Origin of the sequence: Lentzea albidocapillata, assembly GCF_000719115.1 — a bacterium.
In the GTDB taxonomy this organism is placed as follows: Bacteria; Actinomycetota; Actinomycetes; order Mycobacteriales; family Pseudonocardiaceae; genus Lentzea; species Lentzea albidocapillata.
The window spans coordinates 510770-565307 of sequence record NZ_JOEA01000005.1 but is presented as its reverse complement, the minus strand read 5'-3'; the positions used below and the strand labels follow the sequence as shown (position 1 = coordinate 565307).

The 54538-nt window shown below is 66.6% G+C and carries 67 protein-coding genes and 1 pseudogene (2 of these 68 cut by a window edge); 41 read left to right on the top strand and 27 right to left on the bottom strand.

Annotation, left to right across the window (positions count from 1 at the left end):
* Together IG04_RS0109500 and IG04_RS0109495 are read left to right on the top strand one after the other, a co-directional pair.
* Window positions 1–1191 carry the 3' portion of an MFS transporter gene (locus tag IG04_RS0109500; protein ID WP_319973692.1) on the top strand. The gene continues 87 nt to the left of window position 1, outside the view, so only the last 1191 of its 1278 coding nucleotides appear in the window; its start codon lies beyond the left edge, outside the window; its stop codon occupies window positions 1189–1191.
* Window positions 1192–1250: 59 nt separating this feature from the next.
* A complete protein-coding gene (locus tag IG04_RS0109495) occupies window positions 1251–2315 on the top strand; it encodes an acyltransferase family protein (RefSeq protein ID WP_276326660.1) in 1065 nt (354 codons plus the stop codon).
* 112 nt (window positions 2316–2427) lie between these two features.
* On the opposite strand, the gene IG04_RS0109490 is transcribed toward IG04_RS0109495, so the two are convergent.
* The 3 genes from IG04_RS0109490 to IG04_RS0109480 form a co-directional block, all read right to left on the bottom strand.
* A complete protein-coding gene (locus IG04_RS0109490) occupies window positions 2428–2712 on the bottom strand; it encodes a hypothetical protein (protein ID WP_030476190.1) in 285 nt (94 codons plus the stop codon).
* Between the two features lie 37 nt (window positions 2713–2749).
* Window positions 2750–3577: an ADP-ribosylglycohydrolase family protein gene (locus IG04_RS42415; protein WP_245815873.1), complete on the bottom strand. Its 828-nt coding sequence runs from the start codon at window positions 3575–3577 to the stop codon at window positions 2750–2752.
* Between the two features lie 126 nt (window positions 3578–3703).
* Complete coding sequence (locus tag IG04_RS0109480) at window positions 3704–5710, bottom strand: HelD family protein (protein ID WP_245815872.1); 2007 nt, start codon at window positions 5708–5710, stop codon at window positions 3704–3706.
* A 213-nt stretch (window positions 5711–5923) separates the two neighbouring features.
* Here IG04_RS0109480 and IG04_RS0109475 point away from each other — a divergent pair, with 213 nt between their 5' ends.
* Window positions 5924–6427, top strand: a complete 504-nt coding sequence (locus IG04_RS0109475; protein WP_030476188.1) for a hypothetical protein — start codon at window positions 5924–5926, stop codon at window positions 6425–6427.
* Window positions 6428–6703: 276 nt separating this feature from the next.
* Here IG04_RS0109475 and IG04_RS0109470 read toward each other — a convergent pair whose 3' ends face one another.
* From IG04_RS0109470 to IG04_RS0109435, 7 genes are all read right to left on the bottom strand, one after another.
* Window positions 6704–7690, bottom strand: coding sequence for an arsenic resistance protein (locus IG04_RS0109470; protein WP_030476187.1), 987 nt, complete (start codon window positions 7688–7690; stop codon window positions 6704–6706).
* A gap of 86 nt (window positions 7691–7776) precedes the next feature.
* Complete coding sequence (locus IG04_RS0109465; RefSeq protein WP_030476186.1) at window positions 7777–8082, bottom strand: hypothetical protein; 306 nt, start codon at window positions 8080–8082, stop codon at window positions 7777–7779.
* A complete protein-coding gene (locus IG04_RS0109460; RefSeq protein ID WP_030476185.1) occupies window positions 8079–8495 on the bottom strand; it encodes a MerR family transcriptional regulator in 417 nt (138 codons plus the stop codon). Before IG04_RS0109460 ends, IG04_RS0109465 begins: the two co-directional genes overlap by 4 nt.
* Before the next feature lie 13 nt (window positions 8496–8508).
* Window positions 8509–9252: a thioredoxin family protein gene (locus IG04_RS47645; protein WP_211257712.1), complete on the bottom strand. Its 744-nt coding sequence runs from the start codon at window positions 9250–9252 to the stop codon at window positions 8509–8511.
* Window positions 9253–9330: 78 nt separating this feature from the next.
* Window positions 9331–9537 carry a hypothetical protein gene (locus IG04_RS46390; RefSeq protein WP_157512891.1) on the bottom strand — a complete coding sequence of 69 codons (207 nt, stop codon included), beginning with the start codon at window positions 9535–9537 and terminating at the stop codon, window positions 9331–9333.
* Window positions 9538–9797: 260 nt separating this feature from the next.
* Complete coding sequence (locus IG04_RS0109440; RefSeq protein ID WP_030476184.1) at window positions 9798–10823, bottom strand: flavin-containing monooxygenase; 1026 nt, start codon at window positions 10821–10823, stop codon at window positions 9798–9800.
* Between the two features lie 58 nt (window positions 10824–10881).
* A complete protein-coding gene (locus IG04_RS0109435; RefSeq protein WP_030476183.1) occupies window positions 10882–11718 on the bottom strand; it encodes a helix-turn-helix domain-containing GNAT family N-acetyltransferase in 837 nt (278 codons plus the stop codon).
* A 97-nt stretch (window positions 11719–11815) separates the two neighbouring features.
* Here IG04_RS0109435 and IG04_RS0109430 point away from each other — a divergent pair, with 97 nt between their 5' ends.
* Both IG04_RS0109430 and IG04_RS0109425 read left to right on the top strand, forming a co-directional pair.
* Window positions 11816–13147, top strand: coding sequence for an FAD-dependent oxidoreductase (locus IG04_RS0109430; protein WP_030476182.1), 1332 nt, complete (start codon window positions 11816–11818; stop codon window positions 13145–13147).
* A 40-nt stretch (window positions 13148–13187) separates the two neighbouring features.
* Window positions 13188–14324, top strand: coding sequence for an MFS transporter (locus IG04_RS0109425; protein ID WP_030476181.1), 1137 nt, complete (start codon window positions 13188–13190; stop codon window positions 14322–14324).
* On the opposite strand, the gene IG04_RS0109420 is transcribed toward IG04_RS0109425, so the two are convergent.
* The 3 genes from IG04_RS0109420 to IG04_RS0109410 all read right to left on the bottom strand — a co-directional run bounded on the left by IG04_RS0109420 (window position 14321) and on the right by IG04_RS0109410 (window position 15603).
* Entirely contained in the window at window positions 14321–14722 is a 402-nt protein-coding gene (locus IG04_RS0109420; RefSeq protein ID WP_030476180.1) for an arsenate-mycothiol transferase ArsC, read from the bottom strand. The genes IG04_RS0109425 and IG04_RS0109420 overlap by 4 nt on opposite strands.
* A gap of 75 nt (window positions 14723–14797) precedes the next feature.
* Window positions 14798–14950, bottom strand: coding sequence for a hypothetical protein (locus IG04_RS46385; RefSeq protein ID WP_157512889.1), 153 nt, complete (start codon window positions 14948–14950; stop codon window positions 14798–14800).
* 11 nt (window positions 14951–14961) lie between these two features.
* The gene (locus tag IG04_RS0109410) at window positions 14962–15603 is read right to left on the bottom strand and encodes an arsenate reductase ArsC (protein ID WP_030476179.1); all 642 of its coding nucleotides are present in this window, start codon (window positions 15601–15603) and stop codon (window positions 14962–14964) included.
* 83 nt (window positions 15604–15686) lie between these two features.
* On the opposite strand from IG04_RS0109410, the gene IG04_RS0109405 reads away from it, so the two are divergent.
* The 9 genes from IG04_RS0109405 (at window position 15687) to arsB (ending at window position 22599) form a co-directional block, all read left to right on the top strand.
* Window positions 15687–16052 carry an ArsR/SmtB family transcription factor gene (locus IG04_RS0109405; protein ID WP_090014881.1) on the top strand — a complete coding sequence of 122 codons (366 nt, stop codon included), beginning with the start codon at window positions 15687–15689 and terminating at the stop codon, window positions 16050–16052.
* Between the two features lie 156 nt (window positions 16053–16208).
* Window positions 16209–17186 (top strand): PstS family phosphate ABC transporter substrate-binding protein, encoded by a 978-nt coding sequence (locus IG04_RS0109400; protein ID WP_030476177.1) that lies wholly within the window; start codon window positions 16209–16211, stop codon window positions 17184–17186.
* Window positions 17183–18166 carry a phosphate ABC transporter permease subunit PstC gene (pstC, locus tag IG04_RS0109395; protein WP_030476176.1) on the top strand — a complete coding sequence of 328 codons (984 nt, stop codon included), beginning with the start codon at window positions 17183–17185 and terminating at the stop codon, window positions 18164–18166. Before IG04_RS0109400 ends, pstC begins: the two co-directional genes overlap by 4 nt.
* Window positions 18166–19059 carry a phosphate ABC transporter permease PstA gene (gene pstA, locus IG04_RS0109390; protein WP_030476175.1) on the top strand — a complete coding sequence of 298 codons (894 nt, stop codon included), beginning with the start codon at window positions 18166–18168 and terminating at the stop codon, window positions 19057–19059. The genes pstC and pstA overlap by 1 nt, the downstream gene beginning before the upstream one ends.
* Before the next feature lie 25 nt (window positions 19060–19084).
* Complete coding sequence (pstB, locus tag IG04_RS0109385) at window positions 19085–19984, top strand: phosphate ABC transporter ATP-binding protein PstB (RefSeq protein WP_030476174.1); 900 nt, start codon at window positions 19085–19087, stop codon at window positions 19982–19984.
* A gap of 72 nt (window positions 19985–20056) precedes the next feature.
* Window positions 20057–20803: a response regulator transcription factor gene (locus IG04_RS0109380; protein WP_051769345.1), complete on the top strand. Its 747-nt coding sequence runs from the start codon at window positions 20057–20059 to the stop codon at window positions 20801–20803.
* Between the two features lie 13 nt (window positions 20804–20816).
* Window positions 20817–21176 carry a metalloregulator ArsR/SmtB family transcription factor gene (locus IG04_RS0109375; protein ID WP_030476172.1) on the top strand — a complete coding sequence of 120 codons (360 nt, stop codon included), beginning with the start codon at window positions 20817–20819 and terminating at the stop codon, window positions 21174–21176.
* 56 nt (window positions 21177–21232) lie between these two features.
* Entirely contained in the window at window positions 21233–21526 is a 294-nt protein-coding gene (locus IG04_RS0109370) for an ArsR/SmtB family transcription factor (RefSeq protein WP_030476171.1), read from the top strand.
* The gene (arsB, locus tag IG04_RS0109365; RefSeq protein ID WP_030476170.1) at window positions 21523–22599 is read left to right on the top strand and encodes an ACR3 family arsenite efflux transporter; all 1077 of its coding nucleotides are present in this window, start codon (window positions 21523–21525) and stop codon (window positions 22597–22599) included. Before IG04_RS0109370 ends, arsB begins: the two co-directional genes overlap by 4 nt.
* 56 nt (window positions 22600–22655) lie before the next feature.
* On the opposite strand, the gene IG04_RS48790 is transcribed toward arsB, so the two are convergent.
* Both IG04_RS48790 and IG04_RS42405 read right to left on the bottom strand, forming a co-directional pair.
* On the bottom strand, window positions 22656–22865 hold the full coding sequence (locus IG04_RS48790) for a class I SAM-dependent methyltransferase (RefSeq protein ID WP_319981867.1): 210 nt from the start codon (window positions 22863–22865) through the stop codon (window positions 22656–22658).
* A gap of 36 nt (window positions 22866–22901) precedes the next feature.
* Window positions 22902–23405 (bottom strand): methyltransferase domain-containing protein, encoded by a 504-nt coding sequence (locus IG04_RS42405; RefSeq protein WP_319981866.1) that lies wholly within the window; start codon window positions 23403–23405, stop codon window positions 22902–22904.
* A 93-nt stretch (window positions 23406–23498) separates the two neighbouring features.
* Between IG04_RS42405 and IG04_RS0109355 the strand changes: the two genes are divergently transcribed.
* The gene (locus IG04_RS0109355) at window positions 23499–23858 is read left to right on the top strand and encodes an ArsR/SmtB family transcription factor (RefSeq protein WP_030476169.1); all 360 of its coding nucleotides are present in this window, start codon (window positions 23499–23501) and stop codon (window positions 23856–23858) included.
* A 17-nt stretch (window positions 23859–23875) separates the two neighbouring features.
* Here IG04_RS0109355 and IG04_RS0109350 read toward each other — a convergent pair whose 3' ends face one another.
* From IG04_RS0109350 to IG04_RS0109335, 4 genes are all read right to left on the bottom strand, one after another.
* Complete coding sequence (locus IG04_RS0109350; protein ID WP_030476168.1) at window positions 23876–24223, bottom strand: ArsR/SmtB family transcription factor; 348 nt, start codon at window positions 24221–24223, stop codon at window positions 23876–23878.
* Between the two features lie 41 nt (window positions 24224–24264).
* On the bottom strand, window positions 24265–25119 hold the full coding sequence (locus IG04_RS0109345; protein ID WP_030476167.1) for an ADP-ribosylglycohydrolase family protein: 855 nt from the start codon (window positions 25117–25119) through the stop codon (window positions 24265–24267).
* 272 nt (window positions 25120–25391) lie between these two features.
* Window positions 25392–26144: a class I SAM-dependent methyltransferase gene (locus IG04_RS0109340; protein ID WP_276326659.1), complete on the bottom strand. Its 753-nt coding sequence runs from the start codon at window positions 26142–26144 to the stop codon at window positions 25392–25394.
* The gene (locus IG04_RS0109335; RefSeq protein WP_051769343.1) at window positions 26141–26512 is read right to left on the bottom strand and encodes an ArsR/SmtB family transcription factor; all 372 of its coding nucleotides are present in this window, start codon (window positions 26510–26512) and stop codon (window positions 26141–26143) included. The genes IG04_RS0109340 and IG04_RS0109335 overlap by 4 nt, the downstream gene beginning before the upstream one ends.
* A gap of 130 nt (window positions 26513–26642) precedes the next feature.
* Here IG04_RS0109335 and IG04_RS0109330 point away from each other — a divergent pair, with 130 nt between their 5' ends.
* The 13 genes and pseudogenes from IG04_RS0109330 (at window position 26643) to IG04_RS0109280 (ending at window position 36873) form a co-directional block, all read left to right on the top strand.
* Window positions 26643–27899, top strand: coding sequence for a radical SAM protein (locus IG04_RS0109330; RefSeq protein ID WP_030476164.1), 1257 nt, complete (start codon window positions 26643–26645; stop codon window positions 27897–27899).
* A 58-nt stretch (window positions 27900–27957) separates the two neighbouring features.
* The gene (locus IG04_RS0109325) at window positions 27958–29151 is read left to right on the top strand and encodes a GNAT family N-acetyltransferase (RefSeq protein ID WP_030476163.1); all 1194 of its coding nucleotides are present in this window, start codon (window positions 27958–27960) and stop codon (window positions 29149–29151) included.
* 147 nt (window positions 29152–29298) lie between these two features.
* On the top strand, window positions 29299–29793 hold the full coding sequence (locus IG04_RS0109320; RefSeq protein WP_051769340.1) for an OsmC family protein: 495 nt from the start codon (window positions 29299–29301) through the stop codon (window positions 29791–29793).
* A 32-nt stretch (window positions 29794–29825) separates the two neighbouring features.
* Window positions 29826–30533: an ABC transporter permease subunit gene (locus IG04_RS0109315; protein ID WP_030476161.1), complete on the top strand. Its 708-nt coding sequence runs from the start codon at window positions 29826–29828 to the stop codon at window positions 30531–30533.
* Window positions 30530–31180 (top strand): hypothetical protein, encoded by a 651-nt coding sequence (locus IG04_RS0109310; protein ID WP_030476160.1) that lies wholly within the window; start codon window positions 30530–30532, stop codon window positions 31178–31180. The genes IG04_RS0109315 and IG04_RS0109310 overlap by 4 nt, the downstream gene beginning before the upstream one ends.
* Window positions 31181–31311: 131 nt before the next feature.
* Complete coding sequence (locus IG04_RS0109305; protein WP_159460419.1) at window positions 31312–32037, top strand: transporter substrate-binding domain-containing protein; 726 nt, start codon at window positions 31312–31314, stop codon at window positions 32035–32037.
* Entirely contained in the window at window positions 32030–32725 is a 696-nt protein-coding gene (locus IG04_RS0109300; RefSeq protein WP_051769336.1) for an ATP-binding cassette domain-containing protein, read from the top strand. The genes IG04_RS0109305 and IG04_RS0109300 overlap by 8 nt, the downstream gene beginning before the upstream one ends.
* 49 nt (window positions 32726–32774) lie before the next feature.
* Window positions 32775–33140, top strand: a complete 366-nt coding sequence (locus tag IG04_RS45090; protein ID WP_211257711.1) for a rhodanese-like domain-containing protein — start codon at window positions 32775–32777, stop codon at window positions 33138–33140.
* Between the two features lie 52 nt (window positions 33141–33192).
* Window positions 33193–33516, top strand: coding sequence for an ArsR/SmtB family transcription factor (locus IG04_RS0109295; protein ID WP_051769333.1), 324 nt, complete (start codon window positions 33193–33195; stop codon window positions 33514–33516).
* Window positions 33455–34663: a permease gene (locus tag IG04_RS0109290; RefSeq protein ID WP_338043507.1), complete on the top strand. Its 1209-nt coding sequence runs from the start codon at window positions 33455–33457 to the stop codon at window positions 34661–34663. The genes IG04_RS0109295 and IG04_RS0109290 overlap by 62 nt, the downstream gene beginning before the upstream one ends.
* Before the next feature lie 37 nt (window positions 34664–34700).
* Window positions 34701–35687 (top strand): annotated as a pseudogene (gene mtnA, locus IG04_RS48035) (S-methyl-5-thioribose-1-phosphate isomerase); the annotation flags it as partial.
* The gene (mtnB, locus tag IG04_RS48030) at window positions 35682–36257 is read left to right on the top strand and encodes a methylthioribulose 1-phosphate dehydratase (protein ID WP_276326663.1); all 576 of its coding nucleotides are present in this window, start codon (window positions 35682–35684) and stop codon (window positions 36255–36257) included. The pseudogene mtnA and the gene mtnB, both read left to right, overlap by 6 nt.
* Window positions 36258–36282: 25 nt before the next feature.
* Entirely contained in the window at window positions 36283–36873 is a 591-nt protein-coding gene (locus IG04_RS0109280; protein ID WP_030476154.1) for a 1,2-dihydroxy-3-keto-5-methylthiopentene dioxygenase, read from the top strand.
* Here IG04_RS0109280 and IG04_RS0109275 read toward each other — a convergent pair.
* On the bottom strand, window positions 36858–37313 hold the full coding sequence (locus IG04_RS0109275; protein WP_144065159.1) for a DUF2306 domain-containing protein: 456 nt from the start codon (window positions 37311–37313) through the stop codon (window positions 36858–36860). The genes IG04_RS0109280 and IG04_RS0109275 overlap by 16 nt on opposite strands.
* A 5-nt stretch (window positions 37314–37318) precedes the next feature.
* Window positions 37319–39427 carry a PEP/pyruvate-binding domain-containing protein gene (locus IG04_RS0109270; protein ID WP_159460418.1) on the bottom strand — a complete coding sequence of 703 codons (2109 nt, stop codon included), beginning with the start codon at window positions 39425–39427 and terminating at the stop codon, window positions 37319–37321.
* Between the two features lie 107 nt (window positions 39428–39534).
* Here IG04_RS0109270 and IG04_RS0109265 point away from each other — a divergent pair, with 107 nt between their 5' ends.
* The 4 genes from IG04_RS0109265 (at window position 39535) to IG04_RS0109250 (ending at window position 42162) form a co-directional block, all read left to right on the top strand.
* Complete coding sequence (locus tag IG04_RS0109265) at window positions 39535–39873, top strand: PadR family transcriptional regulator (protein WP_030476151.1); 339 nt, start codon at window positions 39535–39537, stop codon at window positions 39871–39873.
* Window positions 39855–40520, top strand: coding sequence for a permease prefix domain 1-containing protein (locus IG04_RS43830; RefSeq protein ID WP_051769329.1), 666 nt, complete (start codon window positions 39855–39857; stop codon window positions 40518–40520). Before IG04_RS0109265 ends, IG04_RS43830 begins: the two co-directional genes overlap by 19 nt.
* Window positions 40521–40840: 320 nt before the next feature.
* Window positions 40841–41530: an arsenate reductase/protein-tyrosine-phosphatase family protein gene (locus IG04_RS0109255; protein WP_030476149.1), complete on the top strand. Its 690-nt coding sequence runs from the start codon at window positions 40841–40843 to the stop codon at window positions 41528–41530.
* The gene (locus tag IG04_RS0109250; protein ID WP_030476148.1) at window positions 41527–42162 is read left to right on the top strand and encodes an arsenate reductase ArsC; all 636 of its coding nucleotides are present in this window, start codon (window positions 41527–41529) and stop codon (window positions 42160–42162) included. Before IG04_RS0109255 ends, IG04_RS0109250 begins: the two co-directional genes overlap by 4 nt.
* A 15-nt stretch (window positions 42163–42177) precedes the next feature.
* Here the strand turns inward: IG04_RS0109250 and IG04_RS0109245 are convergent, their stop codons facing one another.
* Window positions 42178–43161 carry an alkylmercury lyase family protein gene (locus IG04_RS0109245; RefSeq protein ID WP_030476147.1) on the bottom strand — a complete coding sequence of 328 codons (984 nt, stop codon included), beginning with the start codon at window positions 43159–43161 and terminating at the stop codon, window positions 42178–42180.
* A gap of 82 nt (window positions 43162–43243) precedes the next feature.
* Between IG04_RS0109245 and IG04_RS0109240 the strand changes: the two genes are divergently transcribed.
* Window positions 43244–43672, top strand: a complete 429-nt coding sequence (locus IG04_RS0109240) for a heavy metal-responsive transcriptional regulator (protein ID WP_030476146.1) — start codon at window positions 43244–43246, stop codon at window positions 43670–43672.
* Window positions 43673–43788: 116 nt separating this feature from the next.
* Here the strand turns inward: IG04_RS0109240 and IG04_RS0109235 are convergent, their stop codons facing one another.
* Both IG04_RS0109235 and IG04_RS0109230 read right to left on the bottom strand, forming a co-directional pair.
* A complete protein-coding gene (locus IG04_RS0109235; protein WP_036014098.1) occupies window positions 43789–45867 on the bottom strand; it encodes a PhoX family protein in 2079 nt (692 codons plus the stop codon).
* A gap of 128 nt (window positions 45868–45995) precedes the next feature.
* Complete coding sequence (locus IG04_RS0109230) at window positions 45996–46346, bottom strand: ArsR/SmtB family transcription factor (RefSeq protein ID WP_030476144.1); 351 nt, start codon at window positions 46344–46346, stop codon at window positions 45996–45998.
* Between the two features lie 79 nt (window positions 46347–46425).
* On the opposite strand from IG04_RS0109230, the gene arsM reads away from it, so the two are divergent.
* The 4 genes from arsM (at window position 46426) to IG04_RS46375 (ending at window position 48548) form a co-directional block, all read left to right on the top strand.
* Window positions 46426–47313 carry an arsenite methyltransferase gene (arsM, locus tag IG04_RS0109225; RefSeq protein ID WP_030476143.1) on the top strand — a complete coding sequence of 296 codons (888 nt, stop codon included), beginning with the start codon at window positions 46426–46428 and terminating at the stop codon, window positions 47311–47313.
* A gap of 39 nt (window positions 47314–47352) precedes the next feature.
* Window positions 47353–47475, top strand: a complete 123-nt coding sequence (locus IG04_RS48590; protein WP_276326658.1) for a hypothetical protein — start codon at window positions 47353–47355, stop codon at window positions 47473–47475.
* A gap of 466 nt (window positions 47476–47941) precedes the next feature.
* Window positions 47942–48202, top strand: coding sequence for a hypothetical protein (locus IG04_RS46380; protein WP_144065158.1), 261 nt, complete (start codon window positions 47942–47944; stop codon window positions 48200–48202).
* 190 nt (window positions 48203–48392) lie between these two features.
* On the top strand, window positions 48393–48548 hold the full coding sequence (locus tag IG04_RS46375; protein ID WP_157512887.1) for a hypothetical protein: 156 nt from the start codon (window positions 48393–48395) through the stop codon (window positions 48546–48548).
* A 148-nt stretch (window positions 48549–48696) separates the two neighbouring features.
* Here IG04_RS46375 and IG04_RS0109205 read toward each other — a convergent pair whose 3' ends face one another.
* Entirely contained in the window at window positions 48697–49071 is a 375-nt protein-coding gene (locus IG04_RS0109205) for a MerR family transcriptional regulator (protein ID WP_051769324.1), read from the bottom strand.
* An 84-nt stretch (window positions 49072–49155) separates the two neighbouring features.
* On the opposite strand from IG04_RS0109205, the gene IG04_RS0109200 reads away from it, so the two are divergent.
* Window positions 49156–49611 carry a hypothetical protein gene (locus IG04_RS0109200; protein WP_030476141.1) on the top strand — a complete coding sequence of 152 codons (456 nt, stop codon included), beginning with the start codon at window positions 49156–49158 and terminating at the stop codon, window positions 49609–49611.
* A 79-nt stretch (window positions 49612–49690) separates the two neighbouring features.
* Here the strand turns inward: IG04_RS0109200 and IG04_RS48785 are convergent, their stop codons facing one another.
* Window positions 49691–49831, bottom strand: a complete 141-nt coding sequence (locus tag IG04_RS48785) for a hypothetical protein (protein ID WP_319980037.1) — start codon at window positions 49829–49831, stop codon at window positions 49691–49693.
* Window positions 49832–50645: 814 nt separating this feature from the next.
* Here IG04_RS48785 and IG04_RS0109190 point away from each other — a divergent pair.
* The 3 genes from IG04_RS0109190 to IG04_RS0109180 all read left to right on the top strand — a co-directional run bounded on the left by IG04_RS0109190 (window position 50646) and on the right by IG04_RS0109180 (window position 54127).
* Window positions 50646–51008 (top strand): hypothetical protein, encoded by a 363-nt coding sequence (locus tag IG04_RS0109190; RefSeq protein WP_144065157.1) that lies wholly within the window; start codon window positions 50646–50648, stop codon window positions 51006–51008.
* 579 nt (window positions 51009–51587) lie between these two features.
* Window positions 51588–53669 (top strand): ATP-dependent nuclease, encoded by a 2082-nt coding sequence (locus IG04_RS0109185; protein ID WP_159460417.1) that lies wholly within the window; start codon window positions 51588–51590, stop codon window positions 53667–53669.
* Between the two features lie 158 nt (window positions 53670–53827).
* Complete coding sequence (locus IG04_RS0109180; protein ID WP_030476138.1) at window positions 53828–54127, top strand: hypothetical protein; 300 nt, start codon at window positions 53828–53830, stop codon at window positions 54125–54127.
* Window positions 54128–54259: 132 nt separating this feature from the next.
* Here the strand turns inward: IG04_RS0109180 and IG04_RS0109175 are convergent, their stop codons facing one another.
* Window positions 54260–54538 carry the 3' portion of an ASCH domain-containing protein gene (locus IG04_RS0109175; RefSeq protein ID WP_036014197.1) on the bottom strand. It continues 138 nt past the right edge of the window, so only the last 279 of its 417 coding nucleotides appear in the window; the start codon falls outside the window, past its right edge; it ends in the stop codon at window positions 54260–54262.

Here is a 54538-nt window from a genome sequence, read left to right as displayed (position 1 = left end):
CCTGGGCAGACCGCCGCCGTGTCGATGTTCGTCGACCCGATGATCTCCGATCTCGGCCTGAGCCGGTCCGCAGTGTCCACCGCGTACCTGGTGGGCACTCTCACCGGTGCCGTCGCGATGCCGTGGGCCGGTCGTGCGCTCGACCGCTTCGGTGTCCGCCGCGTCCTGGCGGTGATCGGGCTGGTGTTCGGCGCCGCGTTGTGCGCGATGGCGGCGGTCAGTTCCATCGTCGGTCTGACCATCGGCTTCGTCGCGATCAGGATGGCAGGTCAAGGCGCGCTGGGCCTGGCCGCCACCACTGTCGTGGCGTTGTGGTTCGAACGTCGCCGGGGAACCGCGCTCGGCCTGGTGAGCGCGATCGGCGCGGCGGCCATCTCATCGGCACCGCTCCTGCTGGAAACGCTGATCGCGGATTGGGGCTGGCGTCGCGTCTGGTTCGCCGAAGGCGTGGTGGTGCTGGTCGTCGTGCTGCCGGTGGCGTGGTTCGCGCTGCGCGACCGGCCAGCCGATCTCGGCCAGCGTCCTGACGGGACCGTGCGGGACATCGGCTCGCCGCCACACATCGCCTGGGGAGTGACCCGTGCCGTGGCGCTGCGCACTCCGTTCTTCTGGGTGGTGACCGGTGGCATCTCCGCATGCGGCCTGTTCGGCACAGCGGTCAACTTCCATCAGGTCAGCCTGCTCACCGAACGTGGACTCACCGCGACCGCGGCGGCGGCGAACTTCCTGCCGCAGACCGCGGCGAGTCTCGTCGCCACGCTGGTCATGGGGCTGCTCGTCGACCGAGTCGACAGCCGGGTGCTGATGACGGCGTCCATGGCCGCGCTGCTCGGTGCTCTCCTGCTAGGTACGGCAATTGCGCCAGGTCTTTCCGCGGTGCTGTTCGGCCTGCTGCTGGGAGCCGGCAGCGGTGGCATGCGCACGCTGGAGGCGGCCACGTTCCCCCGCTACTTCGGCACCCTCCACCTTGGCGGCATCCGCGGCACCGTGACCGCGATCAACGTCGGTGCCACCGCTTTCGGGCCGCTGATGTTCGCGCTCCTGCACGACCTCACCGGCAGCTACACCCCGGCTCTCCTGGCCTCGCTGCCGCTGCCGTTGGTCCTCGGAGTGGCCGCGTTGTTCGTACGGCCGCCTGCGGTCCGCCCGATTGAGCCGGCACCCATGGAGGCGGCCGCCAAGCAACTCTAATCTAACGTCAGGGTAGAGTTGCGGTATGTCCGGATTTTCTTATTTTGCGCGGCAGCGTCGTGGTAAGTAGCGCCCGGCCAACAACACCGCGGCGAAGCAGCTGGGATGTTCTGCGGGCAGTGGCGATCCTGCTGGTCGTCCTGCAACATGCGACGTGGGGTGGTCCGCTGCTGATGCCCGAACTGGGTACCCGGCCCTTCGAGATGAGCGTCCAGGTGGGCGCCAGCACGCTGATGGTGATCTCCGCCTACTTCGTCTGCCAGACACTGAGCTCGTCGGGAGCGTGGCTGTTGCTGCGCAACCGTCTCGGTCGCATGTTGCCGCCGTTCGCGGTGGCTTCCGTGATCACCTACGCCGTGACCCGATGGTTCGGGCCTGACGCCCTGGGTCGCGACGGCGACGACCTGGTCGCCACGCTGCTCGTCCTGCCGCCCGGCCTGTCAGCCGAGCTCGACCTGGTCGACCCGAGCTACTGGACGGTGCCGCTGCAGGTGCTGGCGTTCGTCACCGCGGCGGTGCTGTGGCGGACGCGGAGCCGGAACGGATGGCGCCTGCGGATGGTGTTGTGGGCGGCCGTCATCGCTCCGATCGTGATCAGCGCGGTCGTGCTCCCACTGGACGACAGCGGAAGGCTCGCGGCGTTGCACGGCGACCTCGGAGTACATCGCACGCACCTGTTCGCGGCAGGCGCGGCACTGTGGCTGTGGGCCACCGGCCGCGCCGGCCCCACGCTCCTGCTGCTGATCCCCGCCGCCGTGGGCGCACACCACTTCCACACCGAGGACCTGCCCTCATCCCTGGCACTGGGCATGGCATGCGGCCTGATCGCCACTGCCGCGACCGGCCCGGACTGGTCACACCCCACCTTGCGCCCGCTCATCTGGCTGGCCGGAATCTCCTACGGCATCTACCTGGTCAACCACAGCATCGGCTACACCGTGATGTACCAGCTGCAGCAAGCCGGAGCATCACCGACAACCCAATGCGCTGCGATGGTCGCCGCCTCGATCGCTCTCGGCTGGTTGCTCACCCGTGCTGTGGAACGACCGGTGGCGAAGTGGATCACCACCGCTTGGCCGGACGCGATACCGGCACCGAACCCGACCTCGTTCGGTCCACGATGAGGCGCACCGACGTCCATCGGTGCGGCTGCCTCGACCGCAATGCCACCTGCCCGGACTCGCGGCGTCTTCGGTTGTGCGGAACAGGCATCCGGCGTCTGCGCACCGGCCGCTGCTAAGGGACGCGGCCCTGCTCCAACTCGTCCGTCCATGCCTGCGCGCGGCGGCACATCAAGGCAGGTTCGCCCTCATGCCGTTCCAAGACATGTCTGCGCCACCACAACATCAGCTCTGTGCGCCGGCCGTCGCTCGACACGGTGACCACGAAAGCGTCCCTGTTGACTGGCAGCACAGCGCTGGCCGTGATCCGCATCGAGTCGTTCTCCGACAGCAGGAAGCGGCCGTCGGCCGCGGCCAGTGCGCGCACTGCGTCACGTCCTGGCGGCATCTGAACCTGCATGCGCCTCCTCCGGGCGATGGCCGGTGCGGGTTCGCGGTCAAGGCCGGGCCGGGAGTGGTCCGGCCATCTGATCCGTCAGGCGGGAAAGCGGCTCAGCCGCTTCGAGCCGCGTGATCCAGGACTCGGAGAACACCTGTGCACCGTTGCGAGCACCTGCCAGTGCTCCAGCCATGGACGCGATGGTGTCGGCGTCGCCCCCACCGAGCACCGCGAAGCGGATTGCCGCCGCCGCATCGTCAGGTCGTGTCAGGAAGGCCAGCAGCGCCAGGGGAACCGACCCCAACGCGGACACGTCGTTGCCGAGAGCGCGTGCCGCGTGTGCGGGCGAGGCGTCGTGCCGGATCAGTTCGCTGATGCGGTCGAACCGCTCGTGCCACGGCCGGGACCGGATCACCCTGGCAAGATCCTGGAGGAACCGGGTGGCATCGAGCCGGTGCCTCCGATCGCCGTGCAGTGCCAGGTACGCCGCTGCCGCTTGGCACGCAGCACCTAACTGGCCGTGCTCGTGTCCGTGCGTCACCTCGGCGCTCTGTCGTCCCAACTCGGCCGCGTGATGCACGCTGCTTGCCACCAGCGCGACCGGCGCCACGCGCATGGCAGCGCCGTTGCCGTAGGAACCTTGCCCTCCGAATGTCGCGCGGGCCGCGCTGCGCCACGACGCCCCATCGCCGATCAGGCCGAGCACCTGTGCGGCACCCGAGCCATATCCACGCCACGGCTCGGCTCGCCACGCCGCCGCGAACTCGAGGGCCAGCACGTCACGATCAAGCCCACGCTCGACGCGGCGCCTCGCCAGGTGGGCGGCAAGAACCAGCGCCAGTGCTGTGTCATCGGTATGAGTCAGGCGGGTGGCCGCCCCCCTCATGTGCGTCCAAGTCGCTCTGTTCGACCGTCTCCCGGCCCTCGAAAGGGGCCCCCAAAGCGTCGCCCAGTGCGCCGCCGACCAGCAGGCCGAACGCCATGTCGTGGCTGGGGACAACAGGCTCTGATGTCATCTGGTGAACTCCAGGAAACGCGAGGCTGACCCTTCGTGGGTCAGGTGGAGGTGGTGCATGGCCCTGGTGCAGGCGATGTAGAGCATGCACTTGTCCATCTCGGTGGCGTAGTTCGTGTCATCCACGCCCGGGACGATCACCTCGTCGAACTCCAGCCCCTTGGCGATGTGCGCGGACGTGATGATGATGCCGCCGGCGAAGGCCGTGCTGTCGTAGTCGATGAAGGTCAGCTCGACGCCGTCTTCCGACAGTGCGCCGTACAGCTTCTCCGCCTGATCGACCGTCTTGCAGATGATGCCGAGCGAGCGGTGATCGCTGCTCTCGTGCTCGTTGATCAGCTTCAGGATCTGTGCCGCCTGGTCTGCGCAAGCGATGACCTGAGGCGGCGGTCCGTGCCGCTCGATGGGGACGAGCTTGTCGTTGCGGGAGATCTTCTGGGCGAACTCGGTGATCTCGGTGGTGGAACGGTAGCTCTTGCACAGCTCCAGGCAGTCGGCCTCCGGGAACATGCTGCGGATCGTCGGCAGCGACGAGGAGCTGAACGGGTTCACCGACTGGTTGGCGTCACCGAGGATCGTCATCTTGCAGGAGAACAGCTCACGCACCACGGCGTACTGGACGGGCATGTAGTCCTGCATCTCGTCGATCAGCAGATGGCGAATGTGGCCGTAGGTGTCCTGCCTGGCCGTCCTGATCATCGTGTAGATCAACGGGAAGACGTCGGCGTACTCGATCCTCTTGCGCCCCAACGGCTTGAACAGACCCTTGCGGTCCGCATCGTCGTAGAACGCCTTGTACACCGCGTATGCGTCCTTGTACGGGAACATGGAACCGACCTGCTTGCGAATGTTCGCTGTGTCGGCGGCGGCCCACTTCCCGCCCTTGTCCACAACCTTGTGCTTGAGCAGGTGGACAGCGCTGTTCGCCACGCGGTCGAGCCGGGTGAAGACCGGTAGACCCGGTGACTCGTGGAACATGTCCGCGACCCACTCGGCGGTGAGCCGCGTGCCTTTCAGCTCGATGTCCGCGGCCTCGAACTCTTCGTCGGTACGCGAAGTGATCCAGGCGTCGAGGCGGGCGACGAACTCCGGCGTGGCCTTGTAGCGCATCCGTTCGGCGGAAGCCTCGTCAGCATGATCGAGCAGCTTCACCACCTGCTCGCTGAACGTCTCGTATGCGGTGACCTTGGCGAGGAACCTCTCCGCGATCTTGTCAAAGTGGATCTCTTTGACCTGCTCTTCGCCCAGTTCGGGTAGCACGTTGGCGATGTAGTCGCCGAAAACCCTGTTGGGGGACAGGATCATGACGTTGTCCGATGAGAGGGTGTCCTTGAACCGGTAGAGCAGGAACGCCACCCTGTGCAGAGCGATCGACGTCTTACCGGAGCCAGCTACGCCCTGCAGGATCAGCACGTTCGCGGTTTCGTTGCGAATCACCGCGTTCTGCTCGCGCTGGATGGTCGCGACGATGTTCTTCATCTTGTCGTCGGCCGACCGGCCCAGTTCGCGCTGCAGAACGTCGTCACCGATGTTCAGCGCGCTTTCGAACATGTACTCCAGGCGCCCGCCCTGGATCTTGTACTGCCGTTTGCCGGTGATCTCACCGTGCACGATGCCCTTCGGCGCCGCGAACGACGCGTCCCCGGACTCGAAGTCGTAGTAGAGACTCGACACGGGGGCCCGCCAGTCGTGGACAACGACATCCTGAGTGTCGGGCGCGGAGAGGTTGTGCACACCGATGTAGTAGGCCCTGGTCGTCGCGTCCTCGACCCGGCGAAAGTCGACACGCCCGAAGTACGGAGACTCGAGCAGGCGCTCTATGCGCTGCCGCCGCAGCACCGCGTGCTCGCCCTGAAGGACCGACATGTTGATTTCAGTGCGGAAGCCGGCCTTCTCCGCGCTGTCCATATCCCGCCAGTACGCCCACATGTGCTCCTTCTGGTCCTTGATCGTCCTGGCGGACTTGTCGATGGAGTTATTCAGCAGGTCCAGTTCCGCTCTCAACAGGCGAACTGTCGCCTCCAGATGCTCCCGCTCTTGTTCGTCATCTCGAATGTGCTCGTCGGTCAAGGCCATCTCCGGGTTCCAGGTCGCACGGAGTCTACCCTCACGTTAGAGTAGAATGAATGACTGATCCTCGTGACGACCTCGGCCCCACGCCCACTCCCGAACGATCTCCGCTGCAGGTGTTCGCATCGCCACAACGTCGACTGGGTGATGAGCGGATCCGTCGTTCTAGCCGTCTACGGCGCGGACGTGCAGCCCAACGATCTCGACGTCGTGCCGTCGCCGGCCCCGGACAACCTCCAGCGCATCGCGGACCTGCTGGTGGAACTGGAAGCGGTGCCCGCCTACGACCCGAGCTGGCGCAACGGGCTCACAGAAGCACAATGCCGTAGCTGGCAGCCGGAACCGGTGACACTGGAGCAGTTGGATCATCTGTTCGTCACGCGCCTGGGCATGCTCGACGTGCCACCGGAGCTCACCGGCACGTACGCCCACTTGCGGACGGGCGCCACCGAACTGGAACTGGCCGGGACTCCGGTGTGGGTGTGCGATCCCCGCGAGGTGCTCAAACGCGTTCCGGATCCGCCACGGCCCAAAGACCTCGCCCGCGCTGATGCGTACGCCGAACTGCGGCAACGACTTCAGAACGACAGCAGCCCAACTCGGGTTCGCCCGATCTGCTTGAGTCCGATTCGGATGCTGTTCGATCAATGATCGCGGCACCGGAGACGGCCCTCGTGTCTACTGAGCTGAGTCACCCGGTTGCGGGTGTCCAGCCACGGCTGTGAGTTGACGATTGCGGCGGTGATGAGCAGCTGCGTGCCTCTCTTTTGCGAACGCATCAAGGCGCTTGTGTCATCGGCGAACAGGGCTCGGAAACGGATCCCCGGACGGCCAAGGCAGGGAGACGAACTGCCGTGTGGGCTTCAGTCACCGAGGGCTTGCGCTCGACTAGGCCGTCGACGAGTCGAGCTGTTCTTGGGGCCAAACTCAAGGCGAAGGTTTGCTATGTCCGGGTATGAGCTTGGGGATGACGCGGACGTAGATGACCATGCCGACGACCTCGACGAGGGTTTGGGTCACAATCACGATGCCCGCGACCCCGAAGGCGTCGGGCAGTGCGAGTGCGAGTGGCAGCACCACCAGCGAGTTGCGGGTGGCGCCGGTGAACACGATGGCGCGGCCGTCCTGGGTGCGGAGCCGGAACACGCGTGCGACGGCAAGGCCGAGGACGGCCATCACTACGAGGAACACCACGTAGAACGGGATCACGCCGAAGACGGCGCTGACGTCGTCTCCGAGCTTGGGGATCTGCGAGGCGACGACCACCAGCAGCGTGGCGACCATGAGCGGCACCATGGTGGTGCTGGCCTTGTTGGAGAAGGTGACTCCGGAAGGGTGCCGTGCCGCCCATGCCTGGGTCGCCCAGGCCAGCGCGAGCGGGATCACGATCAGCACGAGGAACGCTTCGAGGAACGGGCCGAGTTCGACGATGTTCGCGAGATCGGAGCCCAGGAACAGCAGCAGGAACAGCGGTAGCAGCAGCATCTGGGCGATGAGCAGCAGCGGCGTCGCGGCGAGGAGACGCTCGCTGCTGCCGCCGGCAAGACCGCTGAACACGATCACGTAGTCCACGCATGGTGTGAGCAGCACGAGCAGCACGCCGATTCGCACCGCGTCGTCGGAGGGCAGGAAGCCGAACATGGCCGCGACGACGAGGGGCACGACGACGAAGTTCACGACCAGGGCCGCGGCCAGGAAGCGGCCCGCGCGTAGTGATCGCAGCAGTTCGCGTGCCGGGACTTGCAGGAAGGTCACGTAGAGCAGGACGCCGAGGACCGGGTTGATCGCGGTTTCGAGGCCTGGTCCGGCGCCTGGGGCGAGGAGGCCGACGAGGATGCCGGCCGCGATGGCGCCGACGTAGATCGGGACCTGGTGGCGCTCCATCTGCGAGACCAGGTCGCGTGTGCCCTGCATCAAGCTGCCCTTCGACCATGTGTCACTTGCGGTAGTTCATCTTTCCCGACGCTCTCCGTTGATGGACGGACGCGGTCACGTGATGGTCAGCACGAGCAGTTGCCCTGAGCGCAGGAGTGCTTGGACTTCTGGCGGTGGTGGAGGAACCACAGCAGGCCGGCGAGTCCGAACAGGACGGCTGAGACGACGAGCAAGCCGGTCGTGGCCGCGGCGACGCCCGCGCCGCCGAGCAGGCCGAGCGGGACCAGCAATGGCAATGCGCAGCAGCCGACGCAGGCGATCGCGGCGAGGAACGCGACCACTTTGCTTCGTTTCGGCGGACCGGCCTGTTCGTGCTGGTCGACGTGAACGGGGAGGACGGAGTCGGAACCGGGGGTTGCCGGGGTGCTCATGTGAGACCTTTCGTGACGGTGGTGAGCGCGATGAACGGGATGGGGCAGTCCGGGCAGGTGCAGTTGGTCAGGCTGTCGCAGCGGGCGTCGATGACTCGGACTAGGCCTTCGCGGATCTTGTTGAGGTCTTCCATCCGCCGGTCGACCTCTTCGAGCTTGGCGCGTGCCCGGACCTGGAGGTCTGGAGACGGGTGGCGTTGCCTGCCCGTGTCGATGAGTTCAGCGACCTCGTCGAGGGTGAAGCCGAGCCGCTGGGCCGCCTTGACGACTCGCAGCAGGGCGACGGCGTCCTCGTCGTAGTCTCGGTGCCCGCCGAGTGAGCGGTCTGGTTCTGGCAGCAGACCTCGCCGTTCGTAGTACCGCAGCGTCTGTACGTTCACGCCGGCCGCCGCGGCCAGTTCTCCAGACCTCATCGTTGTTCACTCCTCATACCCGTGCGGCCAGCGCTGTCTCGGCTTGGGCGGCGAGGCCGTCGAGCACGACTTCCTTGTCCGCAGGCACCCGTACGTCGACGAGCACCTCGTCGCCGGTGCGACTGACTGTGAAGCGGAAGAACGAGCAGCACTCGGCCTCTCGTGCGGTCAGGTCCCGTGCGGTGGCCTCCACCTCCGCACCGCCGTGTAGACGCAGGCGGAGCCAGCCTGGCTCCTCGCGGCGTACTTCGCGCAGCGACGAGGAGAACAGCCGATCGAACTCGGCGAGTCGCGCCGGTTGATCAGCGGTTGGCAACGTGCAGGCTTCCGCGGGCGCCCATCCGCTGATCAGGTCGGTTCCCCTTTTGGCGATCTCGCTGGAACCTGATCCGCAGGTTGGTCCGCATCCGCATCCCGAGACGGTCCCGCTACTGGTGGTATCGGCGGCGGACTCGAACAGGGCGCGCAAGATCGGTGTCGGTTGTGCGCCAACCGTGGACGCCACCTGCCGGACACCTGCCATCGCGAACAACGTGGGGGTCGAGGTCACCGCGAACCGGGACACCAGCTCCGGGTTCTCGTCCGCGTTGACCTTCACCAGCTGTACGCGCGTCGTGAACTCGACGGCCAGCTCGTCGAGAACCGGCGCGATCCTCCGGCAGTTTCCGCACCACGTCGCATAGAACTCCATCACCACCGGTTGCTGCGACAGCCCGACCTCCTGCTCGAACGTCGCATCGGTGACTTCGATCGCCATATCCCCTACCTCCGGAGGTCCGACCAGGGCCAACAACACAACGCTAAGCCGATACCTAGGTACAGGATTCAAGGAGACCTATGTCACGTTGACGGGGTCGCTTCGATGCCGTTCGTGGAACTGAGCTGCGAGGCGCACAGTGGCAACGTGGACAAGCAGGCAGTTCACGAGGACCTCAACCGAGCACGCGACACGTTCCGCCAATTGCTCGACGGTGCCGTCGCCGAGCAGTTGCGGTGCCGTTCGAACGGCACGCGCTGGAACGACCGCCAGCTGCTGTTCCACATGCTGCTCCGCTTCCTGATCATGCGCGCGTTGCTGGTATTGGTCCGGATCGTCGCGAGCGTGCCGCGATGGGCCGGTTCGGCGTGGGCGCGACGGCTCAACGCGGGTACGAGGCCGTTCGACGTCGTCAACTTCGCCGGTTCTTGGCTTGGTGGCAGCGTCATGCCTCGCCGGGCGGTGCTTCCGCGAGTTCATGACGGTGGCGGACCCGTACCGCTTTCCTGTGCAGCACTTCGACTTCCACCGGAACCAGCTCTCGCTCAGCTAACTCCCTTCAGCAGGCGGCGCGCCACGTGGGCGGCGTCGCGGCCGACGCCTCGCAGGGTCGCCGACGAGAGACTGCGCTGCCATTCCAGTCCGACGAAGCCAAGACCCGGATGCCGGCGGGACACACCTCGGTCGTGCTCGGTGCCGACTCCGCGGAGGTACGGCAGGTCGGGGCGGTAGCCCGTGGCCAGGATGATCGCGTCGACATGTTCGCGCTGCTCATTCGGCCAGATGCCCTTCGAGCCTTCCAGGGCGGTGAACATCGGGCGGCGGTCCGGGCGGTGTCGTTCAAGGGCGGCGCGGTAGACGCCGGTGTCCAGAACCGGCGTGGTGAAGCCGTCGGGCAGCCAGGGGCCGATCGGCAGGTGGTCGAGGCGGGTGCGGTCGAGCCAGAAGTGCAGGTCGCGGCCGAACGGGCGTTGGGCGGAGAACTTCACCGGTCTGCGGGTCGCGAGAGTGACGTGGGCGTGCTCGGCGAGCTCTGCCGCGATCTGAACCGCGGAGTTGCCGGCGCCGACCACGATGACGCGCTGGCCGTCGAACGGCTCGGGCGAGTGGTACTGCGCGGCGTGCAGGACGGTGCCGGGGAAGGTGTCGAGGCCGGGCAGTGCGGGCCGGTGTGGGTTGCCGAAGCCGCCGGTGGCGGCGATGACGATGGGTGCGGTGAAGCTGGTGCCGTCGGTCGTGGTGACTCGGAAGCCGTTGTCGCGTGTCACCCCTGTGACGCGTTGGCCGGTGCGGATGTCGGTGTTGAGGTGTGCGGCGTAGGTGCGGAGGTAGTCGACGACTTCGTCGCGGCGCGGGTAGCGCTCGGGATCGCCGGGGAACTTCAGGCCTGGCAGGGCGCTGTATCTGGCTGGCGAGAACAAGGTCAGGCTGTCGTAGTAGTGCGGCCAGGAGCCGACGGGTTCGTCGCCGGCTTCGAGTACGAGTGGCCGTAGGCCTTGTGTGACAAGGGCATGGGCTGCGGCGAGGCCGGACTGGCCGGCGCCGATCACGATGGCGTCGTGGCTGTTCATGGGCACCTCGAAGTAGCCGTCGCCGAGCACGGCGACGGATGAGCGGTCAGATGGCGTGTTAGTTGGCTGTGCGGCGTTCGAGGAAAACGGTGTCGCGCCACACGCCGTGGTGTTGCGCGATGCGTTCGCGGACGCCGAGGGTGCGGAAGCCCATGGAGTGGTGCAGCGCGAGACTGGCGCGGTTCTCGGGGAAGATCGAGGTCTGCAACGTCCACAGGCCAGCGTCGTCGGCGGCGCTGACTTGCTTGTGCACCAAGGCCTTGCCGACGCCTCGGCCACGGAAGTCCGCGCCCACGTAGACGGACGTCTCGGCGACGCCTGCGTAGCAGTCCCGTGTGGACACCGCGGTCGCGGCAGCCCAGCCTGCGACCTCGCCGTCGATCTCGGCGATCCAGCGGTGGTCTGGCAGCCACTTGGCGTCGAGTGCCCTGCGCAGGGGCACCTCGGTTTCGAAGGTCGCGTCGCCGGTGGCGATGCCCTCGCTGTAGATGCGGCGCACGGCGTTCCAGTCCGCAACCTCCAGCGGACGGACCAGCACGTCTGCCGGGAGGTTGGCTGGGCAGCACGGGCGTGGTGCGAGTACGCCCATGACGACGTCCGCGGCGTGGGGCAGGCCGGTGCAGCATGAAGGATTCACGCTGATATGTGTGGCGGTGCCTTCCTTGTGCTGCCGCAGGAACCCGACCTCGACCAGCTTGCGCAGGTGGTGTGAGCAGGTGGACTGGCTGATGCCGAGCAGCTCCGTCAGTTCGCCGACGGTCATCGACCGTGCCGCGGTGGCGACGGCGTGCAGCAGGCGAACGCGGGTCGGTTCGGCGAGACACGCGAACCAGTCCGCGTAGGTCGCGGCGTCGTCGGTCGGCAGCACGGCCGGCGTGGCCGCTGTGGTCGTCATGGGTGAAGTATCGACGCAAATCGATGGTTGCGTCAATCGATAGGGGTCGATAGAGTCCCAGTGTTGATTCGAAATGTGTCGATACAAGGGGTGTGCGGTGAGCGAGTTGCCAGTCGTCGTGGTGGGTGCCGGACCTGCGGGTTTGTCCGCGGCGGCGAACTTGGTGGAACGGGGCGAGCGGGTGCTCGTGCTGGAGGCGGGCGATCGTGCCGGTGCAGCCGTGTCGCAGTGGAACTACGTCCGGCTGTTCTCGCAGTGGAGCGAGCTCGTTGATCCCGCTGCCGAGCGCCTGTTGAAGGAAGCCGGCTGGGTGCGGCCGGACGGTGACGCCTACCCGAGCGGTGGGGAGTGGGTGGAGAGCTACCTGCAGCCGCTGGCCGAGGTGCTCGGTGACCGGGTGCGACTCGGCACGCGCGTGGTTGGGGTGGCTCGGCGTGGGCGGGACCGGATCGTTGACGCTGGGCGCGAGGACGAGCCGCTGACGGTGCACGTGCAGACTGCGGATGGCGAGGAGCGGATCTCGGCTCGTGCGGTGATCGACGCTTCCGGCACTTACAGCTCGCCGAACCCGCTGGGCGGAGACGGCCTTCCAGCGGTGGGGGAGAAGGCGGCGGCCGAGAAGATCGCCTACCGGGTGCCGGACCTCGTGGCCGAACGCGCTCGCTACGCGGGCAAGCGGATCGCGGTTGCCGGTAGCGGGCGCTCGGCGCTGACCGCGTTGGTGGTGCTGGCGGAACTCGCGGAGCAGGAGCCCGGCACGAAGATCGTGTGGCTATTGCGCCGTGGCGCCGTTGGCAACGCTTTCGGTGGCGGGGAGGCCGACCAGCTGCCGGCGCGCGGTGCGTTGGGCTTGCGAGCCAAGAAGGCTGTGGAAGCCGGTCACATCGAGACCGCCACCGGGTTCCGCACGGCGGCACTCGAACGTACGACGAACGGCAGCCTCACGCTGGAGTCGTTCGACGGCCACCAGGTCGAGGACATCGACGAGGTCGTGGTGCTGACCGGGTTCCGGCCAGACCTGTCGTGGCTGTCGGAGGTTCGCCTCGACCTGGACCCGGTGCTGCAGGCGCCGACGAAGCTCGCGCCGCTGATCGACCCGAACGTCCACTCGTGCGGCACCGTCTACCCGCACGGTGAGAACGAGCTGCGCCACCCGGAACCAGGCGTCTACCTGGTCGGCATGAAGAGCTACGGCCGGGCGCCGACGTTCCTGTCGCTGACGGGCTACGAGCAGGCGCGGTCCGTCGTCGCGGCGATCGCCGGCGACCACGAGGCCGCCGGGCGCGTCGAGCTCGTGCTGCCCGAGACCGGGGTGTGCGGCGGAGCTGGCGTGTTCGACGCGCCCGAGGAACAGAAGAACGAGGGTGGCTGCTGCGGCTCACCGGAGCACGGCGAGCTGACGATCGGGCTCACTGCCAGTGCACGCTGAAACAACGACGCGGCCCGGCGTTGACGGCGGGCTGCGTCGCGTGCTGATCGTGTTGTGCAGCACCGAGATCATCAGCTGGGGGATTCTCTACTACGCGTTCCCCGTGCTGCTGCCGACGATCGGCGCGCGGACGGGGTGGTCGTTGGCCGCGATCACCGCGGGTTTCTCGGCGAGTCAGATCGTGGCAGGGATCGTCGGCGTGCCGGTGGGCAAGCTGCTCGATCGTCGTGGTCCTCGCGCCATCATGACCACCGGTTCGATCATCGCGGTACCCGCACTCGTCATGGTGGCCACCGCGCAGTCGTTGGCGTGGTTCACGGCGGCATGGTTGCTGATCGGAGTCGCGATGGCCGGGGTGTTCTACGCCCCCGCGTTCGCGGCACTGACCCGCTGGTTCGGGCCGAGGCGGGTGTCGGCGCTGACCGCGCTCACGTTGGTGGCCGGGCTGGCCAGCACGGTGTTCGCGCCACTGACCGCCGTGCTGAACACACATCTGGACTGGCGCGGAACGTACCTGGTGCTGGCCGGAATCCTGGCTGTCACCACGGTTCCGCTGCATCTGTTCGGCTTGCGACTGCCGTGGCCGGAGATCGAGCACGAGGCGGAGCATCAACCGTCCGCGATCGCGCGCAGCAGACCGTTCCTCGTGCTGACGCTGGCGATGAGCTTGGCGGCGTTCAGCGTTTACGCGGTGGTGGTCAACCTCGTGCCGCTGCTGACCGAACGCGGCATGTCCACGTCAATGGCCGCGGTGGCCCTGGGCCTCGGTGGGGTGGGCCAGGTCCTCGGGCGGCTGGGGTACGCGAGGTTGACCGCGAAGACGTCGGTGCGCACAAGAACAGCACTGATCTTGCTGGCGAGCGCCGTGGTGACCGCGTTGCTGGGTGTGGTGCCCGGCCCGGCATTGCTGCTCATCGCGGGCTCGGTGCTCGCCGGTGTCGCACGCGGGATCTTCACGCTGGTGCAGGCGACGGCGATCACCGATCGCTGGGGTGCGGTCCACTACGGACAGTTGAGCGGGCTGCTCGCGGTGCCGGTGATGCTGACCGCCGCGATCGCGCCGTGGGCGGGCAGTGCCATGGCCTCGTGGCTCGGCGGCTACCCGGCGGTGTTCGTCGTGCTGGGGGCGATTGGGGTGCTGGCGGCCGCGTTGTCGACCGCCAGCGTTCCGCGTTAGTCCAGCAGCTCGGCGACCAGGCCGCGCACTCGGCGGTCGATGTCGTCGCGGATCGGACGGACGGAATCGACGCCCTGGCCCGCCGGGTCCTCGAGCTCCCAGTCGAGGTAGCGCTTGCCGGGGAACACCGGGCAGGTGTCACCGCAGCCCATCGTGATCACCACGTCAGAGGCTTCGACGTCCTCGGTCGTCAGCTTCGAGGGCACCTCCGCGGTGATGTCCAGGCCCCACTCGGCGAGCGCCTCGGCCGCTGCGGGGTTGACCTTCTCGGCCGGGGCCGAGCCGGCGGAACGGACCGCGATCCTGCCCATGCCGTAGTGCTGCAGCAACGCGGCGGCCATCTGGGAGCGGCCGGCGTTGTGCACGCAGACGAACAGCACTTCGGGGGTCTTGGACACGTCGATCTCCTCCTGGCGGGCGTTTCCTTGGTTCGATAATGCCCGATCCAGGTGAACGGTTGGTGACACGATTCCTCACGTCACATACAGGTACAGACCGCCTACAACCAGTGCTCCGCACACGGTGAACCAGATACAGGCGAAGGTCTTGCGGGCCTGAGAGAGGTTCGAGACGCCGAGCGCGAACGTCGCGACGATCCCGACCGTCCCGATCAGCGTGACCAGCAAGACCTGCAACATCAGTCGCCCAGAAGTTCGGACAGCAGGCTTCTGACCCGCCGGTCGATGTCGTCGCGCACCTCGCGAACGCGGTGCAGCGGAGCGCCGACCGGGTCGGCCACCTCCCAGTCCAGGTAGCGCTTGCCGGGATAGACCGGGCACGAGTCGCCGCAGCCCATCGTCACGACGACGTCCGCGGCACGCACGACCTCGTCGGTGAGCGGCTTCGGGAACGCCTGCGTGAGCGGGATGTTCAGCTCCGCCAGCACCTCGGTGATCTGCGACGGGATGGAGCCACTCGGCTGGCTGCCGGCGGAACGCACGGCGATCTTGCCGAACGCGTGGTGCTCCAGTAGCGCCGATGCCATCTGCGACCGGCCGACGTTGTGCACGCAGATGAACAACACCTGCGGCACCTCGACCTTGGTCAGGCCCTGGGCGCGGCCGTAGTCGTGCAGGCGCTGCTTGGCGAATCGGGCTGTCAGCGTCGCGAGGTGCGTCTTCACCGTGGCGTTCTCGTTGAGCAGGGCGTAGGTCTCGTCGACGAAGCGCTCGACAGTTTCCCGGCCGAACACGCCGTGGAACTTGTCAGCCAGCTCATCGGTGATGCGGAGAAGCTGGGCGGTGAGCTCGTGCTGGGGAAGTCCGCCTGCGCGGGTCATGAGGTCTCCTTGGACCGAGAATTACCGATGCAAAGCAGACCGTTTGCATCGACTTTTGTCAATCTAGGTCGTACCCTCGGGCCATGGTGGAGCGTCGGGATGAACTCCAGATGGACAGCGGCGGCCACAAGCGCTGCGTGCCACTCGGCCAGGGCATGGATCCCGCTGAAGCGCGCCGGATCGCCGAGATCTTCAAGGCGCTGTCCAGTCCCGTCCGCCTCGAACTCCTCCGCCTGCTTCAGCTCGCCCCGAGCGGTGAGTCGTGCGTCTGCGACCTCGTCGACAGTGTCGGCTTGAGTCAGGGAACCGTGAGTCATCACCTCCGCGTGCTCGCGGAAGCGGGCCTCGTTCGCGGCGAGCGCCGCGGCACCTGGGGCTGGTACGTCGCGATCCCGGAGCGCCTGGAAGAGGTCGGGCGGCTGCTCGGTCAGCCGATTGGCTCAATGTGAACACGGGTTGGATCGAGATTTTTCAACCATAGTTGTTCTGGTCACTCCACGTTCACCTTCTGTTTAGAACGGGATTCTTCGATGCAGTGGCCCTCGAACGAGGGTTCTCGTCGAAGATCCCGGTCCCGATCCGGGTCCCGAGCAGGAGGCACGTCAGTGACCATCCGCCAGGTGAAGCGTGCGCACGTGTTGTCCGTCGTGGCTGTCGCCGCGCTGACCCTGTCCGCCTGTGGTGGGCAGAACAACGGCAGTGGCTCCGAGAGCGGGGGTGAACAGCTCTCCGGCCCGGTCGTCATCGACGGCTCCAGCACCGTGGAACCGCTGTCGATCGCCGCGGCCGAGCTGTTCATGGAGAAGAACAGCGGTGTCCAGGTGTCGGTGAGCGCCTCCGGCACCGGCGGTGGCTTCAAGAAGTTCTGCGTCGGTGAGACCGACATCTCCGGTGCCTCTCGCCCGATCAAGGCCGAGGAGGGCAAGGTCTGCACGGAGAAGGGTGTCAACTACTCCGAGCTGCAGGTCGCCAACGACGCGCTGACCGTCGTGGTGCACAAGGAGAACACCTGGGCCGAGTGCCTCACGGTCGCGCAGCTGAAGAAGATGTGGGAGCCGGACTCGAAGGTCGCCAACTGGAAAGAGGTCGACCCGTCCTTCCCGGACCAGAAGCTCGACCTCTACGGCGCCGGCGCTGACTCCGGTACGTTCGACTACTTCACCGGTGCCATCAACGGCAAGGAAGGCGACAGCCGCAAGGACTACAACCCGACCGAGAACGACAACATCACCGTCCAGGGTGTGAGCGGCTCCAAGGGGGGTCTGGGCTACTTCGGCTTCTCCTACTTCGAGGAGAACGCGGACAAGCTCAAGGCCGTGAAGATCGACGGAGGCAAGGGCTGTGTTGAACCGTCGGTGAAGACGGCGCAGGACGGCACCTACGCCCCGCTCGCGCGTCCGCTGTTCATCTACCCCTCCGACGCCGGCCTGAAGAAGGCTCAGGTGGAGAAGTTCGTCGAGTTCTACCTCGCGAGCAACGACGAGATCGTCAAGGCCGCTCGGTTCGTGCCGCTGACCGAGGACCAGAAGAAGAAGGCCAAGGACGAGCTTGCCGCGCTGCAGGCGAAGGCCGCCGGTAAGTGAGCACCAAGACTCGCGACGGTGGCCGCCCCGGTTCGGGCGGCCACCCCGTCGTCTGGGACGGGCCGCCGGTCGACCTGACCGCGCAGAGCCCGCGCATCGGCGAGAAGATCATCAAGGCCGTGCTGGTCAGCGCGGCCGCGTTGTCGGTTCTCGTCACGGTCGGCATCGTCGCGTCGCTGTTCGCGCCGGTCGCCGAGTTCTTCACCCACGTCAGCCTCGGTGAGTTCCTGTTCGGCACCGAGTGGACGGCGCTGTTCGGCGACAAGTTCAACTGGGACGACAAGTCCTGGGGCGTTCTGCCGCTGGTCACCGCGACGCTGATGATCACGCTGATCTCGCTGGTGGTGGCGGTCCCGTTCGGTCTTGGCGCCGCGATCTACCTCAGCGAGTACGCCTCGCAGCGGGTGCGGAAGATCTTCAAGCCGATCCTCGAGATCCTCGCCGGCGTGCCGACCGTGGTCTACGGCTTCCTCGCGCTGACCGTGATCACGCCGATCCTCAAGCCCTTGCTGGGCATCGAGGGCATCTACAGCATGATCTCGCCCGGCATCGTGATGGGCTTCATGATCGTGCCCACGGTCGCCTCCCTGAGCGAGGACGCTATGTCGGCCGTTCCGCTGGCACTGCGGCAGGGCTCCTACGCGTTGGGCGCCAACAGGATGCAGACGACGGTCCGCGTCGTGTTCCCGGCCGCGTTGTCGGGCATCGTCGCCGCGATCGTGCTCGGCATCTCCCGCGCGATCGGCGAGACGATGATCGTCGCGATCGCCGCGGGCAACATGCCGCTGTTCACCGCGGACCCGCTCAAGGGTGCGCAGACGATGACCGGCTTCATCGCGCAGGCCGCGAGCGGCGACACCCCGCAGGGCAGCCCGTCGTACTACGCGTTGTTCGCGATCGGCGCGCTGCTGTTCGTGATCACCCTCCTGATCAACATGATCAGCATCCGGCTGGTCCGCAAGTACAGGCAGGCCTACTGATGACCGCGACGACACTGGTCGTTGACCAGAGCCTGAAGTCCGGCCGCCGCAAGGGCGTGGGGGCGACCGTGTTCGCCGTGGCGCTGTGGGCGTGCCTGGCGATCATCTGCGCGTTCCTGTTCTTCGTGCTCGCCGTGATCATCCAGAAAGGACTGGCGCGGTTCGACCTGAACCTCGTCACCGAGCACCCGTCCCGGTTGCGGCCCGACACCTCCGGCGTGAAGTCCGCGCTGTTCGGCACGATCTGGATCATGGTGCTGACCGCGCTCATCGCGTTGCCACTGGGCATCGCGGCCGCGGTGTACCTGGAGGAGTACGCGGACAACACCCGCTGGTGGAACCGCCTGATCGAGCTCAACATCCAGAACCTCGCCGCGGTGCCGTCGGTGATCTACGGCATCCTGACGCTCGGGTTCGTCGTCCGTGGCCCACTGTCCATCGGCGCGGTGCTCCTCGCGGGCGCGATCGCACTGGCGTTGCTGATCCTGCCGGTCGTGATCATCACCTGTCGGGAGGCGTTGCGCGCGGTGCCGTCGGAGATCCGCTCCGGCTCGCTCGCACTGGGCGCAACGCAGTGGCAGACCACGTGGAAGCAGGTGCTGCCCTCGGCGGTGCCCGGCATCGCGACCGGCTCGATCCTCGCGCTGTCCCGTGCGATCGGTGAGGCGGCACCGCTGCTGCTCGTCGGTGCGACGACGTTCCTGACGTTCAACCCGGACGGTGTGTTCTCCCGCTACACCGTGCTGCCCACGCAGATCTACAGCCTGGTGCCGCTCGATCGCATCGAGTTCCGCGACCTGGCCTACTCCACGATCCTGCTGCTGATGATCGTGCTGCTCGTCATGAACGCGCTCGCGATCTGGTTGCGCAACCGCTATCAGCGCCGTTGGTGACACGCGAATGAAGGAGCGAGAACTCATGACCAGATCGGAGCAGCGAACCGTGTCCACCGGACAGCGCACGACCAAGGGCGACTCCACACCGGAGAACCAGGTGACCATCGAGCGCTCGAACACCATCGCGCCCGTGGAGGGAGCACCGGACGGCGTGATCACCCTGAAGGACCTGGAAGTCTTCTACAGCGACTTCCGTGCCGTCACCGACGTCAACATGTCGTTCGGCAGCAGGGAGATCACCGCCCTGATCGGCCCGTCCGGTTGCGGCAAGTCCACCGTGCTGCGGTGCCTGAACCGGATGAACGACCTCGTGCCCGGCGCCCGCGTCGAAGGAGCCGTTGCCTACCACGGCGTCGACATCTACGGCGAGGACGTCGACGTCATCGAGGTGCGCCGGCGCATCGGCATGGTGTTCCAGAAGCCCAACCCCTTCCCGAAGTCCATCTACGACAACGTCGCCTACGGTCCGCGGGTCACCGGCATGAAGGTGTCCGACATGGACACCGTGGTGGAACGGGCGTTGCGCGGTGCCGCGTTGTGGGACGAGGTGAAGGACAAGCTCAAGCAGAACGCGTTCGGCCTGTCCGGCGGTCAGCAGCAGCGACTGTGCATCGCCCGGGCCATCGCCACCTCGCCCGAGGTGATCCTGATGGACGAGCCGTGCTCGGCGCTGGACCCGATCGCCACCGCGAAGATCGAGGACCTGATGGTCGAGCTCGCCTCGACCTACACGATCATCATCGTCACCCACAACATGCAGCAGGCGGCCCGCGTCTCGCAGCGCACGGGCTTCTTCACCGCGGAGGCCGACGAGAAGGGCCAGCGCACCGGCAAGCTGGTCGAGTTCGACACCACCGAGCACATCTTCGGCAACCCCTCCGACGCCCGGACCGAGGCGTACATCACCGGACGATTCGGTTAAGCCATGACGGGCTCTGCGTTGGGGGCTTGGGAGTCCGACAGCTCACAGTTCCACACGCGGCGGCGAGCCTGCATGGCGAACAAGAGCCGGGTCCAGAACCGGCTCGCCGTCCTCGTGGTGGACCACGACGCCGACGTCGTGCACCAGCTCCTCGAAGGGTTCACCGGTCAGCCGGTGGAGCCACGGGTCTGCCCTGACCCTGCGGAGGCCCTGCTGGTGCTCGGCCGGACGTGTCCGGACGCTGTGCTGCTCGGTCCCGCGGTGGGGAAGCTCGACCCGATCGACTTCCTCACGATCGTGCGCGCCGACGATCCGGACGTGCCGATCGTGGTCGGCGCGGGACCGGGCTCGGGCGACTTCGCGGCGCGGGCCGCGGAGGTGGGCGTGTCAGCGGTGGTGCCGCGCCCCTACCGCACCCGTGAACTGCTCGCGTTCCTCGGATCGCTCGCACCGAAGACCGACACGGTGGAGATCCGGCCGATGGTCATCGACCTCGGCCGGCTTCGTGTCGACGGTGCGGTGCCGCAGTTCTGGCTCGACGGCGTCCTGGTCCCGCTGCCGCCGATGGAGTTCCTCATGCTGCGCTACTTCGCCGAGAGACCTGGCGCGGTTGTCAGCCGCAACGAGCTCGTCGCCGCTCTGTGGGCGGACCGGCCCTCGGCGAAGAGCAACACGCTGAACGTCCACATCATGCGGCTGCGCAAGCGGCTGGGTGACGACGACCACAATCCAACGTGGATTCGTGTCGTGAGAGGCCTTGGCTACCAGTTCAGCGTGCCGCCGGTAGGGTCGCGTTCACCGGACGTTCATCCTGTTTGATGAACATGTCACCATGGCGACAACGGACCTGGATGCGCGAAGGGAGGCGCTGGTGGCGGTGCCTGACGACCCGGCCTCCGCCGCACGTCTCTTCAAGGCTCTCGCGGATCCCATCAGGGTCCAGCTGGTCGTGCTCGTGAGACAGGCGGCTAGCGGCGAGGCGTGCTTCTGCGACCTCGCCGACGAGTTCGACATGCCGCAGTCCTCGCTGAGCCACCACCTGAAGATCCTGGTCAGCGCGGGTGTGCTGCAACGTGAACGGCGCGGCACGTGGAGCTGGTACCGCGTCGACCACGAAGTGCTGGACACCATGGAACAGTTCCTGCGCCCCGGCGGGCCGCTCCGCGACGCGCCCGCCTCCCGCTGCGACTGACAAGCTGTCCTGCCCCTGCGTCTCATCAGAACCGACTGATGTATCATTCCGGACTGATGTCACTCGATGCTGATGTGTTGAAGGTCCTCGCCGACCCGCTGCGCGCTCAGATCCTGCAGCTGTTGTCCGGCGAGGCCCTGTGCACCCGCCACCTCGTCGACGAGACCGGCGCGACGCAGAGCAACGTGTCCAACCACCTGAAGATGCTGCGAGAGGCCGGGTTCGTCGACACCGAGCCGTGCGGACGCTTCACGTACTACCGCCTGCGACCCGACGCACTGCGCCGGATCGCCGACAGTCTTAACGAGCTGGCCGACCGTGCCAACTCCGATGCCAGGAGGCCCTGTTGAGCACCACCAACCCGACGGAGGAGCAGGACGTCCTGCACCGGCTGTCTTTTCTGGACCGGTGGTTGCCGGCGTGGATCGGCCTCGCCATGGTCGCCGGCCTCGGGCTCGGCAGCTTCGTGCCGGGCCTGCAGGGTGTCCTGGAAGCGGTGAAGATCGACGGCGTCTCGCTGCCGATCGCGCTCGGTCTGCTGCTGATGATGTACCCGGTGCTCGCGAAGGTCCGCTACGACAAGCTCGACACCGTCACCCGCGACAAGCGCACGATGGTGTTGTCGCTGGTGCTGAACTGGGTGCTCGGTCCGGCGTTGATGTTCGCGCTGGCGTGGATCTTCCTGGCCGACCTGCCCGAGTACCGCACCGGTCTGATCATCGTCGGCCTTGCGCGCTGCATCGCCATGGTCATCATCTGGAACGACCTCGCGTGTGGTGACCGCGAGGCGGCCGCGGTGCTGGTCGCGCTCAACTCGGTGTTCCAGGTGGTCATGTTCGGTGTGCTCGGCTGGTTCTACCTCGACCTGCTGCCCGGCTGGCTCGGCCTGGACACCGCGTCGGTGGACTTCTCCGCGTGGGAGATCGCCAAGTCCGTGCTCATCTTCCTCGGCATCCCGCTGCTGGCCGGCTACCTCAGCCGCAAGCTGGGGGAGCGGTCCAAGGGCCGCGAGTGGTACGAGTCGAAGTTCCTGCCGCGCGTTGGCCCGATCGCGTTGTACGGCTTGCTGTTCACGATCGTCATCCTGTTCGCGTTGCAGGGTGAGACCATCACGAACCGGCCGTTGGACGTCGTGCGCATCGCTCTGCCGTTGTTGGTCTACTTCGCCATCATGTGGGCGGGTTCGTACGCGCTCGGCAAGGCGTCGGGACTCTCCTACGAGCGGACCACGACGCTGGCGTTCACCGCGGCGGGCAACAACTTCGAGCTGGCCATCGCGGTCGCGATCGGTGTGTTCGGCGTGACGTCGGGCCAGGCGCTGGCCGGAGTGGTCGGGCCGCTGATCGAGGTGCCCGTGCTCGTCGGCCTGGTTTACGTGAGCCTTTGGCTGCGGCGCCGGTGGGCCGCCCGAGCGGAACTCTGACGTCGTGAGCCTCGGTGGCGGCTGGTGGTGACCGGCCGCCACCGAGGCTCATTCGCTCATGAAGGCTTGACAGCCCGGATGATCGCGGAGTGCATGCCGTCCGTGACTTCGCGGGTCGGAGTGATCTCGATGTCCGCGAGTCCCGCGCTCTCCAAGCCTCGACGGTATTCGGTGAACGACAGGACGCCCGCGATGCAGCCGACGTACGAACCTCGCTCGGCGCGTTCCTCTGCTGTCAGGTCGTCCTCGGCCACGACATCCGACACACCGATGCGGCCACCGGGCGCCAGGACGCGGAAGATCTAGGCGAACACCGCCGACTTGTCCACGGACAGGTTGATCACACAGTTCGAGATGACCACGTCGATGCTGTCGGCAGGCAACGGGATGGCCTCGATCGCGCCCTTGAGGAACTCGACGTTGGTCGCGCCGGCCCTGGCCGCGTTCTCCCTGGCCAAGGCGAGCATCTCGTCGGTCATGTCGACGCCGTAGGCTTTACCGGTCGGGCCTACCCGGCGCGCCGAGAGCAGAACGTCGATGCCGCCGCCTGAACCGAGGTCAAGGACGCGTTCGCCCTCGCGCAGCTCGGCGACGGCCGTCGGATTGCCGCATCCCAGTGACGCGGCCACTGCTTCGGCGGGCAACTCGGTGTGGTCGGACGTGGCGTACAGCGTCGCCCCGAAGTTCTCGCCGACCTCGATTCCCTGCGGGTCGCAACACGCGGTGCCGCCTGCGCTGACGGCGCTGGCAGCGGCGGCGTACTTCGCGCGCACCACTTCACGTAAGTCGGCAGCCTGCTCGTCCATCAGGATGTCCTCCTCGATGCCACAGCGGCTCGGACACGGCGTTCGCCAACCTTCATCTTGCGCCCCAACCTAGATGAGCGTCAATATAGATGGATGTCTAAGCAAAGCACGCCGAACCTCTTGGCAGCGATGTGTTGCGGAGACATGCTGTCGGCTCCACTGGCTGACGACGAAGCGGTCGAGCTGGCGGCAGCGTTCAAGGCGCTCGGTGATCCGGTGCGGTTGAAGCTGTTGTCGATGATCGCGTCGCACCAGAACGGGGAAGAGTGCGTCTGCGCGCTCACGTCGGCGTTCACGCTGTCGCAGCCGACGATCTCACACCACCTGAAGATCCTCCGGCAGGCCGGACTGATCGATGGCGAGCGCAGGGGCACCTGGGTGTACTACTGGTTGATGCCCGACACCGTGAACAAGCTCGCCATGATGCTCACTCCCTCGGCGGTCCCGAAGTAGGGCTGGACGTCGCGCTGTCAGGAGACGGCGGTGGCCACGGCGGGTGCGAGCGCGGCGGACAGCTGCCCAAGGGTGTCAGGCAGGGCTCGGTAGTAGACCCAGGTGCGCCGCCGTTCGCTGTCGATCAGCCCGGCGTTGCGCAGCACCTTCAGGTGGTGGGAGATGGTGGGCGCGGTCAGGTCGAACGCCTCCGTCAGGTCGCACACGCACACCTCGCCATTGGGGTGAGAGGCGATGAGGCTGAACAGGCGCAATCGCACTGGATCGGCGATCGCTTTGAAGGCCTGGGCGAGCTCGGCGGCTCGTTCGGGCGTGACCGGCCGCTCGGCCAGAGATGCCGTGGACCGCGCCCGCTGTTTCGACATGCGTCTAAGTTGACACTGTGCTGACGGCGTAAGCAAGCCGCCTACCTGTTCTCCGCCCAGGCGAGAAGCCGGGCATCAAGGGTATGCAGGAAGTCGCGGCCGAACTGGTCGTTCTCCAGGCCTGCGCGCAGCGCCGCAGGAAGATCGTCGACCACCTGTGACGACCGGGATGCGGCAGCGAGCGCCACCGTGGCCACGGTGTCCACGTCGCCGCAGAAGGCCACGCAGGTGTGCAGGATCTCGGTGAGGCTGGTGTTCGAGCTCAACGCGGTGAGTGCCGCCCGCACGCTCATCCAGCCCTGTGCGCCCACCGGCCCGCTCCACGGTTCCGACCAGCGGTCTGCAGAGCCCAGTTTCTGGTCGATCCACCGACCGGCATCGGCGAGAGGGCCCAGTTCGAAGTGGCAGTAGTGCACGGCCAGAGCGGCGGCCTGTGCTGCTTCGATGCCCAACGGCGTGTCGTGGGTGATCCGCGCCTGCACCTCGGCGTGCTGAACGACCTCGGACGCGGTGGGCAGCAAACCGATCGGGCCGGCTCGCATCGCCGCTCCGCTCTTGTCGCTGTGCGGCCTGATCCTCCTCAGCAGCTCGGTGCCGTCACTCACCTCGCACAGCAGGTCGTAGAAGTTGCTCGCGTAGCCCACTCGCTGATCCCGGTGGAAGGTTCGGACGAACTGCTCGGCCAGGTTCGCCGGGGTCCACGATGCGCCGGAGAGCAGCATCTCGGCGATGGCGATGGTCATCTGGGTGTCATCGGTGTACCGCCCAGGCCGCAAGCCCGACAGGCCCGGATTCTGCACGTATCCGCGAACCGTGTTGTGCGCGGCGACAAAGTCCGGGTCGGCGTACTCGAATCCGGCGCCGTACGCGTCGCCGATCGCAAGGTGGACAAGCACGGGATCACCCTATTCGGTCAGGAAGACAGTTGATTAGATAGCGATCTAAGTTGACACTCATCTAATCAAGGAGGACGCTCGGAGGTACTGGAGCAACGATCTAGGTAGGTGGCGACATGTTCTCGTGGTTCCGCCGCAGGCGTGCATGGACTGGGCGCGTGACCTTCTGCGACTCGTGCGGTCAGGTGTGCACCTCCGAGTGCCGATCGACGGCACTGGTCGAGCAGACCCGCGTGCACGTGCTTGAGCGAGTCGGACGACTCGCCTGAACTTCAGCTGGCGCGCGCGACGATCGTCAGCAGGGTCCGCGGTGTGAAGGGTGCACCTTCGAGATCGCCGAAGCAGTCGACGCGCGGGAACCCTGCGGTGTGCAGCATGTTGACGAGTTCGCTGACGGTGTACAGCCGCACGGAGTATTGACGTTTTTGTGATGGCTCACCTGATGCGATGAACGTTTGTCCGATGTGGAGTGTCGCGGAGATCGGATCGAACTGTGCTTCCTCGAGCAGGACCGCGCCATCTGGAAGCTCGTAGAACGTTCTCGGCTGTGACGTCAGCAAGGTGCGGTCGCGGTGCATGGTCTCGATGACGAGCCTGCCGTCCGACTTGAGCACGCGCCGATACTCGCGTAGGACCTGCTGGTCAGTGGTGTCGTCCACGTAGCCAAGTGAGCTGTAGAGGCACAAGGCCGTGTCGAACACGCCGGTCTTCAGCGGGATGTGCCGATAGTCGGCGCGCACCAGCTGTTCGAGCTCTGGACGTGGCCATCGCCGCCGCGCCTCGGTCAACTGGGCCCACGAGTAGTCGGCGCCGACCACGCAATAGCCCGCGGCGACGAGTGCGCTGGTGTGCCGGCCGTATCCGCACGGCAGATCGAGCACTCTCCCGCCGCGGGGAGTGTCGGCCAAGGCGAGTGCCGCGAGAGCCTCCTGTGAAGCTACCTCCGAGGTCTGTCGCGGTCCGTAGGTCCGCAGGTAGTACTCGTCGAAGAACGTGTGCCACCACCCGGAATCGTCCGTCGTCACGGCTGCCCGCACGCGTTCCCGGGACTTTCCAGCAGACACAGGCCGAACTCCAGCATCCGCGGCACGCACGGGTCGACGATCCGGTAGTAGATGCTGGTTCCTTCGCGGCGGGTCGCGAGGATCTTCTGGTCCACCAAGCGCTGCAGCTGGTTGGACACGCCCTGCTGGCTCATGTCCACCGCCGCCGCGAGATCGCTGACACGGACTTCCTCTGCTCGGCTGAGCGCGTGCAGCAGACGCAGTCGTGTTGTCCCCGACAACACCTTGAACAGGGCTGCCACGCCGGCTGCTTCGTGGTCGTCGAGCAGTGGGCGGTCGCGCAGGGGTGCGGCCTCGGCTTGGCCGGAGGTGCGGATCGGAGTCGCCATGGCTTCCATTCTAACTACCTAATTACATGGTTCTGTGTAATAGTGGCCCGGTGCTTGGGCCTGGCCGACGGGGAGTCAGCCACGAGCACCACACCACAGTCCTGAACTGTGTCCGCCGTGGGGGTCGATCATGTCTGATTCGTCATGCTTAATCGTCTCGTCCTATGAGAGTGAACTCCAGCCCATCGCCGCCGCCAGCGCGGTCGCCGCGCTGAAGCGCGAAGGCCTGAACGTGCAGGCCTGGGACGCACACATGTTTCCCGATGATCGTCCGGAAGGTCCGTTCGACCTGGTACTGCTGTCAGTGCAGCAGTACGCCGGCCTTGATCGCGGCATCGCGCTGCTGGACTGGTTGCAGGACCCGTCGGTCGCGCGACAGGTGGTGGCCTTTGGTCAGTACGCGCAGATGAACTCCCGGGCGTTCATGGGTCGCGTCGACGCCATCGCGATGGACGAGCCCGAGCGGATCTCCAAGGGACTCGCTGACCTGGCTCGCGGTCACGCGGCCCGGCACGAGATTCCGGGGCTCTTCAGCCGCGACGGCGGCAAGCCGCGACCACCGAACTCGCGGATGGAGTGGGCCAGTCCCGATCGCGCGGCATTCCCGCCGATCACGGAATATCCGGCCCACAACACCAAGTTCGGGCTGATGGGCAACATCGAGGTCAGCCGCGGGTGCCACCACAAGTGCACCTACTGCTCGGTGTACGGCGCGTACGAGGGCCGGTTCTCGCCGATCTCCGTGGACGCCGTGGTCGCTGACGCGCTGGTGCTGGAGGAGCAGGGCGCCGAGCACTTCGCCTTCATCGACGCGGAGTTCTTCAACTCCCGGAAGTTCGGCATCGAGGTCGTCGAGGCGATCAACGCCACCGGCCGCAAGCCGCACACCTACGAGATCACCACCCGTGTCGATCACATCCTGCAGTACCCCAAGGAGATCAAGCACCTGGCTGATCTCGGGCTGAAGGTGATCACGTCGGCGTTGGAGTTCCCCTCCGACCGCATCCTGCGGATCTTCGACAAGGGCATCGACATCGACGACACCCGCCGGGCCATCGCGGCAGCCGAGGATCTCGGCGTCGTCCTCAACCCGACGTTCATCCCGTTCACGCCCTGGGTGACGTACGAGGAACTGCTGGGATTCGAGGACTTCCTGGAGGAGACCGGGTTGAGCCGTGTCGCGGCTCCCACGGTGCTGCAGACGAGGCTGTTGCTGTTCAAGGGTTCACCGCTGTTGACCTCCCCGTGGATCGAAGGGGTTCCGCTGGAGGACCGCGGCTTCTACTTCGAGTGGACGCATTCCGACCCCCGCGTCGAGGAGCTGTGGCAGGAACGACGCGGCGAAGCGGTCGACGTCGGCGAGGTCCGCTGCTGCGTCAAATGCTGACCGCGCAGGCGAAACACTCGACTTCAGGGGGAGCATCATGGGTGGAGTAGGACGCATCGTGACCCAGGCGGGAGCGGAACTGCCGTCCTGGGACTGGGAGTTCGAGCGCGAGAACCTGAGGGAGGCGTGGCCGTACATCACGCCGACCTGGCTGCGGTCCGCGGAGTCGGCCATGACCGAGGGCGAACCGTTCCACACCACCGCGCACAGGTTGCGCAACGAGGACGCCCTGCTGCCCGGCTACATCTACACCACACCGCCGGACCTCGACTTCGATCCTCGTACCTATCTCGGCTGGCAACCCTCGCCCGACGTTCAGGCGTGTTGCGGCGGGGCAGAACTGCCCCAGTCGGCAGTGGACCGGGTGAGCGCACTGGGTGTCGACGCGTTCTTCCCCGCGCTCATGCTGGGGTCGCCGTTGGGATATCGCACCGAGGCGGCGTTCACCTTCTGGACGCCGGAGCTGTTCCGCCATCTGGTCACCGCGTCCGTGCAGGCCGCACAGGAACGCGGTGTGCAATGTGTTGTGGCACCGTGGATCCCGGACCGGATGGGCAATCAGCACCTCGTCACCGCGCTGGAGCGGCTCGGAGCAGCGGTGGGATTCCGTGGGACCGAGGACTTCCTGCAGTTGACGGCTGACAACTACGCCGACCACGTGGCGCGCATGCCCAGCCGCAAACGACGCCGGCTGAACCTGGACCGCCAGGCGGCCGTCGACGCCGGGGTCACGTTCGACCGCATCGAGAAGGACGAACTGGCGAACAACGCGGCACGCGTCGCCGAGCTGACGATGATGAACCGGCAACGCTATGGCGCCAGCGCACGCTTCGAACACAACGAGACCGTGCTGCGGCAACTTCTCAGCGAGGGCGTCGACGTCCGCTGCTGGGTCGGGCGTCGCGGTGACGAGATCGTCGGTGTGTGCCTGGGCTTCCGCAAGCACGACCGCATCTACATCAAGTCGGTCGGCTTCGACTACACCGCACTCGGGGAACGCAGCAGCGTCTACTTCGTGCTGATGTTCGACCTGCCGGTCGCGGACGCCTACGCCGAGGGAGTCCGTCAGGTCGAGTTCGGCATGGGGTCGCACGAGGCCAAGATCGTGCGCGGCTGCGAGTCGCGGAACATCAGCTCGGCGTTCATCATGACCGACCCGGAGCTGCGGCCCGAGGTCGCCGGACTGCTCGAGGAGTACTCCGCGCAGCGCGCGTCGATGTTCGGAGCGGAGCCTGTGCTCGCGCACAGCTGACACGTACGCAAACGAAGTTCACCGCCGTCGTCGCCGCCGCCACGACTGCCTGGGTCATGACTGCCACGTGTGTGGGACACGTGACGTCTTCGGCATGGGGTGGATCGGCCGCCGACGATGGCTCACCGAGGGGAGCACGTCGTGCACATGAGAGGTCAAGAGGAACGCAACTTCGCGGTACGCCTGGAACACCGCGGGGGATTCAGGTTTCTCAGCCAGGCATCGGAGGACGGCCGGTTGCACGGCGCGCCGATTCAGTCCGACGAGCCGGATCCGGTGGGTGAGGCATCGGCGCACGCGACGCCGGCACTGTTCGGCGCTGCGCTGACGCATTGCTTGTCGGCCAGCCTGCTCGAGACGTTGCGGCACGCGCACGTCGACGTGCAGAGCTTCACCGCCGACGCGATCACGGTGGTCGCGCCGAACGACGAGGGCCTGCCGCGCATCCGCCGCGTCGAGGTCGTTCTCCGGCCCGTCGTGCCGGCGGACTCGCAGCGGCTGGAGCGGTGTGCGGAGGTGTTCGAGAAGCACTGCACCGTCACCGCCTCCGTGCGCAGCGCCGTTCCGGTGGAGGTCAGGGTGGACTGGCAACTGGTGGAGGCTCCTGAGGTACTGCGCGAGGTGGCCACGACCCGCACGTGATGCTCTCGGAAGCGAGAGTTGGGGGAGGTCACATGTACGCCGAGATCGGCTTGTGGATCTCGGGCAGCCTGCTGCTGTGGGTGCTGAGCGCTGGACTGGCGATGAGCGCGGCTCTGCTCATCGCCGTCGGCACCCACAGCAGGCACAGGGTGTTCCGCCTCGCTGCCACCGCCGCCATGCACGTGACGCGAGGCGTGCCCACCAGTCTTCTGGTGATCGTGTTCGGCCTTGCCTGCATGCGGGTTGGTGACGTACCGGCACTTCCTGTCGTGTTCCCCGGTACGTCACCGCAGTTCCAGTTCGTCGCGTGGGGCATCGTGGCCGCACTGGGCGTGGGATCGGCCGGCCACATCGCGGTGATCTACCTGACGGCCTGGCAGTCGGTCGGCAGCAAGCGGCTCGAACAGGCCCGCGTCATGGGATTGTCGCCGTCCCAGCAGCTTCGCGTCGTGGGCCGGGAAGTGCTGCCACTGGTGCTCGGGCCGCTGGGCGCACGCCTGGTCCACCACCTGCACAACACCGGCTTCGCCGCGCTGTTCCCCGTGGTCGAGATCTTCGGTGGAGTGGTGGAGGCGAGCAACGAGACCTTCGCCGTGGCGCAGTACGCCGGGCTCGGCGCGGTCATCTACATCGTGTTGAGCCAGGCGATCTGGATCTCCACGCGTCTGCTGGAGGCGCGTCTGCGACCTCCATCCCGCGCCGTGCCGGAATCCACGCCGCAGGCGGTGCCGGTGCCGTGATCGAGAACCTGTTGCTCGGCTTCCCGGGCCAACGTCCTGGCGGGTTGGTGCTGAGCATCGTGCTCGCGGCCGGCGCACTCGGCTGTGCTCTCGCGCTCGGATACGTCTACGCGGCGATCTGCTCGGCCTTCCCGCGAGCAAGCGTTGTGCTGCAGGCCGGTCTGTCACTGCTGCGCGGCGTTCCGTTGCTGCTGCTGGTGTTCTTCATCGCGCAGGCCTCGACGTTGATCTTGAGCATCGCGGGGTTCGTGGCACTGCTGCTGTATTCGCTCTCCCACGTCGGGGAGATCCTGCGGTCCTACCTGGCGGCCTACCCGGCCCACATGTCGGAGCAAGGGCTGGTGCTGGGCATGGGGTGGACGCGACGGGAGCTGCAGCTGCGTGCGCCGTGGACGTTCCTGCGGTCATTCGAAGCTCTTGGCACGCACGCGGTGTCGCTGCTCAAGGACACCGGCGCGCTGACCATCGTCGGCATCGGAGAGCTGACGACGGTCGCACGATCACTGGGCGCGGAAGCCAGCTTCAGCCGGTGGGCGCTGGTGCTGGGCACGGCAGCGGCGCTGTACCTGGCGGCGACGCTGACGCTGGTGGCGGGAATTCACGTGTTGGAACGCTGGGTACGGACTCGAAGGGGGGCCATGGCATGAAGGTGATCTCACACAGACGGTGCTGGGGGATAGTGGCGTTGCTGGCGGCGCTGCTGGCTGTGGCCGGCTGCACATCGTCAGCGGGTTCCACAGCCGGAGGCAGCACCCTCGATCACGTCAAGAAACAAGGCGTGCTGAAAGCCGGCATCCGGTCGGACAACCCACCACACAGCTCGATCGACGCGAACGGACAGCACGTCGGATTCGACGTTGACATCGCCAACGCGGTCGCCAAGAGCCTCGGCGTGCGATTGGAGATCGTCAAAGTCGACGAGCTGACCAGGATCAGCTTTCTTGAGAAGGGCACCATCGACATCGCGGTGGCCAGCATGAGCAAGACCCGCAAACGCGCCGAGAAGATCGACTTCAGCCAGACCTACTTCCGGTCCTTCCAGACGTTCCTCGTCCGCAAGGACACCGCGCGCTCGCTCGAGGACCTGGTCGGCAAGTCCGTCGCCATGGACCGCGGCAGCAGCGCGATCGGCAACTGGAAGAGCTGGCTGAGCGGGAAAGGGCACAGCGGGGAACCGAAGATCGAGGAGTTCAGCGACAAGCGGGCTGCGGCCGAGTCGGTTCGGCAGGGCAACCTCGCCGGCTACGCAGAGGACTACGAGATCCTGGCCGGCTTCGCCAAGAACGATCCCGGGCTGGTCGTGCTTGACCAGCCCATCGGCGTGAAGCTCGACGGCATCGGCATCCGCCGAGGCGACTCTCAGATGCGGGCAGCCGTCGACTTCGCGCTTCAGGACCTGTCCGCCGCCGGCGAGTGGCAAAAGATCTACGACCGGTGGTTCGGCCCCTCGTCGAACACACCCGTGCCGGTGCAGGGTGAGCTGGAGGTGTGGCCCCGTGGCTGAACCGTCGATCGCCCTGGAGGACGTCGAGGTCCGGGTCAAGGACTGTTGCATCCTCGACGACGTCAGCCTCACCAGCGGTACGTGCGAGTGGACGCTGCTGGTCGGTCCGAGCGGCTGTGGCAAGTCCACAATCTTGCGCACCATCAATGGCCTGTGCCCGCCGAGCAAGGGCCGGGTGCTCAACCTCGGCACCTGGCTGCCCGGTCGCAACCGCCACGAGGCGCGCAAGGCCTGGCGATCCACCGGCACCGTGCTGCAGGAGGTCGCGCTGTTCGAGACACGCACCGTGCTGACCAACGTCGAGCTCGGTTGCCGAGCCGCTGGATTGCCTGCTGACAAGGCACGCTCAGAGGCACTGACCTGGTTGGACCGTCTCGGCCTCGTCGATCGTGCCGCGGACTATCCCGCCTCGCTGTCCGGTGGACAACGTCAACGCGTCGCGCTCGCTCGAGCGTTCGCTCCTCGTCCGCGGTTGCTGCTGCTCGACGAACCCACCTCCGCTCTCGACCAAGTCACCGCGCAGGTGGTGCTCGACGGAATCAGCGAGCTCGTCGAGAACGGAACCTGTGTGGTGATGTCCAGCCACCGTCCCGAGGAAGTCGGCATGCGATGCACCCGGTGTGTCGTGCTGGACGGCGGCCGCGTCGTCCAGGTCACCTCCGGTGTGCCAGATCTCGCCGTGCCCTAGGCCCAGTCCTTGTTCGACCACACGTGAGGTCATCATGACGACAGATCCAGTGTCCGACACCGACCTGATCGACATCCCGGAGATTGCGCGTGACGACGTGGCCGCGGGTGTTTCCTCGGGCGCGGTTGTGCTCGTCGAAGCCCTTCCAGAGGAAGTGTTCGCGACCGGGCACCTTCCAGGAGCACTGAACATCCGGCCTCGGCGCGCCAAAACGCTCCCACAAGTGCTACTGCCCGATCTGGACGCCCGCATTGTCGTCTACTGCGGCAGTGACACATGTGACGCTTCCTTGCGGGTTGCGAGAAGTCTGCACGTGCTCGGCTACCGAGATGTGCACCGTTACGTCGGAGGCAAACAGGATTGGGTCGCAGCGGGCCTTCCTCTGGAAACAGGCGAGGCCGCGTCACAGGATTAGGCGACGGCTGATCTCTGGGTAACCGGCAGCGGCTGGTCCTATAGTCGAGGCTGTGAGCGCCTCCGCAGGATTGTCACCCGCAGCGACCCGCGACACGCAGGACCTGGCGAAGGTCTTGCGTGTCATCGCCGATCCCGTGCGCCTGCAGTTGATCGCACTGCTCGCTGACGCGCCTGATCAGGAAGCGTGCGTGTGCGACCTCGTCGAAGGCACGGGGTTGACGCAGCCGACGATCAGCCACCACCTGAAGAAGATCCACGAGGTGGGACTGCTGGACCGCGAACGGCGCGGCGTGTGGGTCTACTACCGCCTGCGTGACGGGGCGATGGACGCCGTTGCGCAGCAGTTCAGCGCGCTCGGACGGCCAGGCGCCTGAGTTTCCCGGAGATCCGGTGTTCAAGACATTGACAGCCGTCGATGTCTCGGTAAGACTCGATTCACCTCGCGTGGGGAGCGAACGAAGGGGAATCGTTGTGCATGTCGTCATCGAGCTGCTGTTATACGCGTTGAACCGGCTCGTGGGGCTGATTCCTTGGTTCATGTTCGCAGTCGTCTTCAGCGTGCTGCTTCAGCACATGAGGGTCGACGTCCTCGTTGGTAGATCATTTCGCAAACGGACGGTCATAGCCATCGTCCTCAGCACGGCCGTTGGCGCGTTCAGTCCATTGTGCTCCTGCACCGTGATCCCGTTGATCCGCGGTTTTCTCGCCGCCGGTGTGCCGGTCTCGGTGGCTATGGCGTTCTGGATCGCCTCGCCCTCGATCGACCCGGAGATCTTCGGTCTCACCGCGGCCGCGCTCGGGATGCCGGTCGCGGTGGCCCGGCTGCTCGGGGCGCTCCTGCTGAGCCTGGCGGCGGGCTTCGTGACCCTGTTCATGGAGCGGCGCGGGTGGCTTGACCAACCGTTGCGGCTGGAGATGGCCACGACGGCGAAAGCCGCTGACCCGGTGACCGTGGGATCGGCCTCGCGGTCGGCGGCAGGGACAGCTCTTCCGGATCGTGCGGACGACACCGCCGAGTCGGGAGGCTGCTGCGGATCCGAGCCGGCGAGCCCGCCCGTGGAGCAGAAGCCCGAGCCGTGGTGGCCGCAGGCACGTGCAGGCCTGGCGCAGATGGGCGCACGACGGTTCGGCAGCGAGGTGCTGCGCGACGTGTGGCTGCTCGGGCGCTGGATGCTCGTCGCGGTGCTGGCCGAAGCGCTCATCGTCAAGTTCGTCCCGCCCTCGGTCGTGTCCGCCGGCTTCGGAGACAACGTCGTGCTGTCGGTGGTGCTCGCCGCCGCCATCGGTGTACCGCTGTACCTCAACGGTGTCGGCGCGATTCCCGTGGTCGGTGGTTTGATGGCGACGGGCATGAGCCCGGCGGCCGCGACGACGTTCCTGCTCGGCGGCGCCGTCACGACCATTCCCGCCATCGCCGCGGTACGCGTGCTGGCCTCCACCCGAGTTTTCTTGCTGTATCTCGGTATCGGCTTCTTCGGCAGCATGCTCGTCGGGCTTGTCACAGCGGTCTTCGTGCACTGACGAGGTGTCTGGGGGAGCGGTGACCGCAACGGCAAGACTGAGTGACAGGCCGTCCTTGGTGTGGCGTGGTGACGCGCTGATCGCGGTCGACCAGACATTGCTGCCGCATGAGCACCGGCTCATCACTTTGTCCACTGTGGATGCGATAGTCGACGCGATCCGCCGGCTGGCCATCAGGGGTGCGCCCGCGATCGGCGTGGCTGGAGCGTTCGCGGTCGTGATCTCCGCCCGCAGGAGGTCCGGCCCAGACGCCATCAGAGCGGACGCGGTACGCATCACGGCCGCGCGGCCGACGGCGGTCAACCTGACTTGGGCGGTCCAGCGGGTGCTGACGCGTCTGCCGGAAGGCCCGGACGCGATGCTGGCCGAGGCGTTGACCATCCTGCACGAGGACGCGGACATCACCGCCGCGGTGGCGGACAGAACCGCCGAAGTGGTGCTCGAGCTGACCACACGGCGACCGCTGCGCATCCTCACCCACTGCAACACCGGCAGGTTCGCCACAACCGGTGTGGGCACAGCGCTCGGGGCGATTCGATCTCTTGCAGATGCGGGTCATGTGGAATCGGTGCTGGCCACGGAAACCCGCCCGTTGCTGCAAGGTGCTCGACTGACCGCCTATGAACTGGCCGAGGCAGGTATCCCGTGCCGGGTGTGCGTCGACTCCGCCGCGCCGGCCGCCATCGCAGCCGGGGTGGTCGATGTGGTCGTCGTCGGAGCAGACCGGGTGACGGCCAACGGCAGCGTTGCCAACAAGATAGGCACGTACTCGCTCGCGTTGGCCGCCGCGCGCAGCGGTGTCCCCTTCATCGTCGCCGCTCCCGAATCAACACTGGACGCCGGTACGGCGATCACCATTGAGGAGCGCGACGAAGAGGAAGTCCTCAACTTTGTAGGCGGCCGCATTACTCCCCCAGGTGCGGCCGCTTACAATCCCGCCTTCGACGTCACCCCGGCCGACCTGGTCAGCGCCGTGGTCACCGAACTGCGAGTGCTGGCCGCCGGCAGTGCACATCGTGTGGCAGCACTGGCGCGCCAGCTGCACGCCAGAGGGTGGATGGACGGAACAGCGGGCAACCTGTCGGTCAGGTTGCCGGGCGGCCAGGCGCTGATCACGGCAAGTGGTCGCAGCAAAGGAGAACTGACCGCCGCCGACATCGTCCAGATGCACGCCGAGTCCGGTCTGCCGACCCGATGCCCGGGACCTCCTCTGTCGGCGGAAGCAAGCATCCACGCGGCGCTGTACCGCGCGTTTCCGGACTGTGGTGCCGTTGTACACGCTCACCCGCCTCACACCACCGCGGTCGCCGCCTTGGCAGCGGAAGCCGGAGCGGTGACGTTCACCGACTTCGAGATCATCAAAGGGCTTGGCGCCACGTCTGTCGTACAGGTGCCCGTGTTCACGAACTGGGCCGAGGTCCCGAGAATCGCGGCGGAGATCTCCCAGCGGCTGACCGACCGGCAAGGCCCGCCGGTCCTGTTGATCGCCCATCACGGCGCCACCGCCTGGGGCGCGACGCTGGACGAGGCACGCAACCGGTTGGAAAGCCTGGAAGCGTTGTGCCAGTTGCACTTGCTCACAGACCAACGATGACCGTCTGCGTACGGAAGGCACGATCATGGCTCTGTTACAGGTCATTCCCGAGAACGACGGAAACGCTGTCCTGCTGCGGACCACGGATGTCGGTCTGATCGCCGAAGAACTCGCGCGGTTCGGCATCTCGCTGCAGCAGTGGCCGACAGTCGAGCTGCCTCCGGATGTGGGGCAGGCGGAAGTGCTCGCCGCCTATGGCGCCGAGGTCGACCGCTTGCGCGCTGACGAGGGCTTCCGCTTGGTCGACGTGGTCCGGCTGCGTCCGGACGACTCCGATCCCGAGTGGCCGGCGAAGGCCAAGGCCGCCAGGGAGAAGTTCCTCGACGAGCACACCCACGACGAGGACGAGGTCAGGTTCTTCGTCGAAGGACGCGGATGTTTCTACCTGCACCTGGGCGACCGGATCTACGCGGTGGTGTGCGAGGCCGGTGACCTGATGTCGGTGCCCGCCGGCACCCGGCACTGGTTCGACATGGGTACGGTGCCCGAGTTCTGCGCGATCCGGTTCTTCGAGGAGGAGGACGGCTGGATCGCCGGGTTCACCGGCGACACCATCTCGTCCCGGATGCCGTCGCTGGACGGGCTGCTCGCTCCCAGCCATCAGGTTCGGACGTAGCGGCGCAGGGAGAACGCGATCAGCGGCAGCCCGACGATCGCGGGCAGGAACCAGAACGTGACTGGCGGCAAAAGCTGCCACAGCGGCAGGCGCGGGCCGTTGTCGACGTAGAACGCCGTCAGCATCGCGATGTAGGAGCCGCCCATGCCGACGATGTGCCAGGCGAGCCAACCGCGCCATCGCGTCCGTCGCGCGGCGAAGCCCATCGCGGCCAAGGCCGCCGCGGCGGCACCGAGGGTGGCGAGGTGCCACAGGTGCGTCCAGTCGGACATGGCGATCACGCTGCCGGTCAGCGCGACGCCCGTGAGTCCGGCGAGGTAGAACAAGCCCCGGCGGGGATGTCGGCCGGCTCGCTTGGGGCTGAGCATGGCGGCGGCTCCGGTGATCGTGGCCATGAGGCCCAGCAGGACGTGGCCGACGATCAGGACTTGCAGGGCCATCGCCATCACCAGCTCACGACGCCAGTGGTGCCGTCGACCGCGACAGTTTGTCCTTCGGACAGCACGCGGGTCCCGTTGCCGGTTCCTACGACCGCGGGGATGCCGTATTCGCGGGCGACGAGCGAGGCGTGCGCGGCGAGGTTGCCGCCATCAGTGATAACCGCCGCCGCAATGGCGAACAGCGGAGTCCATGCAGGCGTCGTCGTCGGTGCGACGAGCACCTCACCGGGGACGAACCGATCGATCTCGCTGGGCTCGCGCAGAATCCTGACCCTGCCGCTGGCCCGCCCCGGGCTGGCCGGTTGGCCGGTGATCGAGTTGTCCGCGGCGGGTGTCGGGGAGTGGGCAGCGCCTGCTCTGCTCATGACCGCGCCGATCAGGCGGGACGGGGTACCCAGCTGCAGCGGTGCTGCCAGACGACGTTGCCGTTGCCAGGTCGTGCGCCGCCGCTGAATCACCGCAGCGAGGTTGTTGTCCTTGGCATTCAGCTCGGCGCGGGTGCAGAAGAAGATGTCGGTCGGATCGCCGGATAGCAGTTCCGCGCCATGACGCAGGGCAAGGCGGCGCAGCAACGGCCAGCCGAGCGTGAGGTCACGCGCCTGCTGCTCGCGAATGACGGCATAGCGCTGAGCGACGGCGAGCAACGCGTCGAACTTCGCCCGCAGCGAGGGCCGGTTGGTGAGTGCGTCGCGACACAGGTTCTCTGCGGCCGCACGGTTTGTGGCGGACGTGACGCGTCGCGATTCATCCACTGTGGATCGCGTTGTCATCGGGTGGTACCAGTCGAGCGAGTACACCGCGTGCGGCGGGATGTCCGTCTCGATGCCCGGCAAGCCGGCGAGCAACACCGCTATGCCGTCAGGAAGCTGATCTGGAAGGTACCGCCGGGCGAAACGTCCCAGCGCGGCCTCCATCTTCCACGCGGCGCCTCCGACGACGGCCAGCAGCCACAGGTACTTGCCCGCGAGGACGGCGATGTCGTCAACCGTGCTGTCCGTGCTGTCGACCAGCTGCTGGTAACGCGTACGCAACTCCGTCCAACGGACATGGAGTTGCGCGAGAAGCGCAGTGTCAGCAGCAGAAGGGTTCACCAGAGGCTGGACCAACGCATGACGCATGAACCGCAGCAACGTCAGCCTGCCGCGGACGAGAGCGCCGGCGAGCCGCGCAGGTGTGATGACCGGGTGCGGCGTCGTGTAGTACCAGCCGTGCACGAGCTCGTGCCCGAACGGCAGCGAGACGCCGGCCGTCGCCTTCATCTCCTCGTTGAACCCGGCGATGATGCGGGGGAGCACCCAGTCGGCGAACAGCGGAGTCAGCGGCTCCGGCAGCCACTCGCCGAGCCGGAAGTTGCGCTGCCACAACCCTGGACCGGGTGCGCGCCAGTCGACGGGATCGGGCAGGGCGGTCATCGGCCGTGCCTGCAGCAGGAACAGCCGCCCCGCCGCGAAGGCCCACTCGATGTCCTGCGGCCGTCCGAAGTGGGCCTCGACTCGGCGGCCCAACTCTGCGACCGCGCGAACCTGATCGGCGTCCACCGCGTGTTCGGTCACCCGCTGACATCGCACCGCACTGCCTCGCACCGTCCACTGATCGCCGACGGCCTCGCCGCCGACCAGTCGCTCGCCCAAGCCGCGGACCGCGGTGACCAGTAAGTCGTCCCGGTCACCGGTGAGCGGGTCCGCGGTGAACGCCACTCCCGCGGCGTCGGCTTCGACCATCGTCTGGACCAGCACCGCCATCTGCGTCGGCGTGTCCCGGTACGCGGTCACGCGCGCGGCGGCCATCGAGGCTCGGCAGGCCCGGACCGCCTCGGGGAGTCCGTCGAGGGGGACGTTGAGGAACGACTCGTACAGCCCGGCGTAGGACGCGTCGGGGAGATCCTCCGCCGCAGCCGAGGACCGCACAGCGAATGGGCTGCTGCCCAGCCGCTCGGCGGCATCGAGCAACGCGGCGTCGAGAGCTGTGTCGGACTGATCGAAGGCGCGTGCGAGCACGACGAAGCCCGGTGGCACGGGGAAACCGATCGCGAGCAGCTCGGCCAACGTGGACGCCTTGCCGCCTGCTTCCTCGCGGTCGACGTCTATCGCCTCGGTCAGGTGAAGGATGTCCACGGCCACCACCACCTATAGCTAGTATTGCTATAGGTAGCGATGCTACTCCAAGGCCTTGAACTGGCAAGTCGTGACTTTGTCAAGCTGCCGGAGTAGCGTTGCTACCTATGAGGCCCGAGACGCTCAAGGGGCACTTGGACGCGTTGCTGCTGGCGGTCCTGGAAGGCGGGCCGCGACACGGCTACGCGGTGATCGACGCCGTGCGGGAAGGCAGCGACGGCACTTTCGATCTGCCGACCGGGACGGTGTACCCGGCGCTGCATCGGCTGGAGCGTTCTGGACTGGTGCACAGCCGGTGGGACACCGTTGGCGGTCGGCGTCGCCGCACCTACGAGATCACGCTCGCCGGGCGCGAGGCCTTGAAGGCAGAACGGGTTGTTTGGGACACGTTCTCGACGGCGGTGTCAGCGTTGCTGGCGAGGCGACAATGGCCCGCGACGTCCTGATCATCGAGGGTTATCTGGCCGCCCTCGCCACTCGTCTTCCAGGCCCGCGCCGGGCGCGCGTCGCGGTGCTCGACGAACTCCGCGACGGTTTGACGGAAGCCGCCGCCCGCCACACCGACAGCGGTAGCCCACCCCGAGCGGCCGCCGAAGCCGCCGTCGACGAGTTCGGCACGGTTGACCAGGTCGCTGCCGCGTTTGCAGGGGAATTGGTCACGCAGCAGGCACGCCACGTCGTCACGGTGCTGGTCGTCACCGGCCCGCTGGTGGGTGTCTGGTGGCTGCTTCTGCTCGCGCCGACTTCACCGGCAGGCATTCCGGTGCTGCCGTTGATCTGTGTCGCGGTCCTCATAGGACTGCTGGTGCTTGCCACCACTGGCGGTTTGACGCGCTGGGTGCCGTCCGCTGTCCCTCGGCGGGCCTTGGCTGGCGCTGCAGCGGTCGTGGTGGGCTGCATGGTCGGGGACCTCGGCATGCTCACCGTCCTGGCCACCAGTTCCGATGCCGGGCTCAGCGTCTTGGCCATCACGGCCGCACTGGCGAGCCTGATTCGGCTCGGTTGTGGCGTTCATCTGCTGCGCGCGTGCCGCCACGCGCAGCAGGCGCTCAGTGGTGACGAGCCAATTTCGCCGCGGAGATCGGCAGGATGACGGCGAGGAACAGCCCGCCGAACATCGCGCCAGTGATCGAGCAGGCGCCGTGATGGTGGCGAAGCGCAGGTTGTGCCGCAGGTCGCGGAAGCTGTTGTCGCGGCTGTAGCGGGGCGAAGGCGGCGTGCGTCGTTGGCAGTGAGACCAGCCCGCTGCCGCGCCACCGCGCAGGTCGACCGGCTCGAGTCGTCACGAGTCCTTCGTTGACCGTCATGCTTTCATCTCCGCCTTCCGGCCCCACGGCATGTGGCCGTTGTGAGTTGCGTCGTGGCAGCGCAGCACCGTTGACAGCCGAAGAATACTCAACCATCATTGAGTCAATGAACATTGAGTGGTCTTCCTCGGTGGTGGAGCGGGCACGGCTGTACGCGGTGCTCGGCGAACCCGCGCGGCTGGCGATCGTCGACCGGCTGCTTCTTGGTGACGCCTCGCCCAGCGAGGTCGGCCGCGAGCTCGGCCTGCCCAGCAACCTGCTGGCACACCACGTGAAGCTGCTCGAACAGGCAGGCGTGCTGGAGCGCATCCGCTCGGAAGGGGACCAGCGCCGCAACTACCTGCGCCTGCGTGCGGACGCGCTGACGGGGCTCGGCCCGGCGGGAAACCGGACAGCGCCGCGCGTGGTGTTCGTCTGCACCTACAACTCGGCGCGCTCTCAGCTCGCCGCGGCGCTGTGGAAGAAGCGCAGCACCGTTCCCACCGCCTCCGCCGGTACGAAGCCGGCGGACGGAGTGCACCCGCTCGCGGTCGCGACCGCCAAGGCGCACGGCCTGCCGCTCGCCCGTGCCCGAACCGCACGCGTCGAAGACATCCTGCGGCCGGACGACCTCGTGGTCGCCGTCTGCGACAACGCCCACGAACAGCTCGACAGTCACCTCGACCGCCTGCACTGGTCGGTTCCCGACCCGGCCCGCGCCGGCACCGAGGACGCCTTCGAACACGCCTTCCTCGATCTCGCCGACCGGGTCGACCGGCTGGCCCCCGTCGTTCACCAGTCTGGAGAAGACCGATGACCCTGAGCATCGACCAGCAACTCGCCCTCAAGACCGCCGCCAGCCGCCTGCAGTCGCAGTTTCACGGCATCTTCGGCACCGAGACCATCGAACGGTTCCTGAACACCAGCTACGACCAGTTCGCCTCGAACAGCACCATCCCGAACTTCCTGCCGCTGCTGGCAGAACGGTTCGCCCGCCAGAGGCTGCACGCGCTGGCCAAGGTCGAAGGACACGTGACGGACAACAAGCCGATCGTGCTCTTCCTCTGCGTGCACAACGCCGGGCGCAGCCAGATGGCGCTCGGGTTCTTCGAAGACCTCGCCGAGGACCGCGCGGTGGCCTGGTCCGGCGGCTCCGAGCCCGGCAACCAGATCAACCCGGCCGCCGTCGAGGCCATGCTCGAGCGCGGCATCAACATCTCCCGCGAGTTCCCCAAGCCATGGACCGACGAGATCGTCCGCGCCGCCGACGTGATCGTCTCTATGGGCTGCGGCGACGCGTGCCCGGTGTTCCCAGGCAAGCGCTACCTGGACTGGACGCTCGACGACCCAGCGGGCAAGGACGTCGCCGACGTTCGCCCCGTGCGCGACGAGATCGAGCGCCACGTGCGTGAGCTCCTCCAGGAACTTGGGGTCGAGGCACGCGTCTGACTTTCTCGAGGGCGTTCATGAAGGTCCGGAAGCGAGAACGGGGCCGAAAGTCCGCGCGGCGATCTCTTCCGCCTGCGACTGCTCGACGATGCGTCCGGGGACCTCGGGATGCTCGCTGATCCAGGCGTGGGCGGTGGTGTGGCTCCGGAAGAAGTTAAGTGCGTCGCAGCATGCCGTGGCCGCGGGTCCGCCGCCTGGGCGTTGTCCGACGAACACCACCGCACCGGCAGGTTCCCAGGTCGCCTTACCGTCCCGCGTGGTGACGGTGATCGGCTCGCCGGTCACCGGGTCAGTGGAGGTGATCTCGGCGTCACGGTTGAGCATCGCAGGGATGCCGAGCGCGTCGATCGCGCACATCGACCACACCTCGGCGCCACCATCGATCCGTACATGGTGGCGCGTCTCCGTGGCGGAGAACGGATAAGCGGCGCGGATGTGCCCTTGCCCGTCCAAGGTCAGGAAGTCCTCGCGGGCCAGTTCCTCCAGCACGTCACCGGCCGTCCGGCCCGCTTCGGCGGCGATCGGTTCCAGCTCGTCCAGTGCGGAAGCGGCGCCGGTGGCGGCGAACTGGCGCAGCACCGCCTGATGCACCGCCCGCAGGCCGCGCGCGTCGGGCGCGCGACGCCCTCTCCCGCCACGGCCGACGACGTCGAGCGCATCCGATTCACAGCAGTCGCCGACAGCGGCCGGTTGCGCAAGGCCGGTACTGTCGATCGCCTGCCTCAGTGCGGCTTCGCTCGGCGCTCCTGCCACCGTTCCGTCCGCGCCCCGGTATAGGCGGCATGACACCGATGGCACCGCCTCGGCAGCCGCGAACGGGTCGATGCCGTCGAGCAGGATCGTCGGAGAGCCCGTCATCCCCAGTGCACAGGCCTGGTCTTGGTCGTGTACCTCGACCAACTCGATCTCAGCGGCCCGGCCCGCGAGCGCAGCTGTGACCCGCTCGAGCGCAGGGGCCGCATTCGGGCATCCCGGAACCGTCAGCACCGTGATTCGCATTGCGTGCCCTCCAGCCTTGTTCCATACACCACGACGCTAGACCTTCCAGCGCACTGGAAGGTCAAGGAGTAGCGTCCGGGGTATGCGCATCGGGACTCTTGCTGCGACAAGTGGCTTGAGCACGAAGACCATCCGCTTCTACGAGCAGTCCGGTCTGCTGCCGGCGCCGCCACGTACAAGTGGCGGCTACCGCGACTATCCCGAGCAAGCCATCGCGCGACTCGCCTTCGTCCGCAACGCGCAGAGCGCCGGGCTCACGCTCGCCGAGATCAGCTCTGTCCTCGCGTTGCGCGATGGTGGACAGGCACCCTGTGGTCACGTCACCGCATTGATCAGCGAGCGCCTGGCCGACATCGAGCGCCGCCTGGCCGAGATGACCAAGACTCGCGACGCGCTCCGCGGTCTTGTCCGCCGAGGTGCTGTGACCGACCCGGCGACCTGTACCGAGAACGACATCTGCACGATCATCAACCCGGCTGGGCATCGGCCTCGCCCAGCTCATCACAAGTGACCAGCTGTCAGGTCGAAGCGGTTGGTGTTCAACGGAAGTGGGGACCGCCCGCGTGGACGGTCCCCACCTTGGTTAGTCGTTCCCACTAACCGATCCCGGCCATCGGTAGCCGAGTCTTAGTCGCCGATCCGGCCGCAGTCCGTCCGGCGCACCGCGATCACGGACGGGCGTGCGATCGTGCCGGGTCCGCCGGGCCAGGTCGAGCCGGGCTTCTCCACCGTCGCACCGTCGATCTCACCGGGATGCTGTACGGCGACGATGACACGCCGTTCCTCAATGATTGGCCCGCAGGTCTCCGCGCCGACGGGCACGGTGAGGAACTGCTTGACCTGACCGCGATAGCGACCGTCCACAGCGACGCCGAAGAGGCCGTCGTTGGAGCCGAGCGCGCTGCCGTCCGTTGCGATCCACAGGTTGCCGTGGCGGTCGAACGCGAGGTTGTCCGGGCAGGACACCGCCGACACCTTGTCCTTCGGGAACCCGGCGAAGTAGGTACTCGGGTCCGCAGGATCGCCGCACACCAGGAACAACCGCCACCGGAAGCTCGTCGCCGCGGCGTTGTTGCGCGACTCCATGACCTCCATGATCTGGCCGTGCCGGTTGCGGGTGCGCGGGTTGGCCTCGTCCGGCGCCGCCTTGCCTGCCACGCCGCGGTCGGAGTTGTTGGTCAGTGCGATGTAGACGGTCCCGTTGTCCGGGTGCGGCTCGACGTCCTCGGGCCGGTCCATCTTCGTCGCGCCCACCTTGTCTGCGGCGAGACGCGTGAACACGTAGACCTCTTCGGCGGTCATGCCCGGCACGAACGACTTGCTCCCGCTCGCCAGCGCGACCCATTCGCCGGTGCCGTCGAACGCGCCGTCCGAGGGCAGCTTGCCGGACCCGTCGATTTCTGCGGCGGGGCTGTCGCCGGTGAACTTGGCGACGTACAGCGTGCCTTCGTCGAGCAGCGTGAGGTTGTGCCGGCGGGCGGCCTGGCTGTTGCCGCGCCGCATGCTGTTCTTGGAGACGTACTTGTAGAAGTAGTCGAACCGCTCGTCGTCACCCATGTAGAGCACGACCCGGCCGTCAGGGGTGAGCCGCGGCTCGGCGGCTTCGTGCTTGAACCGGCCGAGCGCGGTCCGCTTGCGCGGCACGAAGTCCGGGTCGAACGGGTCGATCTCGACGACCCAGCCGTGCCGGTTGGTCTCGTTGGGCTCCTGCGCCACGTCGAAGCGCTTGTCGAACCGCTCCCACTTGCGCTCGCTCGCCGTACCCCGCAACCCGTAGCGGGTGAGCCGCGCCTTCGTGGTCGGGTCGGTGACCAGGTCGGCGTTGCCGAAGTACTGGTTGAAGTTCTCCTCGCCGGACAGCACCGTGCCCCACGGCGTGACGCCACCACCACAGTTGTTCAGCGTGCCCAGCACCGTGCGCCCGGCCGGGTCCGCCGAGGTCTTCAGCAGCGCGCTACCCGCAGCCGGCCCGGTGAACTCCAGCTTGCTCGTGGCGGTGATCCGGCGGTTGAGCCGGTGCTTCACCGGCGAGAGCTTGCCGGAGCGGCGCTCTTCCGCCAGCACGACAACGCTCAGACCGTGCGCCGCCCAGGCGATCTCGACCTGCTCACGCGTCGGGTTGGCCGCGCTGTACCCGGCGAACATCACCAGCTCGCTGGTGTACTCGTGGTTCGCGACCAGCACGAGCCGATCGTGGTCGAGGTCCAGCAGCGCGAGGTAGTCGACGTTGAAGCCGAACTGCTTCGCCTGCGCCGCAGCGGTCTGCTTGGCCGGATCGAATGCCGGCGCGCCCGGTAGAACCGGGTCACCCCACCGGATCACGACGTCTTGCTCGTAACCGGGCGGGACGACCACGGAGTCGAGCTTGTTGTGCGCCACCGGCTCGAAGCTGAGCCCGCGAGCACCGCGGCCGCCATGGAGGCTCAGCTCGACATCGGGCTCGGGGCCGGCGAAAGCAGGTGCGGCGACAGCGGCCGTTCCGGCGGCAGCCAGCGACAACACTGCCGTCGACCGCAGCAGCGAACGGCGGGACAATGCGCTGGCGATCACGTCGCCGAGGTAGGGATTGGCCGAGGTGTTGGGCGCCTCGTGGAAGCAGGCGTCGCCGCAGCGGTAGCGGCAGGTCAGGGCGGAACGCCCGGCGTGGTTGGTCGACGCCAACGGCAGCGGGATGATCCGCTGGTCCGTGGTGGGACGCGGCGGCACGGTACCTCCATGCGAGTCCATCGGGAACGACAAGCGCGGTAGATCGGCTTATGTCGATCCAGGACAGTAGGTGGTCGTGCCGGTCGGCTGGCGACGCGAACATGAACAGCGGGCGAACCCTGCCTGACCTACACCGCGGTGCGCTCGCCGCTGACGCTGGACAGCACGGCGGCCATCCTGTCGGTGGTCTCCGGCCGCACCCGGTAGTACACCCATGTGCCCCGGCGCTCGGAATCGACCAGACCGGCCTGCCGGAGCAGCTTGAGGTGATGGGAGATCGTCGGCTGGGAGAGGTTGAACGCCGGTGTGAGCTCGCAGACGCAGACCTCGCCGCTGGGTCGCGAGGCGATCAACGACAGCAGCCGCATGCGCACCGGGTCGCCGAGCGCCTTGAACATCGTCGCCAGTTCGACTGCCTGGACTTCGGCGAGCGGCTCCTCGGAGAGGGGCTCGCAGCAACCGCCCTCTTGCTTCGACATACTTCAATATTGACTGTTCTTCGCCCGAGGTGCAACATGACATAGACAGACTTCAATACAACCTGGAGGTAGGACACTCATGAGCGAGCAGACCGAGCTGCGGGAAACGGTTCGCGCCAGCTATGCGGCAGCAGCGACCGCTGTGGCCCAAGGGGGAGGTGGGTGCTGCGGCCCGGAGGCTATGGAGATCGACGAGAACTTCGGCGCCACGCTCTACGCCGCGGCCGATCGCGACCAGCTGCCCGCCGAGGCGGTCGCCGCCTCACTCGGCTGCGGCAACCCCACCGCGGTTGCCGAGCTCCGCGAGGGCGAGCGGGTGCTGGACCTGGGCTCGGGCGGCGGCATCGACGTCCTGCTCTCCGCCCGCCGTGTCGGTCCGACCGGTAAGGCCTACGGGCTGGACATGACCGACGAGATGCTCGCGCTCGCACTGTCCAACGCGGATAAGGCCGGCGCCACCAACGTCGAGTTCCTCAAGGGCAACATCGAGGCCATCCCGTTGCCCGGCAACACCGTCGACGTCGTGATCTCCAACTGCGTCATCAACCTCTCCGTCGACAAGCCCGCCGTGTTCGCCGAGACCTTCCGCGTTCTGCGCCCCGGCGGCCGCATCGGCATCTCCGACGTGGTCGCCGACGACCACCTCACGCCCGCCGAGCGAGCTGAGCGGGGTTCCTACGTCGGCTGCATCGCCGGGGCCCTCACCTTCACCGAGTACCGCGAAGGTCTGCAGGCGGCTGGCTTCGCCGGCATCGAGATCACGCCGACCTTCGAGGCCGCGGACGGGATGCACGGAGCGATCGTGCGCGCGACCAAGCCGATCGAATCGGCTGACATCCCTGTTGTGACGCAGGGTGAAGCGTCGTGCTGTGGCGTCAGTGCGTGCTGCACGCCGACCGAGCAAGCGGTCGAGCCGGGCGTGACGTTGGCCGAAGCCAAATCCGCTGCCGGATGCGGCTGTCAGTGACTTACATCAGGTATCCGGGCACAGGCTTACCGTCGAAGCTTGACCACAGAAGCTGAGCCCTGGGCACCACAAGGTTGCACCTTGCCCACCGAGGAGCGTGCACTGCGCGTCGCCGACGTGTTCGAGGCGCTCGCGGCGCCGGTCGAAGGAATGTCGTCGTGACCGGATTGCGCGCCGAGAGGGTTGTCGAGGCTGCGGGTGTGAACTGGCAGACCCTGCGGTTTTACGGGCGGGCCGGACTCCTCGCCGAACCGGACCGGATGTTGGGCGTGCGGGCACCGGATCGGTCTACACGAGAAAGCCGGCGATGCAGCCGGAGATGGCCTTGACGGAGTCTGGTTCGCTGTCACCCCGACCGGCGAGAAAGCGAGTGGTTAGGGCCTTGCTGCTCACCTCAGCGCCACATCGGCCTCGCAGAGGATACGACCGTTGTGACGCATGCGAATGGGAAGGAGGGACAGGCGACGTCGCAGCGCCAACGAGACCGGGCCCTTCGGTGCTTCAGCGGAGCTCAAGGCCATCACACGTCGCCTTGACGAGCTGAACGACTACTGGACTCGCCTTGGTGATGACCTGAGGATTCTGCGGACTGCCCAAATCGAGGCAGACCAAGCGTTTGTGGGAGCGCGTGCGCGAAGCAGAGGCGCAGGCTGACCGGCTTTCTGGTCACGCGTCACGACTTTGTGCGGAGCGGCGCCTGGCTGCAGCACGTCCAGAGCCCGCTGCCGTGCTGCGCAGGCTCTCCCAACGCTTCGGCGAAGTGCCGGCGGACATTGGGTACCCGAAATTGCGCGACCCGATGCTGGACGACAAGCTCATGCCGTACGTACGCGGACTTCCCTATACGTCGGCGAGCAGCGGCGGCCTCGTACTGATCAGCCTCGCGTGATACCTCTCCTTGTGGGAAGTGGCCTACGAGCAAGGTGCACGCGCGCCGGGACTGCTGATCATCGATAGTCCCCAGAAGAACCCGGGACACGGCGCACATCCTGACGACCCCGACTTTGCAGATACCCGGCTGGTCGAGACCTTCTACAGCCGCGCCTTCGCGTTTCGGGGCCGCGAGGCGCACCGGCAACGTGGACAAGCAGGCCGTTCGCAAAGGCCTCGACCGACCGCGCGATTCGATCCACCTACTGCTCGACGGCGCCGCGGCCGAGCAATTGAAGCGCCGATCGAACGGTACGAACTGGAACAACCGGGAGCCGCTGTTCCACATGCTGCTCGGCTTCTGAGCGCGCGTTGCCGGCATCGGCCCGGCTCGTCGCGAGGCTGCTGCGAAGAGCCGGTTGTTCTTCATGGTGTCCGCTCGGAGGGTTGTCGGTAGTGCTAGGTCCGATGTGGTCGGTGGCGCGGTCAGTGATGGTGATGAGCTCTCGCGGTTCAGGTGCTGCCGAGGGCGAGTTGGCATTGGCCGGCTCGGCATCCTTCGAGGATCCCCTGCGTGTGGCGACGTGCGCGCTGTAGGTCGGCGATCTTGGCGTCGATCCGGTCAACCACGCCTTCCAGGCGCCATCTTTCACTGTCGCAGGTGGCATCGCCCGTGTCGTGAGCGTGCAAGGCATCGATGACCTCGTCCAGGGTGAAACCCATGTCTTGCAGGGCTTTGGCCATACGGATCCGTTCTACCGCGGACTCGCTGAACACCCGGTAGCCGGACGGTCTGCGGTCAGCGGCTGGCAGTACACCGCGGCGTTCGTAGAAGCGGACGGTGTCGATGCTTACGCCGGCTTGATTGGCGACTTGGCCGATTTTCACGCGGTCACCTCTTGACTCTGGACTCAGGTCCAGACTCTAGAGTCGGATTAGGCAGGAGACAAGACGACGACAAGGAGCCTGACCATGCAGATCCCGGACGCTGCCACCCCGATCGTGTGCGACATGACCGACGCCCCGGACACCGATGCCGAGAGGTTGGCCGAGTACCGGCGGCTGTTCACCCATGCGGCTTTCCTTGGCCGGGAAAGGACCACCGATGGGATTCGGTTCCGGTTCCGTGTCGAGCCCGGCTTGGAGGAGTGGGTGCGAGACCTGGCCGCGAGGGAGAAGGCGTGCTGTGCGTTCTTCGCCTTCGACATCACCATCGAAGACGGCGAGGTGCGCTACGACTGCGCGGTGACCGACAACGACCAGGCCCGCGCGATCCTGGAGGAGTACTACGCCCTGCCCGACCTGCTGGTCGAAAGCGTCGACGACCTGCGTGAGCGGCTGGTGGAGCGCGGGGTGGTCTTCACCTCCTCCGCCGCCGGCACCGTGCACCACGTCCAGCCCGTCGTGTCTGGGCAGATCGGGGGTTGACCTTCGAGCCGTGTTGAAGGTTTGGCGTCGGCGTCGCGAGCACCTATCACCGCATTCGTACACACGAGCCGAGTCATTCTCACGAAAGGCTGACGACGGCCAGCGGGTGTTCTTCGTTCGTGAGCGAGGCGAGTGCCGTGGCGACTTCGTCGATGGTGGCTCGGACGTAGGTGGTCGTGGTGCCTGCGTCGCTCTTGCCGAAGTGCCCGCGCGACGGCATAGCCGAAGTACCGCTCGACCCACGTGAGCGTGGGGTGGATACAGTGGGTGCTCACCTGCCGCGTCGCGACCCACGGCAGGTGCTTGCCGAGCCGGTGCCACAAGTAGTCGTAGCGGCGCCTCGTTGTCCCGTGCCGCTTTTGGGAGTGGAAGGTGCGCCGTTGGTGTGTCTGCCACTCAGGTGGGTGGAGGAGGAAGAACTCGCCGGTCCACGTTCGATCCATCGGAGGGACGAGGTTCGGTAAGAGGTGGTGCAGAGTCTTCGTGCCGGCCACGATCTTGGCCTTGTTGTCGACCACGCTGAGCGACTCCAAGATGTTCCAGAGCTTGTCGGCGATGTCGGCCGCTAGGCCGTCGTCTCCAATGTGGAGCGACTCGAGTTCTGTGACCGCAGGCTCCGCTCTGCGGAGGGCTTGGGCGAACTCGGTGATGGGTGCGAGCCGTGAGCTTCTATGCCCTATGCCCCATGCGTTGAGTGTGCGGTGCAGCGTGGATACGAACTGCGGGTCGCCGACAGCATCGCGCACTGTGCCTGCTGCGTACCTTGTGGCGATGGTGGCTCGGTGCGCGTCCCTCTGTGCGACGGCGAATGCGGGATCGCGGTCGTAAACCTCCACATACCTGCGGAAATCCCCGACAAGCTGATTTACTCTGGCCTGGACCCCGGCAGCACGTGCCATAGTGCTCATCCTCCCGCCAGGGTTCCGCTGTGTGGAGGACAACGCCGCCGGTGCTCTGGGCGTTGCATGCCGTGGTAGTCACGCCAGCTCCTCGCTGAACCGGCGAGCATGTGGTGCCCACGTGTTCGTCGCGTGATGGCCGACCGGGGCGCCCGCGAAGTGCTCGTCCACTACGCCGTGGCCGCTGAGAACCTATTCGACTACATCGACCGTATGCAGGGCCACGTCGAGACGCCCACACGTGCAGGCCACTGCACCGATGTAACCCGCGCCGCGCGCGACGGGCAGGGCTTCTTCCGCGTCGACAACCCGTGGATGCAAAGCCGATGGGACGGCTTCGTCGAGGCGGCGGGCCAGGCGGGAGCGCACTGCACGCGCGCGATCATGGACCTCGACGACGAGGCTCTGCGGATCGGGTTAAGCGAGATCCAGACGCAGCACCGAGTAGTTGGGTGCCTGCACGCACGACTTCGGGGATCTACGGACGGCACCTGCTAGCTCGTGCCGCGACCGCCGGCCTTCGCCACGTCTTCGACGCTCAGTGGTCCATCTCGCGACAGCTCGACCGCCTCTGCCCACTACACCCTCGTCGGCCAGACCGATGTACGTACTGGAGTTCCGCACTGCTGGAAATGGCCTACCTGATTACCGGAAGCGTCCTCATGACGGCGATGAATGCCGAACCTGGGTCCGCGGGGCACTACGTCTCGGCAGCAGGGGTCCGTTATCCGCCGGAAATTGTCGGACCCCGGACGTAGCATGCCGGTCATCAGAAGGTCCACGAGCTGGAGCGAGTCGCCGATGTTCATCGCCACCGTCTACATCCGCTTCTTCCGCTCGTTCAACTTCGACTACCTGCGCAAGGCTGACGAGGGGTTCGTCGCCGACCCTTGGGACGTGCTGAAGTCGGATGGCATGGAGTTCCCCTTCGTCAGGGTGCCGCTGGAGGATGGCGTGACCACTGTCGTGGGCGCGAACGAGTCCGGTAAGAGCCAGCTGTTGTGGGCGGTGAAGCACGCGCTCACCGGCCAGGGCATCGAGCGTGGTGACTTCTGCAGGTACTCGCAGTACTTCGCGGTGAACAAGACCATGGCGTTCCCCGACTTCGGGGTGGAGCTCAAGGGCTTGGACGCAGGCGATCGAGCGGCCTTGGCCAAGGCCTGCAAGACGGAAGTGGACGACGAACTGGACTCCTTCTTGGTGTTCCGCATGGGAGGACCTGACCCCGTCGTCTACCTCCAGCAGGACAACGAGTGGAAGAAGCTTGCCGTCAAGGACAGGAAGGCACTCGACGGTGCCCTCCCGCAGTGGTTTGAGATCAACGCTGACGTTGCGCTACCTGAAAGTGTTCCGATTAAGTACCTCGCCCACGGTAGGAAGTCGCTGCGTACCAGTCCTCGTAAGGGACGGCAGTCGTTCCTCAACGAGATCCTGGAGAACGGGTCGTCGTGGTTCGGCTCAGCTGAGCAGGTCGCAGCAGCGGCGTCGAACATCATGAGCGCTTTCGCGGCAGTGGATGTGGAGACCGAGGAGCACGACGAGCAGCTCGCGCTTGCTGACGACCTTCTGCTGAAGGTGGCCGGCATCGACCGCACGGCGTTCGAGGAGCTGCTGAAGGCGGTCGACGCGAGCAAGGACGGCTTCGCCAACGGGATCGTGGAGCGGATGAATCGCGAGCTCGCGGCGTCGCTGAACTTCCCGAAGTGGTGGTCGCAGGATCACCAGTTCGAGCTGCGGTTGACCTTGCGCGATCAGGACCTGGTCTTCACGATCCGGGACAGGACCGGTACGGAGTACTCCGCTGACGAACGCAGCGGTGGGCTCAGGTACTTCCTCAGCTACTTCGTGCAGTATCTCGCCCACGAGGCGCCGAAGTCCGGTGCGCGCGAGATCCTTCTCATGGACGAACCGGACGCCTACCTGTCCAGCACGGGCCAGCAAGATCTCCTCCGCATCTTCGAGGACTTCGCGAACCCGCAAGACCCGAACCGGGCAGCGTGCCAGGTCGTCTACGTGACACATTCCCCGTTCTTGATCGACAAGAACCACGGTGAACGGATCCGCGTCCTGGAGAAGGGCGAGGGTGACGAAGGCACCCGCGTCGTGCGCAACGCCGCACGAAACCACTACGAGCCGCTGCGGTCAGCGTTCGGCAGCTTTGTTGGCGAGACGACCTTCATCAGCAACTGCAACCTGATGCTGGAAGGCATGTCCGACCAGATCATGCTCGCGGGCATGTCTGCGCACCTGCGCAAGCAGAAGGCGTCGTCCTTGGACAACCTCGACCTGAACACCTTGACGCTGGTGCCGGCAGGCTCAGCCTCCCACGTCCCGTATCTGGTGTACCTCGCACGAGGACGAGACGTCGACCGGCCCGCTGTGATCGCCTTGCTCGACAGCGACACCGCGGGCAACCAAGCGTGCAAGGCGCTCCGGAAGGGGCCAGACGGCATGCCACTGATCGAGTCCAAGTTCGTCCTGCAGCTCGGTGATCTGACTGGTGAAGGACTCGTGAGCACGTTTCCCGACGGGGTTGTTGCCATTGAGGACCTCGTTCCGCTGGAGATCGGGATCGCCGCGGTGCGACGGTACGCACACGACTTCCTTGAACCCGATCAAGCAGCGAAGATCCGTACCCTTACCGCCAAGGACGTGTCCTTCGCAGGCTGCTCCGGTACGCATGACGCATTGGAGAAAGCAGCTGCGGGCAAGCTGGAAGGCTTCCACCTCGACAAGGTGGGGTTCTCTCGCAACGTGCTCGAGGTGGCCCGGCAGGACGCGGGTTTCGAGGCCGCGGCAGAGGTCATGGCCAACAACTTCCGCATCTTGTTCCGGGAGTTGGGTGCTCGACAGCGTCAAGCGATGCGCGAGATCACGACCGAGAAGACGAGCGCCAAGATCAAGCGCTTGAAGCGTTCGTTCTTGCGCGACCACCCGGCCACCGCCACCCGGGAAGAGGCCACGCTTCTGCTGGAAGAAGTCGAGGCAAGCCTGGATAACTCAATCGACGCAGAAGACCTGAAGAGCCACATCCGAGGGATGCGACGAAACTTTCAGCTAGAGGACGAACCGACCGAGCCGATCGATGACTTCAAGGCGTTCCGCGATGCACTGGACACCTTGGTCTACCGCGAGGTCAACATAGTCCAGGAACGTTGACACGACCTGTTGGGGCACGTCCGCAGAACGCGCCCCAACAGGTCGTGCAGGGCGGTGGACAGGCCTCCGAGTCCGCTCGCCCTGTCGCGTCACGCCAGCCTCGGTCGCCGGACTCGCTGGTGGCGTGAGACTCGTCCGAGGCCGATCGGTGCTGGCCGATGGAGCATCGACCGAACGCCTTCCTGACCAGGCCCGGCGGCGTGCGGCCCGACCTCGTCAGCCGCTACGCCGAGGTCTGCTCGAAGGGGTCCGAATCGTCGCGGCGATGCCAGATTTGGCTGAGCGACCGGATTCTGCCGATCATCGCGGAGCACGGTCTGCCCACGCCCGACGCGGCCGTCGAAGACAAGTTCGCGCTCAACGGGCAGACCACTCTGACGAGTCGAAATCTGACCAGCAGATGCTGTTCTGAGCACACGGCCCAGTCGCCTGTTGGTGCTCTCCCGCAGGTTGCCTAGTCGAGGCGCGCATGCCGCTCTTGTCCAAGTCGGGTGTGCCCGTGGCGCGGAGGGACGGCAGGTCAGTTGGCTCTCACACTGCAGGGCGGACCACGCTGACCATGTATTTGGAATCAGATGGGGAAGTGCTGCTCACTGGGGGTACGCAGGCACCAGGTTGCGTAGCTGGGCGGGGTCGTCGTCGGAGACGAACCTGTAGCTCTGGGGAGGTTGGAACTTGGCGGTGTCCCGCAGTGCGGACAATGGCCAAGGGGTGGCCAGTCTTCGCGGGTCTCCCACATAAACGGCAGTGGCCAGTTCGGAACCGTCGAAGTACTCGTCGTACTCGGGTCGCAACAGCCCGACGTGCTTGCGGTGGCGCCGCCAGATCCGTGCCGGTGTGTCGGTGTCCCGGCCTACGATCACCGCGGT

Bases quoted from the DNA above. Each gene is read 5' to 3' on its own strand.
- IG04_RS0109370 (WP_030476171.1), top strand. From the start codon at position 21,233: ATGTCACTCGATGCTGATGTGTTGAAGGTCCTCGCCGACCCGCTGCGC.
- IG04_RS0109380 (WP_051769345.1), top strand. From the start codon at position 20,057: ATGGCGAACAAGAGCCGGGTCCAGAACCGGCTCGCCGTCCTCGTGGTG.
- IG04_RS0109440 (WP_030476184.1), bottom strand. From the start codon at position 10,823: ATGAACAGCCACGACGCCATCGTGATCGGCGCCGGCCAGTCCGGCCTC.
- IG04_RS0109330 (WP_030476164.1), top strand. From the start codon at position 26,643: ATGTCTGATTCGTCATGCTTAATCGTCTCGTCCTATGAGAGTGAACTC.
- IG04_RS0109200 (WP_030476141.1), top strand. From the start codon at position 49,156: ATGCAGATCCCGGACGCTGCCACCCCGATCGTGTGCGACATGACCGAC.
- IG04_RS43830 (WP_051769329.1), top strand. From the start codon at position 39,855: ATGGCCCGCGACGTCCTGATCATCGAGGGTTATCTGGCCGCCCTCGCC.
- IG04_RS0109490 (WP_030476190.1), bottom strand. From the start codon at position 2,712: ATGCAGGTTCAGATGCCGCCAGGACGTGACGCAGTGCGCGCACTGGCC.
- IG04_RS0109460 (WP_030476185.1), bottom strand. From the start codon at position 8,495: ATGAGGTCTGGAGAACTGGCCGCGGCGGCCGGCGTGAACGTACAGACG.
- IG04_RS0109250 (WP_030476148.1), top strand. From the start codon at position 41,527: ATGACCCTGAGCATCGACCAGCAACTCGCCCTCAAGACCGCCGCCAGC.
- pstA (WP_030476175.1), top strand. From the start codon at position 18,166: ATGACCGCGACGACACTGGTCGTTGACCAGAGCCTGAAGTCCGGCCGC.
- IG04_RS0109315 (WP_030476161.1), top strand. From the start codon at position 29,826: ATGTACGCCGAGATCGGCTTGTGGATCTCGGGCAGCCTGCTGCTGTGG.
- IG04_RS0109465 (WP_030476186.1), bottom strand. From the start codon at position 8,082: ATGAGCACCCCGGCAACCCCCGGTTCCGACTCCGTCCTCCCCGTTCAC.
- IG04_RS0109375 (WP_030476172.1), top strand. From the start codon at position 20,817: ATGGCGACAACGGACCTGGATGCGCGAAGGGAGGCGCTGGTGGCGGTG.
- IG04_RS0109350 (WP_030476168.1), bottom strand. From the start codon at position 24,223: ATGTCGAAACAGCGGGCGCGGTCCACGGCATCTCTGGCCGAGCGGCCG.
- IG04_RS0109405 (WP_090014881.1), top strand. From the start codon at position 15,687: ATGGTGGAGCGTCGGGATGAACTCCAGATGGACAGCGGCGGCCACAAG.
- IG04_RS0109180 (WP_030476138.1), top strand. From the start codon at position 53,828: ATGGAGCATCGACCGAACGCCTTCCTGACCAGGCCCGGCGGCGTGCGG.
- IG04_RS47645 (WP_211257712.1), bottom strand. From the start codon at position 9,252: ATGGCGATCGAAGTCACCGATGCGACGTTCGAGCAGGAGGTCGGGCTG.
- IG04_RS0109435 (WP_030476183.1), bottom strand. From the start codon at position 11,718: ATGACGACCACAGCGGCCACGCCGGCCGTGCTGCCGACCGACGACGCC.
- IG04_RS0109280 (WP_030476154.1), top strand. From the start codon at position 36,283: ATGGCTCTGTTACAGGTCATTCCCGAGAACGACGGAAACGCTGTCCTG.
- IG04_RS0109265 (WP_030476151.1), top strand. From the start codon at position 39,535: ATGAGGCCCGAGACGCTCAAGGGGCACTTGGACGCGTTGCTGCTGGCG.
- IG04_RS0109335 (WP_051769343.1), bottom strand. From the start codon at position 26,512: ATGGCGACTCCGATCCGCACCTCCGGCCAAGCCGAGGCCGCACCCCTG.
- IG04_RS0109245 (WP_030476147.1), bottom strand. From the start codon at position 43,161: ATGCGAATCACGGTGCTGACGGTTCCGGGATGCCCGAATGCGGCCCCT.
- IG04_RS0109470 (WP_030476187.1), bottom strand. From the start codon at position 7,690: ATGCAGGGCACACGCGACCTGGTCTCGCAGATGGAGCGCCACCAGGTC.
- IG04_RS0109190 (WP_144065157.1), top strand. From the start codon at position 50,646: ATGGCCGACCGGGGCGCCCGCGAAGTGCTCGTCCACTACGCCGTGGCC.
- IG04_RS0109320 (WP_051769340.1), top strand. From the start codon at position 29,299: ATGAGAGGTCAAGAGGAACGCAACTTCGCGGTACGCCTGGAACACCGC.
- IG04_RS48785 (WP_319980037.1), bottom strand. From the start codon at position 49,831: ATGCCGTCGCGCGGGCACTTCGGCAAGAGCGACGCAGGCACCACGACC.
- IG04_RS0109255 (WP_030476149.1), top strand. From the start codon at position 40,841: ATGAACATTGAGTGGTCTTCCTCGGTGGTGGAGCGGGCACGGCTGTAC.
- IG04_RS42415 (WP_245815873.1), bottom strand. From the start codon at position 3,577: ATGAGGGGGGCGGCCACCCGCCTGACTCATACCGATGACACAGCACTG.
- pstB (WP_030476174.1), top strand. From the start codon at position 19,085: ATGACCAGATCGGAGCAGCGAACCGTGTCCACCGGACAGCGCACGACC.
- IG04_RS0109410 (WP_030476179.1), bottom strand. From the start codon at position 15,603: ATGACCCGCGCAGGCGGACTTCCCCAGCACGAGCTCACCGCCCAGCTT.
- IG04_RS0109240 (WP_030476146.1), top strand. From the start codon at position 43,244: ATGCGCATCGGGACTCTTGCTGCGACAAGTGGCTTGAGCACGAAGACC.
- IG04_RS0109275 (WP_144065159.1), bottom strand. From the start codon at position 37,313: ATGGCCCTGCAAGTCCTGATCGTCGGCCACGTCCTGCTGGGCCTCATG.
- arsM (WP_030476143.1), top strand. From the start codon at position 46,426: ATGAGCGAGCAGACCGAGCTGCGGGAAACGGTTCGCGCCAGCTATGCG.
- IG04_RS0109230 (WP_030476144.1), bottom strand. From the start codon at position 46,346: ATGTCGAAGCAAGAGGGCGGTTGCTGCGAGCCCCTCTCCGAGGAGCCG.
- IG04_RS0109355 (WP_030476169.1), top strand. From the start codon at position 23,499: ATGTCTAAGCAAAGCACGCCGAACCTCTTGGCAGCGATGTGTTGCGGA.
- IG04_RS42405 (WP_319981866.1), bottom strand. From the start codon at position 23,405: ATGGACGAGCAGGCTGCCGACTTACGTGAAGTGGTGCGCGCGAAGTAC.
- IG04_RS0109475 (WP_030476188.1), top strand. From the start codon at position 5,924: ATGAGCGGATCCGTCGTTCTAGCCGTCTACGGCGCGGACGTGCAGCCC.